This is a genomic window from Pseudomonas sp. GL_090, from assembly GCF_057837765.1.
Genome location: NZ_CM174452.1, coordinates 799,620 through 857,290 on the forward strand (window position 1 = coordinate 799,620; position 57,671 = coordinate 857,290).

Annotated in this window: 46 protein-coding genes, 1 other RNA gene and 3 pseudogenes (2 of these 50 cut by a window edge); 25 read left to right on the forward strand and 25 right to left on the reverse strand. The window is 57.8% G+C overall.

The genetic code is table 11. The features are described 5' to 3' along the window. The 5 genes from AC3ITA_RS03470 to AC3ITA_RS03490 all read left to right on the forward strand — a co-directional run. On the forward strand, positions 1-1,250 hold the 3' portion of the coding sequence (locus tag AC3ITA_RS03470) for a phospholipase (protein ID WP_489279461.1). 40 nt of this gene lie to the left of the window's left edge; 1,250 of the gene's 1,290 nt are visible here — the last part of the coding sequence; its start codon lies off the left edge, out of view; its stop codon occupies positions 1,248-1,250. 60 nt (positions 1,251-1,310) lie between these two features. Continuing rightward, positions 1,311-3,266: a DUF1302 domain-containing protein gene (locus tag AC3ITA_RS03475; RefSeq protein WP_489279463.1), complete on the forward strand. Its 1,956-nt coding sequence runs from the start codon at positions 1,311-1,313 to the stop codon at positions 3,264-3,266. Positions 3,267-3,437: 171 nt separating this feature from the next. Beyond that, positions 3,438-4,811 carry a DUF1329 domain-containing protein gene (locus AC3ITA_RS03480; protein WP_489279464.1) on the forward strand — a complete coding sequence of 458 codons (1,374 nt, stop codon included), beginning with the start codon at positions 3,438-3,440 and terminating at the stop codon, positions 4,809-4,811. Between the two features lie 87 nt (positions 4,812-4,898). After that, positions 4,899-5,144 (forward strand): FitA-like ribbon-helix-helix domain-containing protein, encoded by a 246-nt coding sequence (locus AC3ITA_RS03485; protein ID WP_489279465.1) that lies wholly within the window; start codon positions 4,899-4,901, stop codon positions 5,142-5,144. Then, positions 5,141-5,560, forward strand: coding sequence for a type II toxin-antitoxin system VapC family toxin (locus tag AC3ITA_RS03490; protein WP_489279466.1), 420 nt, complete (start codon positions 5,141-5,143; stop codon positions 5,558-5,560). Before AC3ITA_RS03485 ends, AC3ITA_RS03490 begins: the two co-directional genes overlap by 4 nt. 158 nt (positions 5,561-5,718) lie before the next feature. On the opposite strand, the gene AC3ITA_RS03495 is transcribed toward AC3ITA_RS03490, so the two are convergent. Then, positions 5,719-6,582, reverse strand: a complete 864-nt coding sequence (locus tag AC3ITA_RS03495; protein WP_489280745.1) for a methyl-accepting chemotaxis protein — start codon at positions 6,580-6,582, stop codon at positions 5,719-5,721. Further along, a pseudogene (locus tag AC3ITA_RS03500) lies at positions 6,577-7,638 on the reverse strand (methyl-accepting chemotaxis protein); the annotation flags it as partial. The gene AC3ITA_RS03495 and the pseudogene AC3ITA_RS03500, both read right to left, overlap by 6 nt. A 261-nt stretch (positions 7,639-7,899) precedes the next feature. On the opposite strand from AC3ITA_RS03500, the gene pmrG reads away from it, so the two are divergent. From pmrG to AC3ITA_RS03515, 3 genes are all read left to right on the forward strand, one after another. Continuing rightward, on the forward strand, positions 7,900-8,571 hold the full coding sequence (gene pmrG, locus AC3ITA_RS03505; RefSeq protein WP_095942460.1) for a lipopolysaccharide core heptose(II)-phosphate phosphatase PmrG: 672 nt from the start codon (positions 7,900-7,902) through the stop codon (positions 8,569-8,571). Positions 8,572-8,602: 31 nt separating this feature from the next. Beyond that, positions 8,603-9,436, forward strand: a complete 834-nt coding sequence (locus AC3ITA_RS03510) for a phosphatase PAP2 family protein (protein ID WP_489279467.1) — start codon at positions 8,603-8,605, stop codon at positions 9,434-9,436. A 964-nt stretch (positions 9,437-10,400) separates the two neighbouring features. Further along, complete coding sequence (locus tag AC3ITA_RS03515; protein ID WP_489279468.1) at positions 10,401-11,309, forward strand: YeeE/YedE thiosulfate transporter family protein; 909 nt, start codon at positions 10,401-10,403, stop codon at positions 11,307-11,309. A gap of 54 nt (positions 11,310-11,363) precedes the next feature. Here AC3ITA_RS03515 and AC3ITA_RS03520 read toward each other — a convergent pair whose 3' ends face one another. The 3 genes from AC3ITA_RS03520 to AC3ITA_RS03530 all read right to left on the reverse strand — a co-directional run bounded on the left by AC3ITA_RS03520 (position 11,364) and on the right by AC3ITA_RS03530 (position 12,755). Further along, positions 11,364-11,612, reverse strand: a complete 249-nt coding sequence (locus tag AC3ITA_RS03520) for a hypothetical protein (protein ID WP_056728170.1) — start codon at positions 11,610-11,612, stop codon at positions 11,364-11,366. A gap of 1 nt (position 11,613) precedes the next feature. Then, positions 11,614-11,964: a DUF6124 family protein gene (locus AC3ITA_RS03525; protein WP_489279470.1), complete on the reverse strand. Its 351-nt coding sequence runs from the start codon at positions 11,962-11,964 to the stop codon at positions 11,614-11,616. 329 nt (positions 11,965-12,293) lie between these two features. Next, positions 12,294-12,755, reverse strand: coding sequence for a cysteine hydrolase family protein (locus AC3ITA_RS03530; protein ID WP_489279472.1), 462 nt, complete (start codon positions 12,753-12,755; stop codon positions 12,294-12,296). Positions 12,756-12,957: 202 nt separating this feature from the next. On the opposite strand from AC3ITA_RS03530, the gene AC3ITA_RS03535 reads away from it, so the two are divergent. The 5 genes and pseudogenes from AC3ITA_RS03535 (at position 12,958) to AC3ITA_RS03555 (ending at position 20,464) form a co-directional block, all read left to right on the forward strand. After that, a complete protein-coding gene (locus tag AC3ITA_RS03535) occupies positions 12,958-13,221 on the forward strand; it encodes a hypothetical protein (RefSeq protein WP_489279474.1) in 264 nt (87 codons plus the stop codon). A gap of 699 nt (positions 13,222-13,920) precedes the next feature. Continuing rightward, the gene (locus tag AC3ITA_RS03540; RefSeq protein ID WP_489279476.1) at positions 13,921-16,689 is read left to right on the forward strand and encodes a class I SAM-dependent DNA methyltransferase; all 2,769 of its coding nucleotides are present in this window, start codon (positions 13,921-13,923) and stop codon (positions 16,687-16,689) included. Then, positions 16,686-17,042: pseudogene (locus AC3ITA_RS03545) on the forward strand (DUF1016 N-terminal domain-containing protein); the annotation flags it as partial. The gene AC3ITA_RS03540 and the pseudogene AC3ITA_RS03545, both read left to right, overlap by 4 nt. A gap of 223 nt (positions 17,043-17,265) precedes the next feature. Further along, a complete protein-coding gene (locus AC3ITA_RS03550; RefSeq protein ID WP_489279477.1) occupies positions 17,266-19,281 on the forward strand; it encodes a DEAD/DEAH box helicase in 2,016 nt (671 codons plus the stop codon). After that, positions 19,274-20,464 carry a GIY-YIG nuclease family protein gene (locus AC3ITA_RS03555; protein ID WP_489279479.1) on the forward strand — a complete coding sequence of 397 codons (1,191 nt, stop codon included), beginning with the start codon at positions 19,274-19,276 and terminating at the stop codon, positions 20,462-20,464. The genes AC3ITA_RS03550 and AC3ITA_RS03555 overlap by 8 nt, the downstream gene beginning before the upstream one ends. A gap of 438 nt (positions 20,465-20,902) precedes the next feature. Here AC3ITA_RS03555 and AC3ITA_RS03560 read toward each other — a convergent pair whose 3' ends face one another. The 8 genes from AC3ITA_RS03560 to AC3ITA_RS03595 all read right to left on the reverse strand — a co-directional run bounded on the left by AC3ITA_RS03560 (position 20,903) and on the right by AC3ITA_RS03595 (position 28,471). After that, positions 20,903-22,042, reverse strand: coding sequence for a hypothetical protein (locus AC3ITA_RS03560; RefSeq protein WP_489279480.1), 1,140 nt, complete (start codon positions 22,040-22,042; stop codon positions 20,903-20,905). Beyond that, positions 22,039-22,536, reverse strand: coding sequence for a DUF4365 domain-containing protein (locus tag AC3ITA_RS03565; protein ID WP_489279481.1), 498 nt, complete (start codon positions 22,534-22,536; stop codon positions 22,039-22,041). Before AC3ITA_RS03565 ends, AC3ITA_RS03560 begins: the two co-directional genes overlap by 4 nt. 205 nt (positions 22,537-22,741) lie before the next feature. Then, on the reverse strand, positions 22,742-22,921 hold the full coding sequence (locus tag AC3ITA_RS03570; protein WP_047299684.1) for a hypothetical protein: 180 nt from the start codon (positions 22,919-22,921) through the stop codon (positions 22,742-22,744). Positions 22,922-22,994: 73 nt separating this feature from the next. Further along, positions 22,995-23,270, reverse strand: coding sequence for a hypothetical protein (locus tag AC3ITA_RS03575; protein ID WP_489279482.1), 276 nt, complete (start codon positions 23,268-23,270; stop codon positions 22,995-22,997). After that, positions 23,267-24,247 (reverse strand): integrase domain-containing protein, encoded by a 981-nt coding sequence (locus tag AC3ITA_RS03580; RefSeq protein ID WP_489280746.1) that lies wholly within the window; start codon positions 24,245-24,247, stop codon positions 23,267-23,269. Before AC3ITA_RS03580 ends, AC3ITA_RS03575 begins: the two co-directional genes overlap by 4 nt. Continuing rightward, on the reverse strand, positions 24,225-24,596 hold the full coding sequence (locus AC3ITA_RS03585) for a hypothetical protein (RefSeq protein ID WP_489279484.1): 372 nt from the start codon (positions 24,594-24,596) through the stop codon (positions 24,225-24,227). Before AC3ITA_RS03585 ends, AC3ITA_RS03580 begins: the two co-directional genes overlap by 23 nt. Continuing rightward, positions 24,580-25,980: a YfjI family protein gene (locus AC3ITA_RS03590; RefSeq protein WP_047299687.1), complete on the reverse strand. Its 1,401-nt coding sequence runs from the start codon at positions 25,978-25,980 to the stop codon at positions 24,580-24,582. The genes AC3ITA_RS03585 and AC3ITA_RS03590 overlap by 17 nt, the downstream gene beginning before the upstream one ends. 1,129 nt (positions 25,981-27,109) lie before the next feature. Then, complete coding sequence (locus tag AC3ITA_RS03595; protein WP_058432160.1) at positions 27,110-28,471, reverse strand: hypothetical protein; 1,362 nt, start codon at positions 28,469-28,471, stop codon at positions 27,110-27,112. A gap of 356 nt (positions 28,472-28,827) precedes the next feature. Here AC3ITA_RS03595 and AC3ITA_RS03600 point away from each other — a divergent pair, with 356 nt between their 5' ends. After that, positions 28,828-30,180, forward strand: coding sequence for a hypothetical protein (locus AC3ITA_RS03600; RefSeq protein WP_489279487.1), 1,353 nt, complete (start codon positions 28,828-28,830; stop codon positions 30,178-30,180). 615 nt (positions 30,181-30,795) lie between these two features. On the opposite strand, the gene AC3ITA_RS03605 is transcribed toward AC3ITA_RS03600, so the two are convergent. From AC3ITA_RS03605 to AC3ITA_RS03645, 9 genes and pseudogenes are all read right to left on the reverse strand, one after another. Next, positions 30,796-32,052 (reverse strand): integrase domain-containing protein, encoded by a 1,257-nt coding sequence (locus AC3ITA_RS03605; protein WP_123405104.1) that lies wholly within the window; start codon positions 32,050-32,052, stop codon positions 30,796-30,798. A gap of 187 nt (positions 32,053-32,239) precedes the next feature. After that, positions 32,240-32,636, reverse strand: a transfer-messenger RNA (tmRNA) gene (gene ssrA, locus AC3ITA_RS03610). A 94-nt stretch (positions 32,637-32,730) separates the two neighbouring features. Then, complete coding sequence (locus tag AC3ITA_RS03615; RefSeq protein ID WP_095942419.1) at positions 32,731-33,009, reverse strand: hypothetical protein; 279 nt, start codon at positions 33,007-33,009, stop codon at positions 32,731-32,733. Positions 33,010-33,339: 330 nt separating this feature from the next. Then, positions 33,340-33,612: a hypothetical protein gene (locus tag AC3ITA_RS03620; RefSeq protein ID WP_095942418.1), complete on the reverse strand. Its 273-nt coding sequence runs from the start codon at positions 33,610-33,612 to the stop codon at positions 33,340-33,342. A gap of 200 nt (positions 33,613-33,812) precedes the next feature. After that, positions 33,813-36,624, reverse strand: a pseudogene (locus AC3ITA_RS03625) (FAD-binding and (Fe-S)-binding domain-containing protein). Then, positions 36,621-37,292, reverse strand: coding sequence for a LutC/YkgG family protein (locus tag AC3ITA_RS03630; protein ID WP_150672222.1), 672 nt, complete (start codon positions 37,290-37,292; stop codon positions 36,621-36,623). Before AC3ITA_RS03630 ends, AC3ITA_RS03625 begins: the two are co-directional and overlap by 4 nt. Then, a complete protein-coding gene (locus AC3ITA_RS03635; RefSeq protein ID WP_095942415.1) occupies positions 37,292-38,746 on the reverse strand; it encodes a LutB/LldF family L-lactate oxidation iron-sulfur protein in 1,455 nt (484 codons plus the stop codon). Before AC3ITA_RS03635 ends, AC3ITA_RS03630 begins: the two co-directional genes overlap by 1 nt. After that, complete coding sequence (locus AC3ITA_RS03640; protein WP_150672220.1) at positions 38,743-39,567, reverse strand: (Fe-S)-binding protein; 825 nt, start codon at positions 39,565-39,567, stop codon at positions 38,743-38,745. The genes AC3ITA_RS03635 and AC3ITA_RS03640 overlap by 4 nt, the downstream gene beginning before the upstream one ends. A gap of 149 nt (positions 39,568-39,716) precedes the next feature. Continuing rightward, complete coding sequence (locus AC3ITA_RS03645) at positions 39,717-41,411, reverse strand: lactate permease LctP family transporter (protein ID WP_095942413.1); 1,695 nt, start codon at positions 41,409-41,411, stop codon at positions 39,717-39,719. A gap of 261 nt (positions 41,412-41,672) precedes the next feature. Between AC3ITA_RS03645 and AC3ITA_RS03650 the strand changes: the two genes are divergently transcribed. Beyond that, on the forward strand, positions 41,673-42,440 hold the full coding sequence (locus tag AC3ITA_RS03650) for a GntR family transcriptional regulator (RefSeq protein ID WP_150672219.1): 768 nt from the start codon (positions 41,673-41,675) through the stop codon (positions 42,438-42,440). 63 nt (positions 42,441-42,503) lie between these two features. Here AC3ITA_RS03650 and smpB read toward each other — a convergent pair whose 3' ends face one another. Then, positions 42,504-42,986: an SsrA-binding protein SmpB gene (gene smpB, locus AC3ITA_RS03655; protein WP_008057382.1), complete on the reverse strand. Its 483-nt coding sequence runs from the start codon at positions 42,984-42,986 to the stop codon at positions 42,504-42,506. A gap of 118 nt (positions 42,987-43,104) precedes the next feature. On the opposite strand from smpB, the gene AC3ITA_RS03660 reads away from it, so the two are divergent. Genes AC3ITA_RS03660 through AC3ITA_RS03670 form a run of 3 tightly spaced genes read left to right on the forward strand, consistent with a single transcriptional unit; the run spans position 43,105 to position 45,257 of the window. Then, entirely contained in the window at positions 43,105-44,508 is a 1,404-nt protein-coding gene (locus tag AC3ITA_RS03660; protein WP_095942411.1) for a sodium-dependent transporter, read from the forward strand. Positions 44,509-44,515: 7 nt separating this feature from the next. After that, positions 44,516-44,950, forward strand: a complete 435-nt coding sequence (locus AC3ITA_RS03665; protein WP_150672218.1) for a type II toxin-antitoxin system RatA family toxin — start codon at positions 44,516-44,518, stop codon at positions 44,948-44,950. Next, a complete protein-coding gene (locus AC3ITA_RS03670; RefSeq protein WP_489279491.1) occupies positions 44,943-45,257 on the forward strand; it encodes an RnfH family protein in 315 nt (104 codons plus the stop codon). The genes AC3ITA_RS03665 and AC3ITA_RS03670 overlap by 8 nt, the downstream gene beginning before the upstream one ends. A gap of 61 nt (positions 45,258-45,318) precedes the next feature. On the opposite strand, the gene AC3ITA_RS03675 is transcribed toward AC3ITA_RS03670, so the two are convergent. Next, the gene (locus tag AC3ITA_RS03675; RefSeq protein WP_007973139.1) at positions 45,319-45,846 is read right to left on the reverse strand and encodes an outer membrane protein assembly factor BamE; all 528 of its coding nucleotides are present in this window, start codon (positions 45,844-45,846) and stop codon (positions 45,319-45,321) included. A gap of 97 nt (positions 45,847-45,943) precedes the next feature. Between AC3ITA_RS03675 and fur the strand changes: the two genes are divergently transcribed. Next, a complete protein-coding gene (gene fur / locus AC3ITA_RS03680) occupies positions 45,944-46,348 on the forward strand; it encodes a ferric iron uptake transcriptional regulator (protein WP_003197684.1) in 405 nt (134 codons plus the stop codon). 79 nt (positions 46,349-46,427) lie between these two features. Here the strand turns inward: fur and recN are convergent, their stop codons facing one another. Next, the gene (gene recN / locus AC3ITA_RS03685) at positions 46,428-48,101 is read right to left on the reverse strand and encodes a DNA repair protein RecN (protein WP_489279493.1); all 1,674 of its coding nucleotides are present in this window, start codon (positions 48,099-48,101) and stop codon (positions 46,428-46,430) included. Between the two features lie 240 nt (positions 48,102-48,341). On the opposite strand from recN, the gene grpE reads away from it, so the two are divergent. From grpE to carB, 6 genes are all read left to right on the forward strand, one after another. Then, on the forward strand, positions 48,342-48,908 hold the full coding sequence (grpE, locus tag AC3ITA_RS03690; protein WP_095942407.1) for a nucleotide exchange factor GrpE: 567 nt from the start codon (positions 48,342-48,344) through the stop codon (positions 48,906-48,908). A gap of 102 nt (positions 48,909-49,010) precedes the next feature. After that, positions 49,011-50,927: a molecular chaperone DnaK gene (gene dnaK / locus AC3ITA_RS03695; RefSeq protein WP_007973133.1), complete on the forward strand. Its 1,917-nt coding sequence runs from the start codon at positions 49,011-49,013 to the stop codon at positions 50,925-50,927. Between the two features lie 294 nt (positions 50,928-51,221). Further along, complete coding sequence (dnaJ, locus tag AC3ITA_RS03700; RefSeq protein WP_057716482.1) at positions 51,222-52,346, forward strand: molecular chaperone DnaJ; 1,125 nt, start codon at positions 51,222-51,224, stop codon at positions 52,344-52,346. A gap of 10 nt (positions 52,347-52,356) precedes the next feature. Continuing rightward, entirely contained in the window at positions 52,357-53,160 is an 804-nt protein-coding gene (dapB, locus tag AC3ITA_RS03705; RefSeq protein ID WP_057716481.1) for a 4-hydroxy-tetrahydrodipicolinate reductase, read from the forward strand. Between the two features lie 259 nt (positions 53,161-53,419). Beyond that, the gene (carA, locus tag AC3ITA_RS03710) at positions 53,420-54,556 is read left to right on the forward strand and encodes a glutamine-hydrolyzing carbamoyl-phosphate synthase small subunit (protein ID WP_046038697.1); all 1,137 of its coding nucleotides are present in this window, start codon (positions 53,420-53,422) and stop codon (positions 54,554-54,556) included. Between the two features lie 117 nt (positions 54,557-54,673). After that, positions 54,674-57,671, forward strand: partial view of a carbamoyl-phosphate synthase large subunit gene (gene carB, locus AC3ITA_RS03715; RefSeq protein WP_414929787.1) — the 5' portion only. Its footprint extends 224 nt past the window's final position; the window shows 2,998 of its 3,222 coding nt (coding positions 1-2,998); the start codon lies at positions 54,674-54,676; the stop codon falls past the right edge of the window.

A 57,671-nucleotide genomic window follows, 5' to 3' on the forward strand; every position in this document is an offset into this window, starting at 1 on the left:
CCCCGACAGCCTGGGGCTGGTCGAACCATACGGTGGGCAGCTACCTGGCGTTGCACGATTTGCCGACGTTGCGTGATGCGCCGCAGGTCGAAGCCGAGCCGCTGGAACAGTTTCTTTCCCAGCAATACCAAGCTGTGAGTGCGCTACTGGATGAGCAGGAACGCTTCGCCCGCGAACACTTCGCCCAATACCCGCCGCGCCCCGAAAACCTGCGATTGCCAGCCGTGCCTGGGGACAATCTGCGCCACGACTTCCTCACCGCACTGCGCATCAATCCCGGGATTCATATGGCGATGGTCATCCAGCCGCTGCCGGGCAAGGATCAGCCTGAGCGTGAGCACCTCAAGGCCGAACAGGTCATGGTGGAGCAGACGCTCTCACCGTGGAATCGCCAGCGCTTCATCGTTGTGGCTGACCACGAACAAGTCACGCCCCTGGCCGTGTTGGCCAGCGCCGCCGATGAGCCGGATTACGGCCACGACATCAACCTGTTCAGCGACAACCCGGGCGAGGTGGGCGAGTTGTACGGTTTCGGCCCGCAGCCTTTCGGCGACGCGCGGTTTCAGTACAGCTCCCAGGCGCCTTTCCATATGGGCTTCTTCCATGAAAGCCCGGTGGTGTACGCCGCTGCCGGATTTCTGCAGCGCAGCTGGCCGGATTGGCGCGCCTACCAGTACATGGGCTTGGCGCGACTGGCGTTTGCCACTGGTCATCCCTATTGGGGTTATCGATTTCTCGGTTGGGGCCTGCACCACGTTCAGGACCTGACCCAGCCTTATCACGCCAAGCCATTGCCCGGTGTCGACCTCGCCAATCTTCTTCTGTTGGAAGGCAAGGCCCTGGCCGGCTTCGATGCCGACAAGCAGGCGTCCATCGAACGGGTCGCCACCCGGCACATGGAAGTGGAGAAGTATCAGTCGATATGGCTGCGTCGATTGCTGCGAGCGGGGCAGCCCCATCCGATGCTCGACGTTTATGCCGACTCTGCCAGAGACACCCATTACCCGCCGTACTCGGTGGACTACTTGCGTGAAGTGGTGAGTGCCGAGTCCGTCGAAGAATCCGCGGCGTTTGATGAAGCCATCGGCCAGTGGCTGGACATGGCACCGATCACCAGTGATTTCAGCAACGGTAATCAGCTGCAGCGCGAAGAGTTCGACCATCCGGCACTTAACCGGCAGCTGTTCAAACTGCTGGGGCATTTCGGCGCCCACAGCCGGATTTATACCCGCGCGGGATTGGCGCCATAGCCATCGCAGCAACAGTGTCAGAACACAAAAACAATAAAACCAGGGAAAGAGGAAAGGATCATGAGCACTCGATTTCGCCTGTCTGGCGCGGCGCTTCCCGGCGTGGGCCTGGCAGGGCTGCTGCAACTGTGCGCGGTCGACGGCGTGCAAGCCAAGGAGTTCAGCGTGCTGGGCAATCAGGTCACCGGTTCATTCGACAGTACCTTGTCTTATGGCCGCTTGTGGCGGGTCCAGGGCCGGGACAAGAACAACGATGACGTCAACACCAACGACGGCAATCGCAACTTCGACACCGGGCTGGTTTCCGAGGTGTACAAGATCACCTCGGAGCTCGAGGCCAACTATCAGAACTACGGGATGTTCGTGCGCGGCACCGCGTTCTATGACACGCAACTGATGGACAAGCGCAACGATTACTACCGCAACAACAACCCGTCGCAACCCAGCCAGAGTTTCCCGCAGGACGACCACTTCACCGACCAGACCCGCGATATCGCCGGCAGCCGGGTGGAGATGCTCGACGCCTACCTCTATGGCAACTGGGACGTCGCGCAGATGCCGCTCACGGCACGCATAGGGCGCCAGGTGTTCAACTGGGGCGAGGGGATTTTCTACCGTGGCGGGATCAACACCACTAACCCGGTGGATGCGGCCAAGTACCGTCTGCCCGGGGCTGAAGTCAAGGAAGTGCTGGTACCGGTGGAAGCGCTGAGCTTCAACATCGGCCTGACCGACAGCCTGACCATGGAAAGCTTTTACCAGACGAACTGGAAGGAAACCCGCATCGACCCGGTCGGCACGTTCTACTCGCAGACGGACCTGTTCGCCGACGGCGGCAACACCGCCTACAACAACTTCAGCGGTACCGCCCTGGACACCCCGGTGCCTGGCTTCGGCAACGTGATCGATCTGTACAGCGCGCTGGGCAACAACCCGCTGCTCAGCCAGGCCCTGAGCACCACCGGCCTGTACGCCAACGGGGTCACCCCGGCCTTTGGCAACACCGTCAAAGTGGCCACGGTCGGCAAGGACTTCAACGCGCGCAACGACGGCCAGTTCGGTTTCGCTTTTCGCTACATCGTAGAAGAGCTCAACAGCACCGAGTTCGGGTTGTACATGGTCAACTACCACGCCAAGGAGCCAACCATTTCCGCCGATCTGGGCGGGTACCAGGGCATCGACATGAATGCCCTGACCAACTTGTTGGCCGGTGTCGCCGGCAGCCAGGCGGGACAACTGGCCAACGGCCTGGCGACCATGGACGTGCTGGGCAATATCCAGGCGCATCGGCGCTACGCCGAAGACATCCGCATGTACGGCTTCAGTTTCAACACCACCCTGGGCCAGGCGTCGGTGTTCGGTGAAGTGGCCTATCGGCCGAACCTGCCCATCGGGGTCGCCGCCACCAACGACCTGATCGGCGACCTGGCCAACGGCGCCGCCGCAGCGGCAGGCGGCCAGACCATAAACATCGGCGGGCAACAGGTGACGCTCGACAGCCAGATCAATAACGCCGAACGGGTGGAAGCGTTCAACACATCCCTGGGCACCATTTACAACTTTGGCCCGAGCCTGTCATTCGACTCGATGTTCGGCGTATTCGAACTGGCGTCCGAGCACCTGCGCGGCAGCAGCCTGCAATACACCGCGTATGACGGCAGTACCCGTTACTACGCTGGCACCGGCAACTTTTCCTATGTGTCCGGCGGCGAACGCAGCGACCAGGTCAACCGCAACTCCTACAGCTACACCGCGATGCTCAACGGCACCTGGAACGACGTGTATGCCGGGGTCAACGTCTCGCCTTATGTCGTCTACAAGGATGACTTTGAGGGCAACAGCTATCAGGCGGGCAACGTCATCGAGGGCCGCAAGGCCTACACCCTGGGGATCAAGGCCAACTACCAGAACAAGCTGGAGGCCGAGCTGCAATACACCGAGTTCTACGGCGGTGGGCAGGACAACGGCCTGCGTGATCGCGACAACGTCGGCTTCAACCTCAAGTACTTCTTGTGAGTTCCAACTCATCCCCCTGTAGGAGCGAGCCTGCTCGCGATGACGGACTTTCAGTCGAAGTTAATGTCGGCTGACACACCGCTATCGTCGGAACGCCGCCCGGAGCCGGCTCGCTCCTACAGGGGATCTGCCGTGTTTTGCAGACCAGCTGGATTTTTTCGGAGAACGATCATGTTTCACACTTCACGACTGACCAAGACCACGCTGGCGCTGTTCCTGAGCCTGGCCGCCGGCAGCGCGCTGGCCGCGGTCACGCCCCAGCAAGCCGAGCAATTGAAGACCACGCTGACGCCGCTGGGGGCCGAGCGTGCCGGCAACGCGGCCGGGACCATTCCGGCGTGGAACGGCGGCATCACCCAGGCGCCGGCGGGCTACAAACCCGGCCAGCATCACCTGGACCCCTATGCGGCGGACAAGCCGCTGTTCACCATCACCAAGGCCAACCTTGAACAGTACAAGGCCCACCTCAGCCCGGGTCAGATCGCACTGTTCAACAGCTACCCCGACACCTTCCAGATGCCGGTCTATCCCTCTCGCCGCTCGGGCTCGGCGCCGCAGTGGCTGTATGACAACACCTCGAAAAATGCGACCGCGACCAAGCTGCTCGATGGCGGAACCGGTTTTGCCGATGCCTATGGCGGTGTGCCGTTCCCGGTGCCCAAGGATGGCATCGAGGCGCTGTGGAACCACATCACCCGTTATCGCGGCATCTATGTGGTCCGTCGTGCCTCCGAAGCACCGGTACAACGCAACGGCAGCTTCGCGCTCGTGACCTCGCAGCAGGAAGGGCTTTTCAACTATTACCGACCGGGCGGGCAGTTTGCCGACCTGAAAAACATCCTGTTCTACTACCTGGCGTTCGTGAAGAGCCCGGCCCGGTTGGCGGGCGGTGCAGCGTTGGTTCACGAGACCCTGGACCAGCTCAAGGACCCGCGCCAGGCCTGGGTCTACGACGCGGACCAGCGCCGTGTACGCCGGGCGCCGAACCTCGCGTATGACACCCCGATCGCCTCATCCGACGGCCTGCGCACGGCGGACGATACGGACATGTTCAACGGCTCGCCAGACCGCTACGACTGGAAGCTCAAGGGCAAGCAAGAGGTCTACATTCCCTATAACAATTACAAAGTCGGCAGCCCTGAGGTGAAGTACGAGCAGTTGCTCACACCGGGCCACCTCAACCCGCAATTCACCCGTTATGAGCTGCATCGGGTCTGGGTGGTCGAAGGCACGCTCAAGCCGGGCGCGCGGCATATCTATTCCAAGCGCGTACTGTTTCTCGACGAGGACAGCTGGGGCGCCGCATTGGTGGATCAATACGACGGGCGAGGGGAGTTGTGGCGGGTGTCGATGGCCTACCTGAAAAACTTCTACGACCTGCCCACCACCTGGAGCGCGCTGGACGTATTCCATGACTTGCAGGCGCGTCGTTACTACGTGCAGAACCTGGACAACGAAGAGCCGGCCACAGTGGACTTCGCCCAAGCGGTGCCGGAAGACGCGTACTTCATGCCGTCGGCGTTGCGCCAGCGCGGGACGCGGTGATATTGGCCATTCGGAAGATTGCCGGGTTTTGGTTTATCAGGATGTGCTAGCCTGCAATCAATGATTTCATTGATTGCAGGAGGCATCATGGCCAGCATCACCATTAGAAACCTTGATGAGAAGCTCAAGGAGCAGCTGCGTATCACAGCGGCTCATAACGGACATTCCATGGAAGAAGAGGCTCGCCTGATTCTGGGCAGGGCCTTGGCGACTGTTGATCGCGCCGGTGGACTTGGAAGCAGGATCCGCAACAGATTCAGCTCTCTGGGAGGCGTCGAGCTTGATCTGCCAGAGCGTTCAGGGAAAGCAACGGCGGTGGATTTTTCTGAATGATAGTGCTCGATACCAACGTTCTTTCAGAGTTTATGCGAGTCGAGCCTGAAACCCGGGTGCTTGCCTGGGTTGACGCACAGCCGGCGATGGACCTGGCAGTCAGTGCGGTAACGGTGGCAGAAATACTCCACGGCATCGCACGCTTGCCTTCGGGCAAGCGCAAACAGAAACTTGAAGCCCATGCCATGGCAATGTTCGAAGAGGACTTTGCCGGACGCATTTTGCCGTTCGATGCTCATGCCGCTGTTGAGTACGCAACGCTGACGGCAGGTGCTGAAGCCAATGGACGTGCGGTTTCAATGGCAGATGCGCAAATCGCCGCCATTTGCCGAAGCCATGGGGCAGCCATAGCCACCCGCAATGTACGAGATTTCGAGTTCAGCGGTGTTGAAGTGATAGATCCCTGGATGAGCTGAACTCCCCCCCTGTAGGAGCGAGCCCGCTCGCGAAGAACCTGCCAGCGCCGCGATCATTCAGAATGCACGCGTTATCGTTGGCCACCATCGCGAGCAAGCTCGCTCCTACAGGACGAGCCTGCTCGCGATTGGATGGTCGATTCAGCGAGCGCTGAATGTCACACGCGGAAGTGGCTCACCATCTGCTGCAATTGACCACCCAGCCGCGCCAGTTCAATGCTGGACTTGGCGGTCTCGTCGCTCGCCGCAGCGGTCTGTTCGGACACGTCACGCACGTTGATGATGCTGCGGCTGATCTCTTCGGCCACGGCGCTTTGCTGTTCGGCAGCGGCGGCGATCTGCTGGTTCATCGACTGGATGTTGGACACCGTGCGGGTGATGTTCTCCAGTGACTCGCCGGCCTTGCGGGTCAGGGCCACGCTGCTGTCAGTGAGGACGCGGCTGTTGTTCATCACGGCGGATACTTGTTGCGTGCCGTTCTGCAGGTCGGCCACCAGGCCTTCGATTTCCTCGGTGGATTTCTGCGTACGCTGAGCCAGGCCTCGGACCTCGTCGGCCACCACCGCAAAACCACGACCGGCTTCACCGGCACGGGCCGCTTCGATGGCGGCATTGAGTGCCAGCAGGTTGGTCTGCTCGGCGACGGCCTTGATTACGTCCATGACGCTGCCGATCTTGTCGCTTTCCCGTTGCAGCACGCTCATGGCTTCGGTGGAACGCACCACTTCGCTGGCCAGGCGTTCGATCTGAGCGATGGCTTCGTTGACCACTTTGTCCCCTTCACGGGCTTCGCCGTCCGCCGCCGCAGCGGCTTGCGAGGCTTCTTCGGCGTTGCGCGCGACTTCCTGCACCGTGGCGGTCATCTCATGCATGGCGGTGGCCACCTGATCGGTCTCGACTTTCTGACTGTTGACCCCGGCGCTGGTCTGCTCGGTCACGGCCGACAGCTCTTCGGCGGCGCTGGCGATCTGGGTCACGCCATCGCGGATGCCGCTGATCAAGTCGCGCAGGGTCACGCCCATGCGCGCGATGCCTTGTTGCAACACGCCAAGCTCATCACGACGGGAGACCAGCACGTTGTGGGACAGGTCACCGCTGGCGATGCGATCGACCACCGCCAGGGTTTCGCGCAGTGGACGGGTGATCTGGCGAGTGATGACCACGGCGGCAATGATGCCCACCAGCAGTGCCAGCAATGTGCTGATCAGTTGCAGGGTGCGCGCCCGGGCGCTTTCGGCATCACGGCGGTCGAGCTGGATCTGATACAGCTGATCGCTCTGGGACACGATGGCGGCGCCCTGGTCGGTCATCTCCTTGCGCGCTTGCACTGCGTCATTGCTGGCGGCCTTGTAGGTCTGCAAGGCGCTGCGGTAGTTGCCCAGCGCGGTTTCCAGCTGACGCAGGGCGTCTTGTTGGGAATCGGCAAAATGCACGTTCAGCGGTTTCAGGCTGGCGATGGCGGCGTCCAGTTGGCCGACGGCTTTTTGCTCGGTCTCGGCATTGGTACTGGCGGTGTAGCCGCGCACTTCGTAGCGCGCCAGCAGGAACGCTTCCTTGGCCGCGGTGATGGCCTGGAACTGTTCGAAACGCTGGTCGCTCAACGGCATTTGTTGCACGCGGGTATTGATGTCATTGATCAGCGTGTTGGCGGTTTCCGCGTTGGCGCTCATGGCGTCGCGGGCGCTGTTGCTGGTGCGATAGGCGCTGCGCATCTTGCCCAGGGACGCCCTGTAGGCGTCGATGACGGCGCCTTGCTCGCGCAGCAGCTTGAGGTTTTCCGGGCTCTTGAACTTCGCCAGCAGGGCTTGCTGCTGGGCCGAGAAGGCGTCGAGGGTGGTCTGCACGCTCTGCGCGGCGGTTTCGTCGCCGTTGGTCAGCATGTATTGCAGGCGAACGACGCGCAGCTTGGTCAGGCCGGCGTTGAGCTGGGTGATGTCGCTCATCCAGTTGCTGCGGTCAATCAACCCGCCCAGGCTGGTCCAGCCGGTCAGGGCCAGGACGCAGGTCAGTGCCAGGACCAGGCCAAACCCCAGGCCCAGTTTCAGGTTCACGCTGATGTTGCCGAACCAGCTATTCATCACATTCCTCCAGGAACTTGGTACTTCTTTATCGTCGGTTGGCTGGAAGATTGTTTTTTTTGGAAGCCGCCAAGCTGTGTAAGCAGGATGTATCGGCAGCAATCCCAGGAGCTGAAAGGATTTTTCCGCAGGGTTTGTGTAACAAGATTTTTACAGCGCTTTTAAGCTTTTTTTCACATAGGTTTCACCAGTCACCGACGCGCCTTTCTTTAACCTGCCGGGAATTTGATGAAGTAGCGCGTGCCGGCGAGGCGGCTTGATGTGGAATTAAGACTGAGTCTTTTCGGGATAAAACGCTCGATCGATCTGAACCGCTTCGCCCGCTATCGCAACGCAGCGGTGGTGTTGGCCTCGGTGTTGCTGGTGATCCCGTTGACGGTGTTTTTGCTGCGACCTGCCGCCGTTGCAGACCTGGCTCACGGCAATGTGACCGGTGCACAGGCGTTGATGACCGGGTGGGCCAAGGGCGACCTGATCGTTCTGGTGCGCCACGTCGAACGCTGCGATCACTCCTCGGCACCTTGCCTGTTTGGCAACGATGGCATTACCGAACGCTCGCGCCGTGTTGCCATGGGAGTCGGTGCGCACTTCCAGGACCTGGGCCTGGACAAGGCCGATATCTACAACAGCCCGATCCTGCGCGCGGCGCAGACCGCCAGCTTCATGTTCAACAAAGTCGGCACGGGCGAAGACTGGTTGATCAGTTGCAAGGGCACCATGCTGCGCGACGCGTTGGCGCACAAGGTGGCCGGGCGTAACCTGATTCTGGTGACCCACAGCGAATGCATGGCCCAACTGACAAAAGACCTCCATTTGCCGACGTCGACCCTGGGTTACGGGGCCTCTCTGTTTATCTCCGCCGAATCGCCGCACACGCCGCGCATGCTTGGCTTCATCGAAGCCTCGGATTGGCCGACGGTGACAACCCGTTGAATTTCACCATCCCTTTGAATCAGGACTGAGCATGCCGACCGCCTCCCGCTACCGCTTTTACTGGGTGAATTTTGGTATTCCGCTGGCCTGCGCGGTCGCGGTGTTCCTGATGTTCGACATGACTGGCATCGACATCGCCTTCAACAATTACTTTTTTGATCCGGTGACGCAGACGTACCCGTTGGACCAGGTCCATCTGTTCGAAAAAATCACCCACAAATGGGCGCGGATCATTCCGAACTGGACCGGCGAAATCGCGATTATCGGTGCCTTGCTGTCGTTTCTCTGGCCGCGCCTGAAGGCTGAAAAGCACTCGAAAATCATCGCCTTCCTGGAAAAAATCAAAGTCGCACCGGTACTGCGCTTTGCCAACCGCCATCGACGCGACTTTCTCTACGTGGTGTTCGCGTTCTCCATCAGCACCGGGGTCATTCACTACCTCAAGGGCCACACCAGCGTGTATTGCCCGATCGAGACCACCCTGTACGGCGGCAAGATGGAGCACATTGAGTGGTATGAGAATTTCGACCTGCTGAAAGTCGCCGGTGAGGGGCGCTGCTGGCCGGGCGGACATGCGTCGGGCGGCTTCACCATGCTGGCGTTGTACTTCGTGGCGCGCCGTTATCGCTGGCGCTATTCCAAAGCGATCATGTACGGCTCGCTGACCCTCGGTTTCATCTATGGCACCACGCGGGTATTGCAAGGGTGGCACTACATGTCCCACACCTTCTGGGCCGGGATCTTCGTATGGCTGGCGTGTTTACTGACGGCGCTGGCGTTTTATGGGCGAGCGAGGCTGGAGCAGCCGGTGCTCTCCAAAGCGCAACAACCGGTGCCGACGGCTCAGACCCAACCAGCGAATTGAGTTGGCGTTGAACCGCAAAACCCGCACCTCGAAAGGGTTGCGGGTTTTTTGTTGGTGCGCCAGGCATGGCGCGTTGCGCGAAGCGCAACCAGTTTGGCTGTGGTGGCCACGCTGGTGACTTGGAGGTGAAAGTCCTCTACACACCCGGCAAGGGGAAGTGTTAGCCAGAGGCAAGGGTGTCGCGGGTGACTGCGAATCTGAAGGAAGCCCGAGGCAAAATGCTGGCCTGACGAACAGGAAGCGGATTAGGCGGTGCAGCGGGGTAAGAAGGCCAATATCTTCAAAGCCCAATACTTGCACGGAACGCTGTGACGTAGATCCGACAGGCATAAGCAGGAAGGTCGCGCGAATTACCCTGGGAGATCTGTTTAGCCTGCCATGTGCTACCGGCGTCGCGAGATGACGGGATGGGCGACAGAAGTCAGCAGAGGCCGTAGTAGTTGCTCGAAACCGGAGTAATGAAGGGCTGAACCTGCCATGAGTGGACAGTCGGGTGTGATCTCTGTTGGAGCGTAAAGCAGAAACTCCGCGTAGCGGGGGTCGAGACCATCAGGAGGTAGGAGCCGGAAGCTCCGAGGGCCGGTCTGGGCGCTTAGATACCGCAGGCGACACATCAACGGAACCAAGCTCGCTGACGTTGTTTGTCAGTAGGCAGGAACCGCCGTATACGGAACCGTACGTACGGTGGTGTGAGAGGACGGCGGGGGCAACCCCGCCTCCTACTCGATCGCGAGGAAATCTTCAATGAGTCTCGGATTGCGAATTCGCAGGCGAAAAAAAGCCCGCGGGAGGCGGGCAAACCATAGTTTCTTGAATGAGCGAGGACAATGTACAGGCCGGTGCGAGGGGGTGGGGTGAAGAAAAATTCATCTCGCTCCAAGTCCCGGGCTTTGCGGGTTCGCCCAGCGACTAATCTGTCTGTCAGGCATCGACTGGATGCCACCACCCGGAAACAGGGAGGCCCGTGTTTTCATTGCCGATTTCGTTGCTGCTGGCGTTCCTCATCGGCTGGGTCTCTCAGCGCATGGGTATGTGCCTGGTCAATGCCATCGGGCTGCTGCTCAAGCGTCGGCCGACCCTGTTCGTGTCGCTGGTCAGTTGTGGCTTGTTCGGTCTGTTGCTCGCACCGCTCTACGCCTTGTCTGGCGTCAGTCAGCCGCTGTTCATCCCAGAGGTTGGCTATCTGTCACTGGTTGGTGGCGGGTTGCTGTTTGGCCTCGCCTCGGTGCTCAACGACGGGTGCAGCGTCGGCACCCTCACCAAGCTCGCCAGCGGCAACCTCAACAAGGTCTTTACCATCCTCGGCTGGGTGCTGGGCATCATACTGTGGCATCACCTGAACATGCTGCCCGAACACCGGGCGCTGCAAATGCCGATGATCACCAGCCGTCATTACTGGCTGGTCATTGGCATCGTGCTGCTGATTCTGCTGTTCCTGATCCGGATCCACGGTGACAAACACCTGGTGCTGTCGAGCCTGCTCTTGGGGGCGTTGACCAGCGCCCTCTACACCTTTGAGCCGCTGTGGACGCCCAGCGTGTTTTTCTACGATCTCTCACAATTGTTCTGGGGCTCGGGCGACACATCATTGACTACCCCGCGTGTGACGGTGTTCGCCATGCTGATGCTGGGCATGCTCTGTTACACCTTGCATCGCCGCACCTTCAACTACCAGCGGTTTGCCACGATGACAGCGGGCAGGCATTTGCTCGCGGGCGTGTGGATGGGCACCGGTGCATCGATGATGCTGGGCGGCAATGACTCGCAGATTTTGTTGGTGTTTCCGACGCTGACCTGGGTGGGGGCGGTGCCGTTGGTGTCGATTGTGTTGGGGATATTGGTGGGGGTTGGGGTTAAGCGGCTGCGTGCCTGATGATCGCGGCCCTGGAGTTGGACGACCTCAATGAGGCCGTCCATTTTCCAAGGATCAAACCTGCATCCGCAACCGCCGCCCAACCACATCCAGCAAATCGCAACCATCGCGCAGGGACGTGACCAGCACCCGCGCCAGTTCGCTGTAAACACCCTCGTCAGCCGCGAAACTCTCCAGCAATTGTGTCGCGGTTCGAATGCGATAGGCGGCTGTTTCGTGCAGCACATCCAGCGGTGCTTCGGTGTCGATCAGCAGCGACGCGATGGTGCAGTCGATACCGGTCATCGGCATGTAGCGATCCATCTCAAGCCTCCACTTCGTCGAGTGGCGCGATGTTGTCCAGTGCCCCGTTCACCAGCAATTGCGCCAGCACGGCCAACTGCTGGATCGCCAGGGCGATGTTACGACGCGAGCTTTCAAGTTCACAGGCAAGGTCGGTGCTCATGACGTTGAGCGAGGCGAGGGTTTCGCTGGCGTGGGTGAGCAGAGAGGGGGTGTCTATGTCGGGGCGGAGGGTGAAGACGTGGCTGATGGGGTCGAGGTGATTGGGGTTGCGCAGGCGGGCGCTGATGGCGGGTTCGGTGGTTTTTGAGAGGTTGGATAAGTCGGGTATTTCGGTTGTTGAATCTGGCGGATTAGGGCTGTGCTTTTTCATGACGGGGTTCCTGGTTTGTTCAAAGGAGCCGGCGCTATCCTGCTGTCAAACAAGGTAGGGTGGCAGCTGTACGCAGGTTGACAGACCGGAAACACAGGAAACCGGTGCATCCGAAGATGCCCCACGCACAGCCACCATGAAAATTGCACACGCGAAAGCATGCCGTTTTATTGGGACGAGTGGAAGGTTCCGGTTTCAGCCTGTCAAAACTGATCGCTGATTTGCAGCGACCTCTGAAGGCTATCCTCGAGAAGTTGCGTCCGCCAGTTCATGAAAGGCGATGCGTTTTGCGGGAAATGTCCTAGGACGCGGTGAAGTCGTTGCACCGATCACAGGTCACTCGATTTCACCGTGCGCTTGAAATGATGCTCCCAAAGCCTGACCCCTAACCCGCCCGTCCGGTCCAGTGACGACCCCACCGTCAAATCCGTAATCAATGTCGGCTGCAAACCCGCATCAAACAGCGCAAACCCCGCCGCCAGGCAGCAGGTCTCGGTCTGCAGGCCGCACACCAGCACGCGTTCGACATTGAGGCTTCTCAGGTAGTCGATGGTTTCCGGTGTGGGCGCGTAGCCGTGCTTGATAAAGACGCGGTCGGCCGGGATCAGGCTGTCATCGTCGGTCGCAGGGTGCCAGCCGAGCTGTTTTTCGAAGGGGGTTATGGATTCGTCATGGCGCTCGACCGTGGCGACACTGGGCAGGGTGCCGATGAGCGTCTGGATACCGTCGATCAGCCATTGTGGCGGGGCGAAGCAGGGTTGTACGTCGATGATCAGGAGGGCTTGGCGCATGGGCTTCTCCGAGGTGATGGCAGTTTTAGGGGCGACTGTGCACATAGCGGCATTGCGCGACTGACCATGCGACCCTATCGTCAGATTTTACCTGCCACAAAGTGCTTTTGTGAGTTGTGGGCGTACGATGTAACTCACGTTTTCGCTGAGATCCTGGGGGAGCGAACGAAGCGACCGAGCGATGTTGAACTGGAGAAAAGTCATGATTCGCAAGCACTACTTGAAAGCCCTGGCGACGCTGCTCATCGCCACTGGCGTGCAGTGGGTGACGCTCCCCGTCTACGCGACCGAGCAGGGTGAACAGCGACGTGAAGCGCGCGATACCAGGCAGGAAGGACGATCCACTGCCCGGCAAACCAAGGATGAATGCAGAAAGGGCAGTGACAAGAGCAACGTGGAATGTCGCCAGGACAAGCGCAGCACCAAGCAGGATACCCGTCGTACGGCTCGGGATATCAAGTACTGAGCGTTGGTGTGGGGTCGGTTTCAGGCTGTTGCAGGGTTTGCGATGCAGCCGGAAACAACAAAGCCCGCACGGGGCGGGCTTCGTTGGTGTTGCAATTGGTGGGCCGGGGTAATCTGAATTGATTCAGCAAGTTATTGGTGTATCACATTAAGATCTTTTTTTATTTTTTGCTGGAATACCAATTGGAATACTAGGCTCCACTTTCCGACCTATTTGCATTCGATCTGATCAGCACGCTTCGTAATCACGATTGGCAGTGAACTGCCCCGGGCGGACGGTCGCCACTGGCAGAAACCGGCCAAAAGCGGAAATTTATACGAGGCCACTTACTGTTTCAACGCGGCTGCTGTTCAGATCAACGATCTAACAGCTTAGGTTTGAACGCCACACCAGAAACGACCACATCGCCATTTTTCTGGCCTAGCCAGGTGGGCTGCAGAAAACACGGGGAGGCCTGAGACTTTTTCGCATGGCAGAACCGCCTTCCTTTATCATCTCCGGCATCGTGTTCCCGGTCACTGGCATGGGGCGCTCGGCTGGCGTATACAGCAACATCCGAAAACCCAAATCGGCTTAATCGCCGGTGCTGAAAGCTAGCCGACAGAACGGCGTGTGCTGGTCGGAATATAACCATCAGAAAAAACTTTTGCGGCTAAAATCGCCGCCTTCGCGCATCAGTGATCTGGACAGTGTTAAACCATGAATGCAGTAGAAATTGAGTCCGCCATATCGGACCTGGCCCTTGAGCCCTTTGACGCGGCGGAGTTTCCGTTCACTTTCCTGGCCGCATTCGGCAACAAGGAAACCGGGCTCAAGCGCTTGCGTGCGGGTAACAACAATGCTTCAGACGTACCCGGTGGCGTACTACTGCGCAGCAACATTCATATCGCCACGTGCGAGCCCGGCACCGTGGGCGACACGCTCAAGGTGTTGCGCATCAGCCCGGCCACGACAAAAGCCAAAGCCAAGTTCATCCTCGCCACCGACGGGCAAACGCTGGAGGCCGAAGAACTGATCACGGGTGAAACCATCACCTGCGACTACCCAGACTTACCCAATCACTTCGGTTTCCTGCTTCCGCTGGCCGGCATCTCCACCATCAAGGAGATCAAGGACAACCCCATCGATGTGCGCGCCACCAGCCGGATGAACAAGCTGTACGTCGAGCTGTTGAACGAGAACCCGGACTGGGCCAAGGCCGAGCGCCGCCATGACATGAACCACTTTATGTCTCGGCTGGTGTTTAGTTTTTTTGCTGAAGACACCGATATCTTTAATGGCGAAGGCCTGTTCACTAAGACGGTTGAGCAGTACAGCGAACGCGACGGCTCTAACACCCATCAGGTGCTATCTGAAATTTTCCGCGCCATGAACATCAAACAGGCCGAGCGCGCGACTGTTCAGCCTCGCTTGCCTAGCTGGGCCAACGGCTTCCCCTATGTGAATGGCGGCTTATTCTCCGGTAGTACAGAGGTGCCACGCTTCACGCGCATGGCGCGCACCTATCTGCTGCACGCCGGCAATCTGAACTGGCAGAAAATTAACCCAGATATTTTCGGCAGCATGATTCAGGCTGTAGCCGATGATGAAGAGCGCGGCGCACTAGGCATGCACTACACCAGCGTGCCCAACATCCTTAAGGTATTGAACCCACTATTCCTGGATGATCTGCGTGCGCAATTTGACATGGCTGGCGACAACAAAGCCAAACTGCTTAACCTGCGCAAACGCATGGCGCGTATTCGTGTGTTTGATCCGGCCTGCGGTTCCGGAAACTTTCTGGTTATCGCTTACAAGCAAATGCGCGAGATCGAGGCGGATATCAATCGTCGTCGGGGTGAGGCTAACAATAGGTCGGAGATTCCGCTGACCAACTTCAGAGGCATCGAGCTACGCGACTTTCCGGCGGAGATTGCCCGCTTAGCGCTGATCATTGCCGAGTTCCAATGCGATGTGCTGTATCGCGGGCAGAAGGACGCGCTGGCGGAGTTTTTGCCACTGGATGCGCAGAATTGGATCGTTTGCGGCAATGCTCTACGGCTCGATTGGCTAAGCATCTGCCCGCCCACTGGGAAAGGGGTGAGGATTATAGCGGATGATTTACTTAGCGCGCCGCTCGATCAGGCGGAAATCAAGTTTGAGAACGAAGGGGGTGAGACCTACATCTGCGGTAACCCTCCCTATCAAGGCTACAGCGAGAGGGGGCCGCAGCAAAACGCTGACATGGATTTAGTCTTGGGTAGTTGGGGTAACGTCAAGCGACTTGATTACATTGCTTGTTGGTTTAAAAGAGCAGCAGAGTACATCGGGCAAGAGGATTCAAAGTACGCTTTTGTTTCCACAAATTCTATTTGTCAAGGTGAGCAGGTGTCATTGTTGTGGCCGAATATATTCGCTTCCGGCCTTGAAATATTTTTTGCCCATACGTCTTTCGACTGGCGAAATAACGCGAAGGGAAATGCAGGCGTAACGTGTGTAATTGTAGGAATAGGTTCAAGTGGCGCAGCAAGTAAGTTTATATTCGGCAACGACACGGTCAAGGAAGTAAAAAATATCTCGCCTTACTTAATTGAAGGGTCTGATATTGTTATGGAGCAAAGAAGCACGTCAATTTCTGGGCTGCCTGATATGGCTTTGGGTAGTAGCGGAATTGATGGAGGTCATTTGCTGCTTGAAAAGGAAGACTGCGATGAGCTTCTGCAGGCAGCACCTGATGCATTAAAATACATTAAACCGTTTGTGGGGGGGGCAGACATCATAAAAGGGATCCAACGGTTTTGCCTCTGGATTGAAGATGTCGATGTGCATGATGCTATGAAAATACCTGGGATAAAGGCGCGGATTGACGCTTGCAAGCACTATAGAGAAAGTGCTGGGCGTGATGCCAAGAAAGCCGCAAGTGTTCCGCATCGCTTCTTCTATAGGAAATACAGAGAACAAGCCGCGGTTGTTGCTCCTATGACATCATCGGGCAGGAGGGAGTATCTTCCAGTGGCGCTCTTGGAGCGCGGAATCGTAGTCAGCAATGGCGCCTTAGTTGGGTATCAAGATCCCCAGCTTGTCTTTTCACTGCTGTCTTCAAAACTTCATTCTGTTTGGCTGGCTACAACCAGCGCGAGAATGCGGACAGACTATCGGTATTCGGTAAATCTCACTTATTTTACTTTCCCTGTTCCGCTGCTCACCGAGCAAAACAGGGCCGATCTCACAAGCTGCGCAGAAAACATTCTGTTGGCTCGCGAAGCGTATTTCCCCGCAACCATCGCCGACCTGTACGACCCGGACACCATGCCGGACGATTTGCGCAGTGCACACGAGCGCAACGACGAAGTGCTGGAGCGTATTTATATTGGCCGCCGCTTCAAGAACGACACCGAACGACTGGAAAAACTGTTTGACCTCTATACCAAGATGGCAGCAGATGTAACGAAGGACGAGCCGAAAAAGCCACGAGGGAAAAAGGTATGAGCGACACCGCTGTCAGCCTGGCCACTCCACCCGAGGGCTACGGCGACTGGCTGGCCGACCTCAAAGGCCTCATCCACAACGCCCACCAGCGCGCCGCGCTGGCGGTGAACCACGAGCTGGTGAAGCTGTACTGGCAGATCGGTAACGATATTTTGACCCGGCAGGCACAACAGGGCTGTGGGGCCAAGGTAATCGAGCGGCTGGCACATGACTTGCGCACTGCCTTTCCCGATATTAAGGGATTTTCGCGCTCCAACCTGATGTACATGCGCGCCTTTGCCGAGGCTTGGCCGGATGCCGCAATTGTCCAACAGGCTGTTGGACAATTGCCCAGAGCGAGAAGACTCAGACTATGAGAATTATTGAGTACAAATTGCTCGAGTCTCTAACAGCTGAATTGAAACCCAGCTTGCCCAGCATTGAACAGATTGAACGTGAACTGGCAGGCGACGGCACCCTCATGGAGGATGAATCACAGTGATTAACACTACCAACCCAACCAACAGATACACGGTGCCGTCGGTATCCATTGCTACAGCGCACACTGGAGCATCCAGCAAGGCCAATGAGTTGGGCATGCGTACCATGCAGGAACGAGCCTATACCAAGCGCGGCGAACAGTACCTACTGATCAAGTCACCCCCGGCATCAGGTAAGTCCCGCGCCCTGATGTTTATCGCGCTGGATAAGCTGCATAACCAGGGTTTGCAACAGGCAATTGTCGTGGTGCCCGAGCGCTCCATTGGCGGCAGTTTCGCCGATGAGCCGCTGAGCAAGTTTGGTTTCTACTGGGACTGGCAAGTGGCTCCGCAGTGGAACTTATGCAATGCCCCTGGCATCGATGAGCCGCGAGTGGCCAAATCCAAGGTGGACGCCGTACGCGCTTTCCTGAAAAGCACCGACAAGACACTGGTCTGCACCCATGCCACCTTCCGCTTTGCCGTGGAAGAGCTGAGTATCGAAGCCTTCGACAACCGCCTGATCGCCATTGACGAATTCCACCACGTTTCCGCCAACCCGGATAACAAGCTGGGCAGCCAGCTAAGCGCGTTCATAAGCCGCGACAAAGTGCACTTGGTGGCCATGACCGGCTCCTATTTCCGGGGCGACAGCGAGGCGGTGCTGGCCCCGGAGGAAGAAAACAAGTTTGAGACCGTGACGTACACCTACTACGAACAGCTCAACGGCTACCGCTGGCTCAAGTCGCTAGATATTGGCTACTTCTTCTACACCGGTAGGTATGTGGATGCGGTCGCCAAGGTGCTGGATCCGGCGCTGAAAACCATCGTCCACATTCCAAACGTAAATGCCCGCGAGAGCCTCAAAGACAAGGAGCGAGAGGTCAACGAGATCATGAGTTCGCTGGGCGATTGGCAGGGTGTCGACCCTGCCACCGGCTTCCACCTGATCAAAGCCAAAGATGGTCGTACACTGAAAGTGGCTGACCTGGTGGATGACAGCGATGCGTCCAGGCGCTCCAAAGTGCTCAGTGCACTGAAAGACCCTGCGCAGAAGAACAACCGCGACAACGTGGATGTGATCATCGCACTGGGCATGGCGAAGGAAGGCTTCGACTGGATCTGGTGCGAGCATGCGCTGACCATCGGCTACCGTTCGAGCCTGACCGAAATTGTACAAATCATTGGCCGCGCCACGCGTGATGCCGAGGGCAAGGAGCGCTCGCGCTTCACCAATCTGATCGCTGAGCCTATGGCCGACCAAGCGGCTGTAGCTGAAGCGGTGAACGATATGCTCAAGGCTATTTCCGCCAGCCTGCTGATGGAACAAGTGCTCGCCCCGCGCTATGCGTTCACCCCGAAAGATACCGGGCCTAAAGAAGGCTTCATTTACAACGGTGGCGAGGGCTATCAATCAGGTGGCACCAATATGGGCGTGAACGAAACAACAGGCCAATACCATGTAGAAATCAACGGCCTGACCACGCCGCAAAGCACAGAAGCCACGCGCATCTGCAAAGAGGACTTGAACGAAGTGGTAACCAGCTTCCTGCAGGACAAAACCGTGCTGGAACGCGGCCTATTCGATAAGGAAAACACCCTACCCGAAGAGCTGACCCAACTGCGCATGGGCAAGATCGTGCGCGAGCGCTACCCCGACTTGAGCGACGTCGACCAGGAAGCAATCCGTCAGCATGCCATCGCTGCCATGAACATTACCCAGCAGGCCAAATTGATGTTGGCTCAGGCCGATGCCAACGAGAGTGACACCTTACAAGGCAGTACGGCCCTGCTGGAAGGCGTGCGCAAATTCGTTAACGTGCGCGATCTAGACATTGATCTGATCGACCGCATCAACCCCTTTGATGCCGCCTATGCAGTGCTGGCGAAGGCGATGGATGAAAAATCCCTGCGCCAGGTGCAGGCCAGCATTGCAGCCAAGAAGGTGAGCATTCCCGAAAACGAAGCACGAGACCTGGCAATGCGCGCCCTGCAGTTCAAAAACGAGCGTGGCCGGCTGCCAGACATCAACTCCGCCGATGCCTGGGAGAAACGAATGGCTGAAGGCGTGGTTGCGTTCGCACGTTATCGTGCCCAAGCCAAAGCGGCGCAGGGGGAATCCGCCAATGGCTAAAATGAATGATGACGACCTGCTAAATGCGCTAGGGGTAGAAATGCCCTCGCTTAAGACAGCCACTCGAACCCCTCGCGAAGAGCGCATCATCGCTGGCTTCGAGGACATTCAGCGCTTCCATCAGATCCATGGCGGCGCCCCCCTGCATGGCGAAGACCGCGACATCTTCGAGCGCTTGTACGCCGTGCGCCTGGATCAGTTGAGAAAGTTACCCGAGGCGCAAACCCTACTGGCAGACTTGGATAGCCACGGCTTACTGTCAGGTGCCGCGGTAGCCACGGTAAATGTGGATGACCTAGATGAGGACGCCTTGCTCGCCGAACTGGGCATCGGCAGTGAGTCGGTCCACCAAGACGACATCACCGTGCTGCGGCATGTGCGTTCCAGTGCGGCAATAAAGGCGGCAGAAGAGATTGCCGCACGGAACCCATGTAAAGACTTTGAGAGATTTAAGCCGCTGTTTGATGAGGTGGATGCAGGCCTCAAACGAAAACTATGGGTAACCAAGCCCTTTGGAAAGAACGCCAGCATCGAGGCTGGGGACTTCTTCATTCTGAGCGGACTCATTGCCTATGTCGCCGAGGTGGGAGATACCTACAAGACGCCGAATGCGGAGACGAATGGGCGGTTGCGCGTCATCTACTCCAATGAAACAGAAAGCGATCTGCTATTACGATCCTTGCAGCGTGCGCTCTACAAAGACAGTGATGGACGTGCAGGGTCTCGGATCGTCAAGGTAGATTCCGGCCCACTGTTCAGCGACATAACCGAGCCGGACGATATCGAGGCTGGCACTATCTATGTACTGCGCAGCCAGTCTAGTCACCCATTCGTAGCTAAGCATCGCGAGCTGATCCATAAGATCGGCGTGACCGGTGGAAAAGTAGAAACCCGCATCGCCGCGGCGGATAAAGATGCCACTTACCTGCTGGCAGATGTGGAGGTGGTCGCTACTTACAAGCTGCACAACCTGAACCGGACCAGGCTGGAAAACATCTTCCACCGCCTGTTCGGTGCGGTACAGCTGGACCTAACCATCGAAGACCGCTTCGGCCATCCGGTCAAACCTAGGGAGTGGTTCCTAGTGCCGCTGCATGTGATTGATGAAGCGGTTGAGCGCGTTCGGGATGGGTCGATTACCAATTTTGCGTACGATCCGCAAACAGCTCGCCTGGTCAGATAAAGCTCAACAGTCAGCTCCGGGAGCAAACCTGCCTGTTCCCCGGGCAGGCAGATAGGGCGTTTAACGACGTTTCCTTTGGGTCGAGAGTCGCCTCCCGTGAGTGACAGCTCCCGACCGAGGCTGTGTGAAAACGCATGCACCGTTTTGTAGTCTGCGTTGCTACGTAAAATCTGTCGGCGTCTGGTTAGTTCCCAGACCTGAAATTTACTTAGGAACGCGATTTTCGCTCCGATTCTGATTTTCAAACTTGCTCTAAAATGTTTTCACACAGCCTGGACCCATTGCAGCCATTCGCAAAAGCTGGTGGACAAGAAAGCACTGTCCATCCTACATAGCCCTCAAGCCCGCGCAGGGTGGAAAGCCGCGGAGCGTTTTCCACCAATGGTCACCCAGACTACCTCGTTACGACCCCTTTAACCGACTACCAGCTTGACTTAGTCAGAAGGGAAACTCACCGTTCGATAGGACCCGAAAGCCTGATGGATTTAGTAGCTTCGAGCTTCGAGCTGAAACATGAAGATCGCCAGTGCATTGAATCGCAGCTTTCTGCTTATGCGCATTAACGGCATCCATGTACTCATCAGGCCCAAGCTGAATAGAAACATGCTTTTCAATCTCGCCAATCATCGTCGCAACTGTGATGGTACCCGTCTCGTCATTCAATGGCCTGTCCAATCGTTTGATGGAACCTATAATAGTCCGCGCTGGTAGGACATAATTGTCTTTGTAATAGGCTGAAGCGTCCCCAATTTTGACGACGCTCTCTACATCAAATCTAAATGATTTAATTTGTGAAACGGTTTCAGGGCGATGCGATGGGGTGATTGAAATCTCAAAACCTCGCTTCTTTTCTGCCCCGCTGAGTCCTATAAGTGCATCGCACATATTGGAGCTTGCCCCGCTAGTAACTGCCGCATCAAATACGGTGAGGTCCCCAACTGATGAGAATTTATCGATCGCAAGGGTAAGGGCCTCAAGACTAGATGCCAAATTAGCAGTGACAATATTAGACAATGGAACATCTTCAAAAGATCCCTGATCGCTCTGACTCGGCCCAACTGGAGCGATTATATTTACGATGTAACTACCAACCTCGGTCTGCCCCAATCGGAGCGAATCGATGTATGCCTTCACCTCTGGCGATCGCTTCCCCATAAAGTGCCGTCGCTTCGAAGCTGTAGACATCACCGCAGAGGTCATCAGATCACGCGCGCGTATGTTTAGAAGTACACCGTCATTTATCGGAATAGTCCCGGCATCAACGTCGTTATGAAATACACGTATACGGACTAGGTCCGCAAAGTACCCCATGACTTCTTTCAATACGGTTAGAGGCGATCGCACTTCAAGCAGCGATATAGCAATTACTGCATCCACCATGCGGTCTGCGAAGTCTTTAGCAGAAGCTGAACTAGGCAGCAGAATTTCCGCATCGGACTGATCCGTGCCGGATCTATGCCAGATTGACGCCAGCCCTTTGAAGTCGCCATCGCGAAACCAGCCATGGGACAGCATGTAAGTCTCCAATTGTGCTGGAGTTATGTCGTTAAGATGCTTGGCAAGCTCATCCCGTCTCATGCGCTTTCCCCATTACTGGCCAGCGTTAACAGGTGTCGCAAGCTGGTGGTGGTTAGCCGCTGTGTAAGCGGGATCTCAACGGTTACCGACGAGTTATTGCTAGTGCTTGGATAATCCCTGAGTGACAGCCAATAGCAGGTGTTGTGCAGAGTCATGTGTGAGGCATGATGCTCAACCCATAACCCATCATCTTCTGGGACTAATAGCACAACGAGGTAACGCGGACAAATCACGTTACCGCCGCGAAGATCGTCGAAATTTTTACGAGACAGAGGGAATTTGATGACGTTTCCAGACACCAAATTCTGAGAGGTGCATTTCAGCTGCAACTGAACCATGGGGTTCCGGAGCAGGCCGGTAAATCCCTTACCCGAAAGTTGGATGTCGATACTGTCGTCGTCAACCATCAGTTGACTTGGGTTAAGCCCTGCTTGGGCTGCCATTGCGTGCACATAAGCAATATTGAACTGCTCTTTCCTCTTGCCTGCATCCATACGAGCTCAACTCTATCATTCGTGCCCCTAGGGGGAGCTTTCATTATCTGCAGACTTTAGCGGAAACAGACTAGATCGGCTTTGCTTTTTTCAGGCGCTTCCGGATGTCTGCTTCTGGCCGATTCTGTTGAAAAAGTCGGTTTTTTCAGAACAGCGTAGGATGGGGGGATGAAAGCGCCTCTTCAGCACGTTTCTACTTGAAATCTCAGCCAGAAAGGGCTCTGCGGACATTCAAGATTTTAATCTCCGACGCGTACTTTTTCTGCCTCAAAAAACTTCGGCCGACTTTTTCCACACGATCGGCCGTTTTCGGCCTGTCACGACTAACCAGTTTGGGTTGTTGTTTGCCATTGCGGCGGTGTTCTTCGATCAGGTTCATCAGCACGAGTATTTCCCTGCTGAGATAGATGACGGCGTACAAGTGAACCTGGAAGGCTGCCCACCGCTCGATTCGAGCGTCAGATCACCATTTCTCGGTCATTCCATAATCGTTTCCAAATCAAAAGGGCGGTAAGTCGATAGTAATACCGGGTGGCGGAGGAATGGTCTTTCAGGTGCTGAGTGAAGAACCAGCGCACATGCTTGCGCTGCCAGGTCCAGGGATTGTCTCGCTGCCATCGCTGTTGAATGGCTGCTTGCATGATGCGGGCTTGCCGTAGGTGACGCTGCTGCGTGACTTTCGAGCCGGTCAGTACGCCGCTCAGGAACAGCGCCATATCGAAGGGTTTGGTCATGATCGACCTCCAATGTAGGCCGAAACCACATCGATCCGGTTATGCCCGAGTTCAGCGCTGATCTGTTGGCGCGCCTGTTGATCAAGGTCGCGGTCAATGCAATAGCAGTGGCCACCATTGACCGGAGCGGCGTGCCCCGTGAGCTGCTCGTAACGTTCGCAGGCGTAGGCTGCTCGCAGTTCATGGAAACCCTTCAGCCCTTGTTCATGCAGCGTTTCTCGGGCAGGGAGCAGGGTCCGTTGCAGAAACGCGGCGTAGCTTTCGTCGCGGGCCAGTAAGTTGCGGCTGCGGGGCGGCGATGCCTTACGAGCAAACTGCAGGGCCGCTTTCACCTCTTCATTTGCCACAATCCATCGCGGCGCTGAAGCCCCTGAGCGGCCGCCTTTGGTGCCGTCCTGGATGTTGATGCGGCCTAAGTGTTCGGCTTCGCGGTGCAGTCGTGGCAGGTCAGCCAGGATCGTTTCGCGCAGGCGCATACCGGTTGTTCGGGCCAAAAGGACAATCGCCGCCACCCGTTCGTGTTGCTGTTTGCCTAGCGCCTCGAGTACTCGCCGCATCTGTTGGTGGTCTTGGCCATCCGGCGCGCGGGTGCGTACGCTCGAGCGCTGCAGTCCTAACGCCTGGCTCGGGCTGGCGATCCTCACGTCCTGATCACCGCGCAGCGCAGCGAGGGTGCGGTTGACACTGCTCAGGCGGTTCTGCGCGGTCGCGATGCAGAGTTCGCCTTGCTGGATCTGCTGGCGCAGGTAAGCGGCGTAGTCTTGCAGCGTCCGGCGATCGATCTGGCGTGCATCGTTGTAACCGGGGCCGTCCTCTGACCGGCACCAACGCACGAATGCTTGCCAGCGATCGCTATGCGCTTTGACCGTGGCGAAGTGGCCACCGGCAAACAGATCCTTGAGCGCTTGTGGGCCGGCGTAGCTCAGCTGGCGGCCATAGCCAAAGTTGCGCCCCTCACGCCGACCGACCAGTGCCATCATCATCACCGTTTTCGTTTGTTTGCAGAAAGAGCAGCAGGGCTTTCCAGTGGGGGCTGAGCCTTTCCACCTGCTGCCAGTGTGTCGGGCGGATCAGGAGGGCGTTCTCCTGGTGTTGCAGCAGTGCCCCTTCCTCACGCAGTTGCTCGATCAGCCGGGCGAGGTTGGCAGGCTCAAAGGGTGGTGTGGCGACAACGGCGACAGTGGCGACAACCCGCGTCGTTTCTGGCCTGGCGCGTGGCGACAGGGTAGCGACAGAAGCGGCGACATGCCGCGACTCAGGTTGCGGTTGGTGTTGCGGTTGGTGTTGCGCTTGGTAGCGGCGCACCGCGTCATTGAGGCGGAACATGGCGGACCTCGAAAGTTTTTCCGTCGCGACTGCTCAGCCAGCGATGAGTGATCAGCACGACCAATAAAGAGGCGGTATGGTCAGCGCTCTTGCGGGCAAAACGAGGGCCGTTGCGATTGACGTCGCGGATGGTGAAGTGGGTCCAGCCTTTCTGCATCAGCCAGCGCAGCAGCCGATCTGCTTCCTCGCGTCGGCTATTGACCGGCTCTTGTTCGGTCAGGCGCTGAATCTCGGCCAGGTAGTAATCCATCAGCGTGGAGGCGCGCTGGATGTGGGCTTCGTCCAACGCACTAGCCTCTTCAACCATGGCCAGCACGCCCGCGATACGCAGTACATTCGCCGCCGCCTTGCTCGCGACAGGCTGGACGCCGGCCAGCTCGCCGAACTCGCCAGACTGGCACTCGATGGTGTCGTGAATATCAATCCAGGCCCGGCGGGCACGGGCAGTCAGCTCCAGGGTGGCGGGATGGAGTGAGCCGTCCTTGTGAAGCGACCAGGGCTTTTGCAGTAGGGCGGTGATCCGGTGTTGGTAGCGCTGGACTTTGGCATCTTGAGTCAGGTCGATCGCCTTATAGAGTCGCTGGCCGGCCAGGCGCTCGGGCCAACTGATCAGGCAACGGCCGAGGATGCCTTGGCCATTGATCACCGGGTCTTTGAACAGCTGGATGGCCAAGTAGGGTTGCAGCATCAGATGCAGGCTGAGGCGGCGATCATAGGCGCGCAGGCTTTCTCCACCCATGGAGCGCGCCCGGTCGATCGGGCTGCCATCCCATAGTGTCGACAAGGTAGTGATCGCCTTGAGCCGATTCTCTTTGCTCATGGTGCTGCTGCCCAAGAACTGGCCACCTTCATCATTGAACAAGCCCATGCTGGGCAAGCCATGGCACAGGCTTTTGACCAGGGCCTCAATGGTCGGCTCGGCAATGATCAATCGCGGCGGTACCGGCTCGGATAGCTCACCGCCTTCCGTATCCGAGTGTTTCTTTGAGGTTTTGGGTTTGGCCATGATGCTGCTGGCTGCGCGATAGGCTTTGAGCTTTTCCGCATACAGGGTCCACTGCTGTCGTTCCCAGTCGCGCGCCGCTTTCAGTGCTAGCTGATCCACCGCGCTTTTGCGATCACCCGAGGACGCCACCGTCAGTAGGTAGAGGGACAGCGGATAGGTTCGACCGTCGAGTTGGGCATTGGCATGACCCTGGCTCGCCAAGGCCGTGGTAGCCAGCACCGATTGTGCAGCCATGGCGCAGGGCACGCCGATAACCTCGGCCAGTCGTTCGACCGCAGGGCCCAATAGTCCCCCGAGTGCTTCGACCGGGTAGGGCAGTGGCGTCTGCTGGTATTCCAGCAATGGTTGTGGTGGCTCGAACGCTTCGCACAATTGCATCGCAATTCTCCTGGGATTATCGACTTCGTCCTCACTCATCCCGCCACGGTTGTTGAGTGTTATCAGGGATCAAGGCCCCTGCGACCTGTGAGGGTTGTTCACTAACGCGGGACTGGCGGCTCTTTACGACCGGGAGCTTGGGCATCTCATGATCTGGCTTCCTGAACACCGATAGCGGTGGGCGGGTGGAGGCTGCACTGGCTGACGAGACCGGTGCCGCGAGATCCTGAGTCGGGTGAAGGCAGCGAGGTGATGACCGGGGCATGCCTGACTGTCAGTCAGGTGCAGTCCATTTCCTGGGCTGCGGCACCGTCATCGGCATCGCTGTTGCTGGTGACTTTTCGGTGTTTGTCACGCCGATTGTCACGTGGGGGAAAGCCGCAAAGGCTCGTGCGAGCAGGGCTGCAGCAGTGTGAGATGCGCCCGTCTCTTTAGGGGGCAAAGAGACGGGCAAAAGGTTGGCGCAAGATATAGCCAAGCGGATAAGTTGCTGCAGAGCAGCCAGGAGGGGGTATGAGTTGCCGCAGTGGGCATTCTTGAAGAAGTGGCATCCATCACATCGCTGTGACCGTGCGAGCCGCCGGACGCTAATCGCACTTGGGGAAAACCACCACGATGTGGCGTAGCCTCAAAGGTTCTGGCTACCTGGCTGCTGTCGAGGACAGCGCTTGTACGGTTCTGGTTTAGCGCTCGTTCTGATCGCGGTCAACAGTATTTTGGGGGCGACTCTTGCGCCAATCGGTAGCGCTGGAAGACCTTGGAGGTCGGTGGTTTTCTATAGTCGGGTGGTCGTTCGTCGGTTTTTAATGTGAGCCTGCGTAATTGCATGGACTTGACCATTTGCATTGTCACTGACCAGTCGAATTGCATTCGACCTGACCAGCACACGCCGTAGTGACGACCGGCGGAGAACGGTCCAGAGTGTGTAAAAACGCAGACACCATTTGAAAGTCTGCGTTGCTACGTAAAATCTGCCAGCACTTGGCTAGTCAGCAGACCTGAAATTTGCGTAGGAATGCGATTTTCGTTCTGGTTCTGACCGTCAAACCTGCTCTAAAACGTTTTTACACAGCCTCGGCCAAAAGCGGACGCTGCATGTCCGCCAAATTTGCTCCCACCGATGGCCAGTTTATTCACTTGGTTCTATTGCAGGTTCAACCCAGCCATTACTCCGAAGGATGTCGAGCACTGGTTCATAGTCTTGGGTCCTATAGATATCCTGGCATCTCAAAAAGAAACGATTCTTCGAGTCGGCAGACGGGTGATTTTCAGCCAACACATTGCGTAATACACCTAATAAGAGGCTGGGTGTTTCTCCCGCGTCCCAGTTTTGAGAATTCTCCATGACCGCGTCTAGCAGTTGACCCACTTGACTGCTATCAAGTCGACCCGCGAAAGGCAAAATGAGCCTTCGGAAATTATCCTCTGAGCCACGGAAGCCCCCAGAATTGCCGTATATAGCAATTCCGCGAGTCCAAAGCTCGGGGATTGGCCGCTGCGCAACTGCATCAATTAGGGATCTCGCGTCAAGATCAGCAATAACATTCAGCAAAGCAGTACGAAATTGTGGAAGTCTTACACCCACGAGAATGCGATAGTCACTCAACGTGCCGGGGTCTAAATTTGCCGCCGTTTCTTGAAGTGCTGTTTGAGTTGAAGCCTGCAATGATTCCCAGAAAATCGGAAATGAGGCTAGGAAAGCAATGGCACGTGGCCGATGTTCCGGTTCGATGTTGTCGATTAGTCTGATGATGGTGGTTGAAACGTCAGGCCAAGTGCTAATTGCACGATCTTGCAAGGCAACAAGTGAAGAAATTATCTTGCTCTGATGCGTTTCCCACTCCAGAGGTACGCCTTTAAGCAAAGATTTAGCAAGCACCGTACCGAAGTTATGAATATTTGTAGTGCGGACACGCTCAAGATAGCGCTGTTCAACGTAGTCAAGAATGTGCGAGTGCTCTGCCGGGAAACCTGGTGATTGAACGTCAACGTTGAAGACATCGAATATTGCTTTGCCTTGTCGAGGCTCGCGAGATAGGACTAAATCAACCACATTTACGAGATGAAGTCGTACCAGTTCTGGCGAAGGCTCAAAAAGCTCAGCCTCTGCCGAGAATGCTGGATGCGCGCAAAGATGGCGATCTTCCCGAAGGCGAAATAGATGCTTTTGAGCGATACTATTAATAACTTGAGTCGTTCGCGTCGCGTGCTCGACAATTTCGCCTTCCAGTTGTAGCAACTTTTTTATGTCATCAGAGGCATTGGCAGTGTCCCATAACTGAACAAATGCTGTTGCTGCTAGATCGCCATGGGCGCTCAATTCACGGTACTTTGCGATTAAGTCGTATACCAGTGCAACCCATGCGGAGGTGAGAGACGCGCGTAATGCCCCGGCTTTGTAGGCTTTGACGGAATCGAGAAAATACTTCTTCGAAGGGGCATGACGGATTCGTGAAATCAAAATTTCTAGATCAATAAAACCAGTGTCCATTCGCGCGGTTTCCTTGGTTGTGATTATTTGAGTAGACAAGCATATCATCAGAGTAGCGCTCCGATTCTGAAAGTATTGATTTAGAGTGAGGCGGGGGTATCCGTGGCGAGCAGAAGCTAAGATTAGCTGATTGTTACCTTGCGACAGCCAGCCCATTCATGGGCCCTTTACAGCCCTCACTGGCATCAGCAATCGGCTAAGAGCTGACACGTCAATCACGCAAGGCTTCCAAAGGTGAGAGTGACTGCGAAACTCGGGACGACTCACGATTTAGAATCATGTAAAAAAACAACTTGTTTTTTTGAAAGTTAATAGAAGAAAATGGCACATGTCGATCAGAGCGCAGAGAGCATCTAATGTCATTTTTAGACGTTTACAAACTTGCACCTAAAGTAATTCAATTGAACATAAAGAAGCAGCATGTCAATATTTTTCTAGGGCTTCTTTGGGACGCATTTAGAGATGAGATTGGTCCTGTAACATGCCAGCACAACTATGGCCGCACCGATAATCCACAGATCTACGAATACAAAGTGCGCTGGACCTCCAGTAAATTCGAAGCTGTTTTGAGTTTTTATAACCATACGTCGCTAGGGTTGAATTGTGCGGAGTTACGACTATTTGATTATGAAAAGAACGTAGCATTCGGAAATTACGCAAATAAAATCACTAATGCCATACTCACGACCAAAGATAGAGTGCTTCAACAAGAGCATAGGGTTGGCTTCGATTACTATGCGAAAATTAAGGTTTTATGTGGCAGTGTTTTGTCTGGGAACTACCATGTCGACAAACTTGGAATGCTTTTGATTGCCTCGTCGCGTGGGTGTGATCTTATTTTTCCTGCGCAATATAGAGCGGCGAAGTCGGAGTTCGATTACGAGGCAAAGAAAAATGCCATTAAATATGTTTCAGCGTTGACGGTATTATCTCAAGAGCTTTTTTTGATCTCGGAGAATGATGATGTTGTTGCGATTTCCGCTGAAAATTTCCAGCACTTGGTTGAAGATACTGAATTTTCTGGAAAGTATATAAACGATACTCCATTGTATGGTCTTCACGGAGCAAAGTTAGGGATGCCTTCTGGGCCGGATAGCGTAGTAGACGTTAGCGAAGTTATTATGATGGAACGTAGGGATTTTAGATTAGATGGGTTTCTATGTTTTCCTGCAAGGCTTGGAGAGTTGATAGGGCATATTGACAGTGATTTAAAACGGCGCCAGGCTTCCAAGAGATTGCACGATGCATTGCGTTTCAGAGATATTCACGAGCGATACGCTGACGGTGATTTTGGTGTTTCATATGAGCTTATAGCTTATGTTGCATCCATTGAAGCGCTTCTTGATCACTCTAAAACTGAAAATCAAATCAATTGCCGAAAATGCGACACACCATTGATTATTGATGAATATAAAATAAGTCAGAAATTTAATGACTTTGTCAATACCTATGGAGGAGGGAGCGAGGCCATGAATCGAAAATTTAAAGAACTATATGGTCATCGCTCAAAATTTGTCCACACCGGCTTAGAACTCCATGCCTCCAACGTGCTGCGTCCTAACCGTCCGTTAATACTCGAAGGAAAAAATCATGTCTCAAGTGTCCCGAGTTACTATTACAATATACATGAGTGGACTGGATTCCTATTGAGAGTGTACTTTTACTTTACAGCCTACCAATCCAGTCAAGCTGACTCGGACAATCTCTGACTAGCAAGGACTCCAGGGCTAGCCACTCAATTAAGGTTTCGGCTAATTATTGCCTTTCGCCACCGGCAGCTTTGGGCCCAGGCTGTGTGAAAACGCATGCACCGTTTTGAAGTCTGCGTTGCTACGTAAAATCTGCCAGCGTTTGGTTAGTCAGCAGACCTGAAATTTGCGTAGGAACGCGACTTTCGTTCCGATTCTGACTGTCAAACTTGCTCTAAAACGTTTTCACACAGCCTCGGTCGGTTGCAGTCCTTCAGTGCTTGGCTGACGCACTCGCGCTGAGTGGCACCCGCTGACCCCCATCAACTGCAAGCGGCTGGTCAGCGCGAATGTAAATGACTGGTCAGTGGCAATGCAATTAGGTGGTCAAGTGAGATGCAATTACGCGGAGCCCATGCGAGTGGGAATGCGGAGCCTTCCCGCTCGCGTGGGCTTGGCCGAGGAAGCTCAAAGAGCGAGGCTTGCAGCGGCGACAGTCGCCACTTCTGTCGCCATGCTGCAGACCAGGTATTACGCAGGTTGTCGCCGGTGTCGCCGGTGTCGCCGCTGTCGCCAAATCAACCATCACTCCATCTGAGGGTTCATTTTCGGTTACTGGCGGAGTCCGGTGAGCACTCACCGTATCGGCACGACGTTGCGGTCCCTGGTTTGATTGATGGCCGATGCCGACAGGCTGCCGGTTGCCGCCTTCTGGATATGTTCACTCCACCAAGCCATCATCGGACGCCGGCGTTCGATGTAATCCGTCCGGTTGTAGGCGCTACGAACTTCGTCCTTGTCGACATGCGCCAGCGCGACCTCGATCAGCTCCGGATCCCAGCCATGCTCATTCAGGATGGTGCTCGCCATCGAGCGCAAGCCGTGGCTGACTAGACGGTCCTGAAAGCCCATGCGCTTCAATGCCATGTTGGCGGTCTGGCTATTGGCATGGGTGCGGGGATTTCTATCTGAGGGGAACACGTATTCTCTGTTACCGCTGAGTTGCTTGAGCGTCTCCAGTAACGAAATTGCCTGATCGGTAAGAGGGATTGTGTGCGGCCGACGCTTTTTCATGCGCTCTGGCGGAATGGTCCAAATGCGCTTGTCGAAGTCGATATCTGCCCATCGTGTGGTGGCTGCTTCGGCAGGGCGGGTCATCGTGTGCAACTGCCATTCGATCAGGCAGCGGGTCGTGCGCTTGATACTTGCGTTCGCGATTTCCATCATGAGCTCGGGAAGCTCCTCAGGTGGTAGCGCAGCCATGTTCTCTTTCTTGGGTTTCTTGAACACCGCCCGAATTCCATTGAGGGGGTTCGCAAATATCAGCCCGGAGTTGACCCCGTAGGTCATGATCTCGTTGAGTCGTTGGCTCAATCGTTTCACGGTTTCGAGGCTCCCTTTGGCCTCGATTGGGCGAAGGATTTTGATAACCATCGGAGCAGTGATTTGAGAGAGCGGCGTTGTTTTCATGCTTGGGAAAACATGGAGCGTCAGCGATCTCCAAATGTCTTCGGCGTAGGCTTTGGTTACGGAGTCTTTCTTCAGTTCGAACCAGGCAGTGGCCACCTTCTCGAAAGTGTGTTCAGTCTCAGCAAGTTTGGCTTGCCTCACCTCATCACGCTGGGTTTTGGGATCAGTGCCCAAAGCGAGCAACTCACGCGCCTCTGCGGCTTTCTTCCGGGCATTGGCTAGCGAGAGGTCGGGGTATGGACCAAGCGCCATGTTGATACGGCTTCTGGTCAACGGCTCGCGGTAATTGAAATTCCACATCATCGAGCCGCTCGCGCGGACTCGAAGCTGCAAGCCATCGCCGTCGCTGAGGACGAAGTCTTTACCAGTTGCCTTGACCGCCTTGAGCTGGCGATCGGAGAGGCGGGTTGCGTTAGTAGGCATGGGGGCTACCTCCAGCACCGTTTTGGTATCCTGAAAATAGCATTTGGTAGTCCGGGATACCACCTGGGATACCAAAGCGCCTGGAACTCAGAAACTCTCCAAAGACCCCCCAAGGCGCCGAACCCCCTGTATTCATTGGATTTCAGGCACAAAAAAAGACGTCCGTGGACGTCTTTAGATGATGAAGTGGTGGAGCCGGGGGGATTTGAACCCCCGTCCGCCAGTACTCCGCTGTCGGTACTACATGCGTAGCCGTGTCTATTAAGTTAACCCTCAGCGACCCGACGGGCAGGGTGCTTTGGGCGAGTTGTGTAAGTTTTAGCCGCTTCGTCCACAACGTACTGCACGGCGATTCTGTTCTATATGACAATCACTTTGGGTTTACAGACATCCCCTGGTGATTGCTGGACCCGAAGGTACCAGAAGCTCAGGGCTAAGGCTGCTTACGCAGCGAGAGCGAATTCCTGGCCGTAGTTTTCGTCATTGGCAACTATAAGTAGTTGCAACAGTGGATTTACGAGTTCTGTTACCAACTCGGCATGCACCTAAAGTTTCGCAACCGGCGTCGAATCCTAAACGGCCCCGAGCCTGATGCTCTGTGAATCAAGTGAGCAGCAGGCCTGTACAGTGTACGTCATCACGCCCCGGAAGGCCAACCCGAAGGTTGACCACTACAGATCATGGGTTTGGCTGGTTGCTCTGACTGCCCGCGAGTGCCAATGCCTGGGTGGCCTCGATGACGCATTTATTGTCGTCTCCGGAGGCTTGTGAGGCTTCGGCGCTGGACATCAGCCTTTTGATCTCCATTGAGGTGTTTGTGGCGGTCGCCGGCAGCGCATTCACTTTGCCTTTGAGCTCTTGCAACTTGCTCGTACAAAGGTTGTTGTCCGCGGCAAATACAGGAGAGGCCAGCATGGCAGCAGCAATGAACAGGCCAGCGAGTGTGGTGCGTTTCATGGGTATCTCCTTGAGCTGATGGTCTCGGTGCTGCCGTATGAGCGGACGGTCAAGCCGAGCCCGAAGAATCAGCCACGATCTGACGGGGCCTACCTCAAAGACTACGATTCAACGCAAGAATTCGGTTTTTCAGACAATGTGCCGAGCTTTTGCAGCGACGGGGGTTACACATTTCCAGACCCCGGATGCAACAAAACCCGCAACTGGCGGGTTTTGGTTTGCTTCGTATCGGGCGCAGCCGGGCTTTGAACTCCCGGCTGCCAGTACTCCGTTGTTGATGTACGCCAGCGCGGCCCGGAAGGCCAACCCGAAGGCTGGCCATGAACCGGGTTACTTCCCGCCTTTTTTCGCGTCAGTGACGGCCTTGATGATGTCGTTGGTCTCGGCGACGCAATCATCAGTGCCTTCCTTGGTGCCTTTTGCCTGGTCGGCTTTGGCTTGCTCGACGGAGGCTTTTACCTGCTCAGTCATTTCCGGAGGAATCTGTGCCTTGCCGTTTTCGATGGTTTTCAGGTTGACCGCGCAAAGGTCTTCTGCAGCAAACGAAGTGGAAGCCATGATGGATGCAGCAACGAACAAACCTAACAGCACAGAACGATTCATGTGTTTCTCCTTGAACTGAAGGACCAGCATTGCTGGCTATCAAATCGGTCTACCGAGTTTTGGGAAGGTCCCGCATTGGCGGGACTTGATCAGTGGACTGCGGCGGCACATCAGGGTTCTTTTTTCTGCTGTAGAACTGTTGATTCCGGCAAGAAGCATCAAGGAGGGCGCATTGATGCGCATGCCTTGATGTCCAGATTTCAGGGCTCCCTAGCCTGGGTAACGCGGTCCACCAGATAGACTAGTCCGTGGTAGTCAATGCCGCCATGTTGCGTCAGACCGATCTCACAGGTGCGGCTGGTGGAAATCCCTTCGCTGCACTGTTGCACCGCGTCCTTGAGCGTGCGCAGCGAATGGGCGTTCAGCTCCGGGGTGGTGAAACCCTTGTCGCCGGCGAAGCCGCAGCAGTGAATGCCTTCGGGAATGATCACGTTTTTGCTGCATTTGCGTGCCAGATCGATCAGCGCCTGGCTTTCCCCGAGGTGCTGGGTGCTGCAGGTGACGTGCACGGCGATCGGCGCTTCCTGAGGCGTGAAATCCAGGCGATCCATCAGGTGCGTGCGGATGAAACGTACCGGGTCGTACAGGTCCAGACGGACTTCACCGAGGTCTTGAACCAGGCGCAAGGTGCAGGGGCTGGTGTCGCAGTAGATTGGGTCGAGCCCGCCACGGCTGGCGTGAAGCAAGGCGCCGATCAGTTCCTGACGTTTGTGCTCGGCTTGTTCGGCGTAGCCTTTGGAGGCGAATGGCTGACCGCAGCACAGGTTGTCGAGGTTGGCCGGGAACACCACTTGATATCCGGCCTTTTCCAGCAGGCCGCGGGTCTTGTCGTGCAGCGACATTTGCTCCGTGTCGCCTGCTGCCGGCCCCATGGCGCGGGATACACAGGCCGCCAGATAGACCACGCGCGGGCGCGCGTCCGTCACTGTCGGGCTGAAGCGGATGGCTTTTTCCGGTTGCGGCATCGCGTTGGTCCATTGCGGGACCTGACCCTTGGACAGGCGCGTCAGCGTCGCCGACAACTTCGCCAATCTTGGCGCTCCCAGCAACATCCGCGCGCCATTGGCCACGTGCAGCGTGAAACGCGCCCCTTGCAGTGCCGTGGCGAAGTTTCCTTCAAGCCAGTTGGCGGTTTTCGTATGCGTCGCTTTCCGGCTGCGGAGCTTTTTCACCAGCTCGCCGGTATTGATGCCTACAGGGCAACGTTGTGCGCACAGGCTCTGTCGCGGCGCAGGTATCGATGCCTTGATAGTCGTAGGCGGCTTCGAGGTCGGACGTATCGATGCCCGCGCGTTTTTTCGCCTGAATGTCGCGCCAGATCACAATGCGTTGGCGCGGGCTCAGGGTCAGGCCTTTCGACGGGCAAACCGGTTCGCAGAAGCCGCACTCGATGCACTTGTCCACAATCTCGTCAGCGGCGGGCAAGGGCTTGAGGTGCTTGAGGTGGATCTGTGGATCGTCGCTGAGCACCACGTCCGGGTTGAGAATGCCGTTGGGGTCGAGCAGTCGTTTGAGTTGCCACATCAACTGGTAGGCATCGCTGCCCCATTCCAGTTCAACGAAGGGCGCCATGTTGCGCCCGGTGCCGTGTTCGGCTTTCAGCGAACCGCCGAACTCCACCGCCACCAGTTGCGCCACGTCGTCCATGAACGCTTGATAGCGTGCGACTTCTTCCGGGCTGTTGAAGCCTTGGGTGAAGACGAAGTGCAGATTGCCTTCCAGGGCGTGTCCGAAAAGGATCGCTTCGTCGTAGTGATGTTTGTCGAACAGTTCGATCAGGCGGTTGACGCCGATGGCCAGTTGTTCGACCGGGAAGGTGACGTCTTCGATGATCACCGTGGTGCCGGTCTTGCGCACTGCGCCGACGGCCGGGAAGGTGTCTTTGCGGATGGCCCAGAGGCGGGCGTTTTCCTGCGGGTCTTCGGTGAAGTCGACCTGCTTTTCCACCGGGAACGCCTTCAGCGACGCCATGATCTGGGCCAGTTGTTCGTGCAGCAAGGTGGACGACGCGGCGCGGGACTCGATCAACAGCGCACAGGCATTATTCGACAGATGCTGTACGAAAGCGGGCATGCCGGGTTTGTTCTGTACCGAGCGCAGGCTGCGTCGGTCCAGCAGTTCCACGGCTGACACCGGTTGGCTTTTCAACACAGTGACCGCATTGCAGCAGGTCTCGACATCCGGGAACACAATCAGGGCCGAGGCCTTGTTCGGGTGGTCGATCACGGTGTCGTAGGTCACGGCACTGATGAACCCGAGCGTGCCCTCGGAGCCCACCAGCAAGTGGCTCAAGATATCCACAGGCTCGTCGAAATCCACCAGGGCATTGAGCGACAGGCCGGTGGTATTTTTCAGACGGTATTTGTGGCGAATTTTCGCAGCCAGTTCGGCGTTTGCCCGGGTCTCGCGTCCCAGGGTCGCCAAGCGCTCCAGCAATGCGGCATGGCTTTGGCGAAATGCCGTGACGCTGGCGGCATCCTCGGTATCGAGACGACTGCCGTCGGCCAGCACCAGACGAATGCCGGCCAGGGTGTGATAGGTATTTTGCGCCGTGCCGCAGCACATGCCGCTGGCATTGTTGGCGACGATGCCGCCGATCTTGCAGGCGTTGATCGAGGCCGGGTCCGGACCGATCTTGCGCCCGAACGGTGCCAGCCAGGCATTCGCCTGGGCGCCGATCACTCCCGGTTGCAGGCGGATTTGCGTGCCCTGGTCGCGAATCTCGCGGCCGTTCCAGTTATCCCCCAGCACGATCAGCACCGAGTCGCTGATGGCCTGGCCGGACAGGCTGGTACCGGCGGCGCGGAAAGTCACCGGCACTTGATCCCGTTGCGCCAGTCGCAGCAGCGCCACTACTTCGTCTTCGGACTCGACGCGGATCACCAGTTGCGGAATCAAACGATAGAAGCTGGCGTCGGTGCCGAAGGCCAGGGTCGACAGCGGGTCATCGAAACGTCGTTCTGGTGGAATCAGTTGCTGTGCATCACGCAGGAAAGCGGCCGGTAGACTCATTGGTCCTCCAGGATCAATACCACCAGGTCTTTCGGGCCGTGGGCGCCGTACGCCAGCACTTGTTCGATGTCGGCGGTCTTCGACGGGCCGGACACCAGCAGCGCGTTGGTCGGCATGCCCTGGGCCCACTCGAATTCCTGCTGCACCTGATAGAAGTTGTCGCGGATTTCGCTGGCCTTGAGCAGGGCGAAATGCACCGGTGGCACCAGGCTCATCAGGCGTGGCTCTTCCCGTGTCGGCCAGAGAATCAGGCTGCCCGTGGCAGCGATGGCGCCGAGGGTGGTGGTCAGGCTCGCCGGGGTGTCGTTGAACAGTTCGGCTTTCCATTCTTCAACCGGGCGGTCGTAGGCCTTGAGCATTGGCAGGTCGGGATTGTTCGCCCAGTGTTGCGTGATCCGTTGACCGTGGGGCGTTGTCGGTGCGATCAGCAGGCTCGGCAACTGGCGGTCTTGCAGCAATTGCGCGAGAAGCGTTGGCCACTGCTCACCGGACGTCAGATGAATTTCCGTATGCACCGCTTCCATCAATTTGCGCAGTTGCGCAATGCGTTGCTCAGGCGCGTAGGTGTAAGGCTGGGTCACCAGATCGACATCAAAGTTGTCAGCCACTGGCGTGGTGCCTGTCAGGCTTTTACGCAGTTTGGCGAGGATATTTTGCTTGGCGCTCATCAGCGGTCTCCCTGTTTGGCCAAATGTTCGCGGGCCATGTCATGCAGCGAGCGGGCAGCGGGTTTCGGTGCGCTGTGGTTTTGCGTCCATGGGCCGACGTTGCTCGGCGTGAGGGCGCGCAACCGGGTGGCGAAGAAACCGAACAGGCGATACAGCGTCGGCGAGCTGTTGAGCTTCGCCCAGGCGTTCCAGATGAACCGCTCTTTGCGTGAGTACTTGCTGCCCTGACCGCGCATCACTTGATGGGGGCTGTCCGGGGCCTTGACGTTTTCTTCCCGCAGGCGTCGCAGCAAAGCAGGGATCGGGATTTTCACCGGGCACACTTCACCGCAGGCACCGCACAGCGACGAGGCGCTCGGATGATCCGGCACTTTCGCCAGGCCAACCATGTGTGGGGTGATGATTTTTCCGATAGGGCCGGGGTAAACCTCCCCATAGGCATGGCCGCCGATTCGGGTGTAGACCGGGCAATGATTCATACAGGCGCCGCAGCGAATGCAGTTCAGGGTCTGGCGCAGTTCGCTGTCGGCAAAGGCCTGGCTGCGGCCGTTGTCGAGCAGTACCAGATGCACTTCCTGCGGGCCGTCGAGTTCATGCTCCTTGCGCGGACCGGAGATCATGTTGACGTAGGTGGTGATCGGGATGCCCAGGGCCGAGCGGGTCAGCAGCGACAGCAGCGGTACTACGTCGCGCAGGTTTTCCACGACTTTTTCGATGCCGGTGACGGCGATGTGCACGGGTGGCACCGTGGTGGTCATGCGACCGTTGCCTTCGTTTTCCACCAGCAGCAAGGTGCCGGTTTCGGCCACGGCGAAGTTGACGCCGGAGACACCGATGTCCGCTTCGAAGAATTTCTGCCGCAGGACTCTGCGGCCGATCTGAATGAGTTGGTCAACGTCCTTGGTGTATTCCACGCCAAGTTTGTCGTGGAACAAGGACGCGACCTGACCGGCATTCTTGTGGATTGCCGGCATGATTATGTGTGAAGGCTTCTCGTGGTCGAGCTGGACGATGTACTCGCCCATGTCCGATTCCAGGCATTCAATGCCCCGATCAGCGAGGAAGTGGTTCATCTCCATCTCTTCGCTGACCATCGATTTGCCCTTGATCACTTGCCGCCCCTCGTGAGCGCGGATGATCGAGAGGACGATGCCATTGGCCTCGTCCACCGTTTCCGCCCAGTGCACTGTCACACCGTTGCGGGTCAGGTTCTGTTCCAGTTGTTCGAGCAGGTCGGGCAACTTGGAGAGCGCGCGGGCACGGATTGCATTGCCCAGTGCGCGCAAGTGTTCTCTTTCATGGGCATCGCTGAACGCCGCTGCCCGTTTGGTCATCAATGAATCCATCGCCTTGCGAAAGTTGCCTCGCAATTGCGCGTCACCCAGCGCCTTGTGGGCGCGGGTTCGGAAATCTTCTTCTACGGCGACCGTAGGAATAATCGTCGAGGTGCTCATTTCGCACCTCCGGTTCGCTGCCAGAGGAAACTGGCCAGATGCTGACCGCGCAACGCTTCCTGCTGCTTTTCCAGCGAGCCGTTGATGTTCATCAAGCAGCCGCAGTCGGCACTCAATACCTTGTGCGCGCCGGACTCCTTCAGCGCCCGGGTCTTGTCAGCCACCATCGCGCCGGAAATGTCTGGCATACGGACGCTGAATGTCCCGCCAAAGCCACAGCACTCACTTTCGTGATCGTGATTGACCCGCTCCACATTGCTCAACTGCGCCAACAACTCGCGGCCGTGCAGGTGGGTGTTCATCTCACGGCGTGCCGAACACGAGGTATGCAGCGCCACTTTCACCGGCTCGCCGCTGTCCTTGAGCTGCACCTTGCAGACAAACAACAGGAACTCGGCCAGCTCAAAGGTTCTGGCCGCCAGGGCCTGGACCTGTTCCAACGTGTCTGGCTCGTCCTTGAACAAGTCAGCGTAATGTTCGCGCAACATGCCAGCGCAAGAACCTGACGGCACCACCACCGGATAGTCGCCGGCAAACAGCGCCAGTTGCGAGCGCGCCACGGTCCGTGCCTGTTCGGTGTAACCGGAGGTGTAGGCCGGTTGGCCGCAGCAGCTTTGCCCTTGCGGGTATTCGACACGAATGCCTTCGCGCTCCAGCAGGTGGATCGCATCCATCCCGGCTTGCGGGTAGAACAAATCGACCACGCAGGTCCCGAACAGGTAGACCCGTGACGGTTTTTCGCTGGGGTATTGCCGAGGCTCGGGCAGTGGCGGGGCGACACGGGTCGCATTCGGCACGGCGTTGTAAAAAAGCTCGCTCATCAGGCGGTCTCCGGGTGGTCCCGGTTATTCGTCTGTCGAGGCTGCTGAATATAGAGCCGGAAGCTTTCAGCAGCCTTACAGACCGGGGTGTGAATAGCGGACGCCGGGGGCGTGGCCCGGCGTCGGTTTTTATCGTGTTGCCTGTAGCCTTAATGCACCAGCATGCCGGTGAACCAGTAAGCCTGGGCCAACGTGATCAAGCCGACAATCGTTGCAAAGAATAGGCTGTGCTTGAGGGTGAAGCGGAACAGATCCGATTCTTTGCCCACCAGACCTGTCGCGGCGCAGGCCACGGCGATCGATTGTGGCGAGATCATCTTGCCGGTCACGCCGCCGCTGGTGTTCGCCGCCACCAGCAAGGTGTCGTTGACGCCGATCTGGTGCGCAGTGGTTGCTTGCAGCGAACTGAACAGAGCGTTGGACGAGGTGTCGGAACCGGTGAGGAACACGCCCAGCCAGCCGAGGAACGGCGAGAAGAACGGGAAGGCCGCACCCGTCGCCGCCAGCACCAGCGCCATGGTCGAGGACATGCCCGAGTAGTTGGTGACGAAGGCAAACGCCAACACCATGCCGATGGACAGGATCGGCCAGCGCAGTTCGTAGAAGGTCTCTCTAAAAGTGGTCAGACCAGTTTTGATGTTGATCTTCAACACCAGCATGGAGATCAGGGCCGAGAAGAAAATCGCCGTGCCGGTGGCGGAAATCGGGTCCAGTTTGAACACTGCCGGAAGGGCGGTCGGCGCGGCCACGATCGGTGCGACCTTGATCACCATTTGATCCAGATGCGGGATGGCGAAGTTGAATACGAAGCTGTACATCGAACCGCCGGCGGCGAACATCGCCTTGAACGGCTTCAGGGTCCAGATGGTGACCAGTACCGTCAGGATCAGGAACGGCGACCAGGCCTTGAAGATTTCCCCAAGGCTGTAAGGCGAAGCCACGGTGGTGCGCTTCTGGCCGAAACCACCGACGCTGGCGCTCACCACGGAGGCCGAGACAGCACCGACGATGTGTTGGCCGGCGGCGCGTTTGGGTTGCCAGACTTTCAGGAACAGGGTCAGGGAAATCAGGCTGGCCAGGGCCGAGGTGATGTCCGGCAGTTCCGGGCCGATGAAGTTCGAGGTGAAGTACTGGGTCACGGCAAAGCTCAAGCCAGCTACCAGGGCTGCCGGCCAGGTTTCCCGCACGCCTCGCAGGCCGTCCATCATGAACACCAGCCAGAACGGTACGAACAGCGACAGCAGCGGCAGTTGGCGACCGGTCATGGCGCCGATCTTGAACGCGTCGATGCCGGTGACTTGGCCGGCAACGATGATCGGAATGCCCAGAGCACCGAAGGCCACCGGTGCGGTGTTGGCGATCAGGCACAAGCCAGCGGCGTACAGCGGGTTGAAGCCAAGACCTACCAGCAGCGCAGCGGTAATCGCCACAGGTGCGCCAAAACCGGCCGCACCTTCGAGGAAGGCGCCGAAGCAGAAACCGATCAGCAAGACCTGCAGGCGCTGGTCATCGGTGATCGACAGGACCGAACTGCGGATGACTTCAAACTGCCCGCTCTTGACCGTCAGTTTGTAGAGGAACACCGCTGCCACGATGATCCAGGCAATCGGCCACAGGCCATAGGCGAAGCCATACCCGGCGGCGGCGAACGCCATATCGACCGGCATCTGGAAAGCGAAGATCGCCACCAGAATCGACAAAGCCAGGGTGATGCTGCCGGCCACATGCCCTTTGAGGCGGAACACGGCCAAAGCCAGGAAGAAAAACACGATGGGGATGACGGCGGCGAGTGCGGACAGGCCGAGGCTGCCGAGCGGGGTATAGAGCTGTTGCCAGGTTTGCATATGGGGTGGCCCCTAATTGTTGTTGGTCAGGCACTGATCAGCGTTCTTGGATAATTGGTAAGACCAATTTACAATCGCTGTTGGCTAGGGTAAAAGCCTTGTAGGCGGTGTGTCAATTTGCCGCCCTAAAACTTTTGTCGAATGCGAAGTGCGCAGGTCGTCTGTCTGGTCTTGCCAAATGCGCAATGGCAGGTGCTGGCGCAGCGCCAATAGGCCAGAATAGAGCCCCGGCGAGCCGTCGGATCGTGGAGTAATCGAGTTATGGGGTTTGATCAGATTCGTCAGCGCCGTTTGTCTGACGATATTGTCGAGCAGCTTGAGGGCATGATCCTCGAGGGCACGCTCAAAGCGGGTGAGCGCTTGCCGGCCGAGCGCGCGCTGGCCGAGCAATTTGGCGTGTCACGCCCTTCGTTGCGCGAAGCCATTCAGAAGCTGACCGCCAAGGGTCTGCTGGTGAGTCGCCAGGGTGGCGGCAACTATGTGGTGGAATCGCTGGGTAGCACCTTCAGTGATCCCTTGTTGCATCTGCTGGAAAGTAATCCCGAGGCGCAACGCGATCTGCTGGAGTTTCGCCATACGTTGGAAGCGTCTTGCGCCTACTACGCGGCGCTGCGTGCCACGGATGTGGATCGCGAGCGGCTGACCGCGGCATTCAACGAATTGCAGGACTGTTATTCGCGTCACGAAGAGGTGAGTCGTGCCGAAGAGGGGGCGGCGGACGCAAGCTTTCACCTGGCGATCGCCGAGGCCAGCCACAATGCCGTGTTGCTGCACACCATTCGCGGGCTGTTCGACCTGCTCAAGCGCAACGTGGTGACCAACATCGGTGGCATGTACAAGCAGCGCACTGAAACCCGCGACATGCTGATCATGCAGCATCGGGAGTTGTATCAGGCGATTATCGAAGGGCATGCGGAGCTGGCGCGGGAAGTTTCCAGTCGACACATTCTGTATGTGCAGGAGGTGCTGGAAGAGGTGCGTCAGGAAGTGCAGCGCGTGGCCCGGGCGGAGCGGCGCAAGGGGATGTAGTCAGTTCACTGTGGCGAGGGAGCTTGCTCCCTCGCCACAAAAAGCCGCGATCAGGCCGAAAGATTAATCTTCCTTGCCCTTGTTGCGCACCGCACGCTGCAACTCGCGACCAGCGTCGCGTTCGCGTTCGGTATCGCGCTTGTCGTATTCCTTCTTGCCCTTGCCCAGGGCGATCTCGCACTTGACCATGTGCTTGCTCCAGTACCAGGACAGGCACACGCAGGCGTAACCCTTTTGCTGCACGGCCGCGGCCAGCTTTTCCAGCTCGCGCCGGTTGAGCAGCAATTTACGGGTGCGCACCGGATCCGCGATGACGTGGGTACTGGCGGTCGTCAGGGGCGTAATGTGGCTGCCGAGCAGCCAGGCTTCGCCATCCTTGAGCAGCACGTAGCTGTCCACCAGCTGCAGCTTGCTTGCCCGCAGACTTTTTACTTCCCAGCCGGCCAGGACCAGACCAGCCTCGAACCGATGTTCGATGAAGTAATCGTGTCGCGCCTTTTTGTTTTGCGCGATGGTCCCTGTTGGGTGTTTCTTCTGTTTAGCCATAGGGGCGGCATTATAGGGACTTGCACGCGAGTCGGCTACGGTATCGCTACGTGCTTGAGCAGGTTGATTGAATCCCGGACAATGCGGCCTCTTTTTTGAACGCTTGGGCGTGATAACGATGTCGACAGACAAGGTTTCTGTCCACGGCAGTTGGGCTAGCCGCTGGGTCTTCATACTCGCCGCGACCGGTTCGGCCGTGGGGCTGGGTAGTATCTGGAAATTCCCGTACATGGTCGGCGTATACGGCGGCGGTGCTTTCGTGCTGATGTTCCTGGCCTGCATCGCGCTGATCGGGGTGCCGGTGATGCTGGCGGAAACCCTGATCGGCCGGCGTGCCCGGCAGAGTCCGGCCAATGCCTTGAAGATCCTGGCGACCGAGGCGGGGCACTCACCCAAATGGTCCTGGGGCGCGTTTGCCGGGATGATCACGGCGTTGCTGATCCTGTCGTTCTACAGTGTGGTCGGCGGCTGGTCGCTGGACTACATCATCGACATGGGGCGTGGCGATTTTCAGGGCGCGACGCCTGATCAGGTGGGGGCTTACTTCGGCAATGTGATCGCCGATCCCTGGCGCCTGACACTTTGGCACACGATTTTCATGCTGCTGTCAGCTGTGGTGATCGCCAAGGGCGTGGTTGCCGGGCTTGAGCGCAGTTTGCGCATCATGATGCCGTTGTTGTTCGTGATGATCCTGGTGCTGCTGGGCTACAGCATGACTACCGGTCATTTCATGGAGGGCGTGCATTTCATGTTCGACTTCCACCCGGAAAAGGTCCTGGACGGCTTGCTGCCGGCGATGGGGCATGCGTTCTTTTCCCTGAGCGTGGGCGTCGGCTCGATCATGATCTACGGCGCCTACATGCCGAAGAGCTCGTCTATATCAGGGACGGTCGTTGGCGTGGCGCTGCTCGACACTTTCGTTTCCCTGGTGGCCGGTCTGGCGTTGTTTCCGATTGTGTTCGCGGCGGGCCTGAACCCGAGCGAAGGCCCGGGGCTGATGTTTGTCAGCCTGCCGTTTGCCTTCGGTAACGTGGCGTTCGGGCAATTGATGGGGGTGGTGTTCTTCGTGCTGGTGGCGGTCGCTGCCTGGAGTTCGGCGATCTCCCTGCTTGAGCCGATGGTGGCCTACCTGGTCGAGCGCACTAAAGTGAGTCGTGCCTGGGTCACCTTTTGGCTGGCTTTCAGCTGCTGGTTTGTCGGCCTGGGCACGGTGTTCTCCTTCAATATCTGGAAGGAGGCCAAGTTCTTCGTGAACGAAGGCGGGATGTTCCACCTCTACCAATGGGGAGCAACCGGTGGCCTGGACTTCTTCGGTGTGATTGATTTCTTCACCTCGCGACTCATGTTGCCGCTTGGCGGTTTGTGTTTCGTGGTGTTTGCAGGCTGGATCATGGGGCGTGAAGCGGTGCGCGACGAGTTGTCGATCCGCAACCCTGCGCTGTTTGGCCTGTCCTTGTTCTTGATGCGCTATGTGGCGCCCATCGGCATTCTCGTAGTGTTTGCCGCCCAGCTGTGGAAGTGACGCTGACATGACGACACACATTTCACGTTCGGCCTTGCTGCCGTACCCGGCGCAAGCGCTGTATGACCTGGTCAACGACGTGGCGCGCTATCCGGAGTTTCTGCCGTGGTGTTCCTCGGCCGAAGTCCTGGAGAGCACCCCTGAGCATATGCGGGCGAGCGTCGGCGTGGCGAAGGGTGGCCTCAGTCAGCATTTCGTGACGCGCAACACGCTGGTTGCGGGGCAGTCGATCGAAATGAACCTCGAAGAGGGCCCTTTCACCCAATTGCATGGCATCTGGGTATTCAAGGCGCTGACTGACAAAGCCTGCAAGATCAGCCTCGATCTGTCGTTCGATTATGCCGGGCCACTGGTTCGTGCCACCTTGGGGCCACTGTTCAATCAGGCGGCGAACACTTTGGTGGATGCGTTCTGCCAGCGCGCCAAGCAGATACATGGTTGAGGTCATGATTGAAGTCGAGGTGGTCTACGCGGCCGTAGACCGTCAGGTGCTGCTGACAGTGGCCGTGCCTGTCGGAACGACCGTGCGTGCGGCCTTGCTCAGGTCGGCCGTGGCTGAAGAGTTTCCGGAGCTGGATCTGGCCCATTGCCCTGTGGGGATCTTCGGTAAGGTGGTGGCTGACCCGGAAAGTCGGGCAGTCCAGGCGGGGGATCGAATCGAGATTTACCGCCCGTTGCTGGCTGATCCGAAAGAGGTGCGCCGACTGCGGGCAGCGAAAGCTGCCGAGGCCAAAGCGCGGAATCAGTGAGTGGCTGAAACGCCAGACAATAAAAAGCCCGGGCATGCCGGGCTTTTTATTGCGTCGCAAATTATTGCGGCGAGGTGTCCAGTGGTTGCGGCGTCGGGACCGGAACGGTTTCTACTCCGTCGACGTCCTTCTGGATCTGATCCAGCAACGAACCTGGCTTGACCGGTTTTTCCGGTTTTGGCTTCTCGACGTTTTCTGCCGGGGCGGCCACTGTCGTGCCGCTGTCCTTGCCGAGAATGGCTTCGTCACGGCTCACGCCGGGCATGAAATCACCGGAGAGGCTGACAAGCTGATCATTTGGGTTGAAGATAACGCTAATGCGTTCCTGTTGGCGTTCACCGCCACCCGGTTGCAGGCTGTACAGATAATCCCAGCGATCGGCATGGAACGTGTCGGTCAGCAGAGGGTTGCCCATGATAAACCGTACTTGCTTACGGGTCATTCCCGGGCGTAACTGGTCTATCATGTCCTGCGTGACGACATTGCCCTGCTGGATGTCGATTTTGTAAACCCCGGGGAATGAACAACCGGCGAGTGCGAGCAGTCCCACAAAGGTGAAACTGGTTAGCAAGAGCTTGGTGTTTTGCATCGGTGGGCGACTTCCACTATCTTGGCTGGGACAACGTAAACGCCGATCATACCCGCATTAAGAGAAGCTGCGAAGCAGCATCGCGAGAAAGCTGACCATGGTTGAAAATAGCGAACTACGCAAAGCCGGCCTCAAAGTGACCCTGCCACGGGTCAAAATTTTGCAAATGCTCGATTCCGCCGAGCAACGCCACATGAGTGCCGAGGATGTCTACAAGGCCCTTATGGAGGCTGGTGAGGACGTCGGTCTGGCCACGGTTTACCGTGTTCTGACCCAGTTCGAGGCAGCTGGCCTTGTGGTGCGGCACAACTTCGACGGAGGCCATGCGGTCTTCGAGCTGGACGACGGCAAGCATCACGACCATATGGTCAACGTCGAAACCAGTGAAGTGATCGAATTCTTCGACGAAGAAATCGAGCGGCTTCAGAAAGCAATCGTCGACAAGTATGGCTTCGAGATGGTTGATCACAATCTGGTGCTGTACGTGCGCAAGAAAAAGTAAGCATGTCGCGCGAACATCAGTTCGCGAAACGAACGAAGGCGACCCCAGGGTCGCCTTCGTGCTTTCTGCCTTTATTTATTCAGGCTTTTGCGGCGACCACCATTTTTTTGGCATGCGCCAGGGACTCCTTGGTGAGATCGATGCCGCCCAGCATCCGTGCGACTTCTTCGACGCGATCGTTTTTGCTCAATTTGGATACGGCCGTGCGGGTGGCGTCTTCGCCGCGCACTTTGTGCACAAATAGATGCTGATGACCTTGCGCCGCCACTTGCGGTAAGTGGGTCACAGTCAGTACCTGCCCGCGCTCGCCGAGCCTGCGCAGCAGCTGGCCGACGATTTCCGCGGTCGGGCCGCCAATGCCGACGTCGACTTCGTCGAACACCAGGGTCGGTACACGGGAGGTCTGTGCGGTGATCACCTGGATCGCCAGGCTGATCCGCGACAGCTCGCCTCCGGATGCGACTTTTGCCAAGGCTTTCAACGGTTGGCCCGGGTTGGCGCTGACCAGCAGTTCAACCTGTTCAAGCCCGTTAGGCAGCAGTTCGTTGCTGCTGTTTGGGCGCAACTCGATGGTGAAACGCCCGCCAGGCATGCCCAGGCGCTGGATTTCCTGCTCCACGGCGCTGGCCAGGCTACTCGAGGCTTGATGGCGCAGATCGCTCAGCTCCCGAGCCCTTTCCTGGTAATGGCGAGCGTATGAAGACAGCTCGTCGCTCAGTCGCTCGATGGATTCGTCGTTGGCATTGAGGGTTTCGATTTCATCCAGCAGTTTCTGCTGCATCTCGGCGACTTCGGTCGGCTGGATGCGGTGTTTGCGCGCCAGGGTGTAGATCGCGTCGAGGCGCTCTTCCAGATATTGCAGGCGGGCGGGGTCTGCATCGAAATTGTCGAGAAAGCGATTGAGTTCGCCAACAGCTTCTTCGACCTGGATCTGTGCGCTGGTCAGCAGGCTGCTGGCTTCGCCCAGAGCGCCGACTGAATTGTTCACGCTGGAAAGGCGGTTGAGGCTGGCTGTTAGCGCATTCAACACATTTCCGGAATCACTTTCACTGCATTGCTCGACGACTTGCCGGCAGATGCCGAGCAAGGTCTCGGCGTTGGTCAGGTTCTTGTGTTCCTGCTCCAGCTGCTCCAGTTCGTTGTCGCCAAGGCCAAGGTTTTCCAGTTCTTCGAGTTGATAGCTGAGCAGCTGATGTCGGGCGCGTTGCTCGTCGCCGGAGTTGGAGAGTCGCTCCAGCTCCTGGCGGGTCTGGCGCCAGCGCTGGGCGGCGAGTTGAACCTGACGGGCCAGATCGGTCGCGCCGGCATATTCATCGAGCAGGCGACGGTGGGTATCGGTCTTGAGCAGGGACTGGTGTTCGTGCTGGCTGTGAATGTCGATCAGCAGCTCGCCCAGCGCCTTGAGGTCGCCCAGCGGGCAGGGCGTGCCGTTGATGTAGCCGCGCGAGCGCCCTTCGGATGTGATGACCCGGCGCAGGATGCACGGACCGTCGTTTTCGAGGTCGCGCTCGGCCAGCCAGGCGCTGGCTTCCGGAATGTCGACCAGATCGAAGGTGGCCAGGATGTCGGCCTTGTCGGCGCCGGGGCGGACCACGCCGCTGTCGGCGCGATCGCCCAGGGTCAGGCCCAGCGCGTCGAGCATGATCGACTTGCCCGCGCCGGTTTCCCCGGTGATCACGCTCATCCCGCGATCGAGTTCGAGATCGAGATGTTCAACGATGGCGTAGTTGTGTACGGACAGGTGCACCAGCATATGGGCCGCTCCCAGGTGTTAGGTCTGGTTATTTATACAGTGTTTTGTTTCTGGCTGACAATGCCCCTCGTTAGCTCGATTCGCTCGGTCCGACGAAAGTCTTATCGCGACCGGCAATGACAAAGCAGTTGTTTTTTGTAGGGTTAATCGTTGAGCCCCCTTGAAGCCGGATTTTGCGGCCCCATATAGCTGGGCAGAAGCGCGAGTTGAGCTCGCGGACGAAATTGAAAGGAGAAATCTATGGCTGACGAACAGACAGTGGATACGCAAAACCCAGACGCCAACCAGGCGCCCGAGGCTTCGGGTGATGACCTGGCGGCTCGTGTACAAGTGCTCGAAGAGCAACTGGCAGGCGCTCAGGATCAGGCTTTGCGTGTAGCCGCCGATCTGCAGAACGTCCGCCGTCGCGCCGAGCAGGATGTGGAGAAGGCTCACAAGTTCGCGCTGGAAAAATTCGCCGGCGACTTGCTGCCGATCGTCGACAGCCTGGAACGCGGCCTGGAATTGTCCAGCCCGGACGACGAAAGCATCCGTCCGATGCGCGAAGGCATCGAGCTGACCCTGAAAATGTTCCAGGACACCCTCAAGCGTTATCAGCTTGAAGCGATCGATCCCCATGGCGAACCGTTCAACGCCGTTCTCCATCAGGCGATGGCCATGCAGGAAAGCGCCGATGTCGAGCCGAACAGCGTTCTGAAGGTGTTCCAGAAGGGCTATCAGCTCAATGGCCGCCTGCTGCGCCCGGCGATGGTCGTGGTCAGCAAGGCGCCTGCGCCGGTTTCGCCTTCGATTGACGAGCAGGCTTGAAATCCGCCGCAAGGCCCCCATTTATAAGTCAAGCGTTTAAGTGCTACCGCAGTTAGCCACCACTGCTGCGGCAACCAAATCCAAAGTTTCGGGAGAGTGAACATGGGCAAAATTATCGGTATCGACCTGGGGACTACCAACTCCTGCGTCTCCGTGCTGGAAAACGGCAAGGCAAAAGTTATTGAAAACGCTGAAGGCGCGCGTACTACGCCGTCGATCATCGCTTACGCCAACGATGGCGAAATCCTGGTTGGCCAGTCGGCCAAGCGTCAGGCCGTGACCAATCCGCATAACACCCTGTACGCGGTGAAGCGTCTGATCGGTCGTCGTTTCGACGAAGAAGTCGTACAGAAAGACATTCAGATGGTCCCTTACAAGATCGTCAAGGCTGACAACAGCGATGCCTGGGTTGAAGTGAACGGCCAGAAAATGGCACCGCCACAAATCTCGGCTGAAATCCTGAAGAAAATGAAGAAGACCGCCGAAGACTACCTCGGCGAGACCGTGACTGAAGCGGTGATCACCGTTCCGGCCTACTTCAACGACAGCCAGCGTCAGGCCACCAAAGACGCCGGCCGCATCGCTGGCCTGGACGTAAAACGTATCATCAACGAACCAACCGCAGCTGCTCTGGCTTACGGTATGGACAAGGCCAAGGGCGATCACACCGTGATCGTTTACGACCTGGGCGGTGGTACTTTCGACGTTTCCGTGATCGAGATCGCTGAAGTCGATGGCGAGCACCAGTTCGAAGTGCTGGCCACCAACGGTGACACGTTCCTGGGCGGTGAAGACTTTGACATTCGTCTGATCGACTACCTCGTCGACGAATTCAAGAAAGAAAGCGGCATGAACCTCAAGGGCGACCCGCTGGCCATGCAGCGCCTGAAAGAAGCCGCTGAAAAAGCCAAGATCGAACTGTCCTCGAGCCAGTCGACCGACGTGAACCTGCCGTACATCACTGCAGACGCCACCGGTCCCAAGCACTTGAACGTGAAGATCTCCCGCGCCAAGCTCGAAGCGCTGGTGGAAGACCTGGTTCAGCGCACCATCGAACCTTGCCGCATCGCAATGAAAGATGCCGGTATCGACGTTGGCGCGATCAACGACGTGATCCTGGTAGGCGGTCAGACCCGTATGCCACTGGTTCAGAAGCTGGTAACCGAGTTCTTCGGTAAAGAAGCTCGTAAAGACGTCAACCCGGACGAAGCGGTTGCCATGGGTGCTGCCATCCAGGGCGCGGTACTGGCCGGTGATGTGAAGGACGTTCTGCTGCTCGACGTCAGCCCGCTGACCCTGGGTATCGAAACCATGGGTGGCGTGATGACCGCGCTGATCGAGAAAAACACCACGATTCCTACCAAGAAATCGCAAGTGTTCTCGACTGCCGACGACAACCAGGGCGCCGTGACCATTCACGTGCTGCAAGGCGAGCGCAAGCAAGCCGCACAGAACAAGTCCCTGGGCAAGTTCGACCTGGCCGACATTCCACCAGCTCCACGTGGTGTGCCGCAGATCGAAGTGACCTTCGACATCGACGCCAACGGCATCCTGCACGTCGGTGCGAAGGACAAGGCTACCGGCAAGACTCAGTCGATCGTGATCAAGGCCAACTCCGGTCTGTCCGACGAAGAAATCGAGCGCATGGTGCGTGATGCCGAGGCGAACGCCGAGGAAGACCGCAAGTTCGAAGAGCTGGCCGCTGCCCGTAACCAGGGCGACGCACTGGTTCACTCGACGCGCAAAATGGTTACCGATGCTGGCGATAAAGTGACTGCCGAAGAGAAGACGGCAATCGAAGCAGCCGTAGTTGCCCTGGAAGCCGCTGTCAAAGGCGACGACAAGGCTGCTATCGACGCCAAGGTTGAAGAGCTGTCGAAAGTCTCCGCTCCAGTGGCGCAGAAGATGTACGCCGAACAGGCTCAGCCTGCTGAAGGCGCTGCACCGCAGGGCGAATCGGCTGAGAAGGCTGACGACGTTGTCGATGCCGAGTTCGAAGAAGTCAAAGACCACAAGTAAGTTGTTGGTCGGCCGGTTGACTGCCTTCTGGCGGTGACTGGTAGGATGTCGCCGCGCGGGAGCTTGCTCCCGCGTTGGCGTATCTGGAATACGCGAATTTTTACAGCATGCGACACGGTTCGCGTGTTGTCGGCATGGTCGGGAATGCTCCTGCTTTCCGAGCTGAAAGTGCCATCGAAATAAAGACCAGGATCGTTGAATTGACGTGAGTTGGGTCCGGGCCTGTATTGGGGCTCAACGAGTTCGGCAAACTCAGGAGGGTTTTGTCGGACGTCCTCAAGAGTGCGAAGACATATGGCAAAGCGTGACTATTACGAAGTGTTGGGTGTTGAGCGTGGCTCAAGCGAAGCGGACCTGAAGAAGGCTTACCGTCGCCTGGCGATGAAGCACCACCCGGACCGTAATCCCGATGACAAGGCGTCGGAAGAGATGTTCAAGGAGGCCAACGAGGCCTACGAAGTGCTGTCCGACTCCAGCAAGCGCGCGGCGTACGACCAGTACGGCCATGCCGGTGTCGATCCGAGCATGGGTGGTGGCGGTGCCGGTTTCGGCGGTCAGAACTTCTCCGACATCTTTGGTGATGTCTTCAGTGACTTCTTCGGTGGCGGTCGCGGCGGTTCCCGTGGCGGCGCTCAGCGCGGCAGTGACTTGCGCTACACCCTGGAACTGGACCTCGAAGAGGCGGTGCGCGGTACGACCGTGAATATCCGCGTTCCGACGCTGGTCAACTGCAAGCCTTGTGACGGCTCCGGCGCCAAGAAAGGCTCCGCGCCGGTGACCTGCCCGACGTGCGGCGGTATCGGCCAGGTGCGCATGCAGCAAGGCTTCTTCTCGGTGCAGCAAACCTGCCCGCGCTGCCATGGCCAGGGCAAGATCATTTCCGATCCGTGCGACTCCTGCCACGGCGAAGGTCGTGTCGAAGAGTACAAGACCCTGTCGGTGAAAGTGCCGGCCGGTGTCGATACCGGTGACCGCATTCGTCTGTCCGGCGAAGGCGAAGCAGGCGCTCAAGGTGGCCCGACGGGCGACCTGTACGTGGTGATCAATGTGCGCGAGCACTCGATTTTCCAGCGCGATGGCAAGCATCTGTTCTGCGAAGTGCCGATCAGCTTCGTCGATGCGGCGCTGGGTGGCGAGCTGGAGATTCCGACTCTTGATGGTCGGGTCAAGCTGAAGATCCCTGAGGGGACTCAGACCGGCAAGCAGTTCCGTGTGCGTGGCAAGGGTGTCGCGCCTGTGCGTGGCGGCGGTGCCGGTGACCTGATGTGCCGTGTGGCGGTCGAGACTCCGGTCAACCTGAGCCGTCGCCAGCGTGAAATGCTCGAGGAGTTCCGTAGTTCGCTGGCGGATGACAACAGCCATTCGCCAAAAACCACCGGTTGGTTCGAAGGCGTGAAGCGCTTCTTCGGCGATTTGTAAGGAGACAGGCATGCGACGTATTGCAGTGATGGGCGCCGCCGGGCGCATGGGCAAGACCCTGATTGAGGCGGTGCAGCAAACCCCGGGTGCCGGTTTGACGGCGGCGGTGGATCGTCCCGACAGCACGCTGGTCGGCGCGGATGCCGGTGAGCTGGCTGCGCTGGGTCGTATCGGCGTGCCCCTGTCCGGTGATCTGGATCGGGTGGTCGACGAGTTCGACGTGCTGATCGACTTCACGCACCCGACGGTGACCCTGAAGAACCTGGCTTTCTGCCGCAAGCACGGCAAGGCCATGATCATCGGTACCACCGGTTTCAGCGTTGAAGAAAAGCAATTGCTGGCGGAAGCGGGCAAGGACATTCCGATTGTCTTCGCGGCCAACTTCAGTGTCGGGGTCAACCTCTGCCTGAAGCTGCTCGACACGGCCGCTCGCGTTTTGGGCGACGATGTCGATATCGAAATTACCGAAGCTCACCATCGGCATAAGGTCGATGCGCCGTCCGGCACTGCCGTGCGCATGGGCGAGGTAATTGCCGATGCGCTGGGGCGTGATCTGAAGAAGGTGGCGGTGTATGGCCGCGAGGGTCAGACCGGCGCTCGCGATCGCGAGACCATCGGTTTCGCCACTGTGCGTGCTGGCGACATCGTCGGTGATCACACCGTGCTGTTCGCCGCCGACGGCGAGCGTGTCGAGATCACTCACAAGGCGTCCAGTCGCATGACGTTCGCCAAGGGCGCGGTACGTGCTGCTTTGTGGCTGGATGGGCGCGAGCCTGGCCTTTACGACATGCAAGACGTGCTCGATCTGCGTTAAGATGCACCCGAAATCGGGCTCGCGCACCGCGTTTGAGCCCGGTTTTGTTCCGCCAGGCGACGTCCTGTCGCATTCTCCAGCCTTTAAGGCTCATTGGCGGTAGACCAAAAAAGCCTTTTTCTGTAAGCTACAGCTTTAGTGTGTCCACTAAAAGCGCGCAGAATAATTCAGTGAACAAGCGGGGTGACGTGTCCATACGTCACTCCGCTTTTTTACAACCTGCGATCGCCCTTTCAGGCTTTATTTACGGGAGGTCTTCTTGACTAAGCCAGCCATACTCGCCCTTGCTGATGGCAGCATTTTTCGCGGCGAAGCCATTGGAGCCGACGGTCAAACCGTTGGTGAGGTGGTGTTCAACACCGCAATGACCGGCTATCAGGAAATCCTTACCGATCCTTCCTACGCCCAACAAATCGTTACCCTGACTTACCCGCACATCGGCAACACCGGCACCACGCCGGAAGACGCCGAGTCCAACCGCGTCTGGTCTGCCGGCCTGGTCATCCGTGACCTGCCGCTGGTGGCGAGCAACTGGCGTAACACGATGTCCCTGTCCGACTACCTGAAGGCCAACAATGTTGTGGCCATCGCCGGTATCGACACCCGCCGCCTGACGCGCATCCTGCGTGAAAAAGGCGCGCAGAACGGCTGCATCATGGCCGGTGACAACATTTCCGAAGCTGCCGCCATCGCCGCCGCCCAGGGTTTCCCTGGTCTGAAAGGCATGGACCTGGCGAAAGTCGTCAGCACCAAGGAAAGCTACGAGTGGCGCTCGACTGTCTGGGATCTGAAAACCGACAGCCACGCGACCATCGAAGCCTCCGAGCTGCCGTACCACGTGGTTGCCTACGACTACGGCGTCAAGGTGAACATCCTGCGCATGCTGGTCGAGCGCGGTTGCCGCGTGACCGTCGTGCCCGCGCAAACACCTGCCGCCGACGTGTTGGCGCTGAAGCCGGACGGCGTGTTCCTGTCCAACGGCCCTGGTGATCCGGAGCCTTGCGACTACGCGATCCAGGCGATCAAGGACGTGCTGGAAACCGAGATCCCGGTCTTCGGTATCTGCCTCGGTCACCAACTGCTGGCCCTGGCCTCCGGCGCCAAGACCCTGAAAATGGGTCACGGCCACCACGGTGCCAACCACCCCGTCCAGGATCTGGACAGCGGCGTGGTGATGATCACCAGCCAGAACCACGGTTTTGCCGTAGACGAAGCGACCCTGCCGGCCAACGTTCGCGCGATCCACAAATCGCTGTTCGACGGCACCCTGCAAGGTATCGAGCGTACCGACAAGAGCGCCTTCAGCTTCCAGGGTCACCCGGAAGCCAGCCCTGGCCCGAACGACGTAGCGCCATTGTTCGATCGCTTCATCACCGAGATGGCCAAGCGACGCTGATCGCTCGCCCTGATGTAGCAAAGCTTGAGGGTGGCCCCGTACCGGCGGCCCCCTCAAGGCTTCAGAGATTGAACAAGACGGCTTGCCGACTGACCTGCGGATTTGAGTGACAAACCCATGCCAAAACGTACAGACATTAAAAGCATCCTGATTCTCGGCGCTGGCCCGATCGTGATCGGCCAGGCCTGCGAATTCGACTACTCCGGCGCCCAGGCCTGTAAAGCCCTGCGCGAGGAGGGTTACCGCGTCATCCTGGTGAACTCCAACCCGGCCACCATCATGACCGACCCGGCCATGGCCGACGCCACCTACATCGAGCCGATCAAGTGGCAGACCGTTGCCAAGATCATCGAAAAAGAGCGTCCGGACGCGCTGCTGCCGACCATGGGTGGCCAGACCGCTCTGAACTGCGCCCTGGACCTGGAGCGCGAAGGCGTTCTGGAGAAGTTCGGCGTAGAGATGATCGGTGCCAACGCCGACACTATCGACAAGGCTGAAGACCGTTCGCGTTTCGACAAGGCGATGAAGTCCATCGGCCTGGCGTGCCCGCGTTCCGGTATCGCCCACAGCATGGAAGAGGCCAATGCGGTCCTCGAGAAGCTCGGCTTCCCGTGCATCATCCGTCCGTCCTTCACTATGGGCGGCACCGGTGGCGGTATCGCTTACAACCGTGAAGAGTTCGAAGAAATCTGCGCCCGTGGTCTGGACCTGTCGCCGACCAAAGAGCTGCTGATCGACGAATCGCTGATCGGCTGGAAAGAATACGAGATGGAGGTTGTCCGCGATAAGAAGGACAACTGCATCATCGTCTGCTCCATCGAAAACTTCGACCCGATGGGTGTGCACACCGGTGACTCGATCACCGTGGCTCCGGCACAGACCCTGACCGACAAGGAATACCAGATCCTGCGTAACGCCTCCCTGGCGGTACTGCGCGAGATCGGCGTGGAAACCGGCGGTTCCAACGTTCAGTTCGGCATCTGCCCGAACACCGGCCGCATGGTCGTGATCGAGATGAACCCGCGAGTATCGCGTTCCTCGGCACTGGCTTCGAAAGCCACCGGTTTCCCGATCGCCAAGGTCGCGGCCAAGCTGGCTGTGGGTTACACCCTGGACGAGCTGTCGAACGACATCACCGGCGGCAAGACCCCGGCGTCCTTCGAGCCGTCCATCGACTACGTCGTCACCAAGTTGCCGCGTTTTGCCTTCGAGAAATTCCCGAAAGCCGACGCCCGCCTGACCACTCAAATGAAGTCGGTCGGTGAAGTCATGGCCATCGGCCGTACCTTCCAGGAATCCCTGCAGAAAGCCCTGCGCGGTCTGGAAGTGGGCGTTTGCGGTCTGGACGAGAAGGTTGATCTGGCCAACCCGGAAAGCATGAGCGTACTCAAGCGCGAGCTGACCGTGCCGGGCGCCGAGCGTATCTGGTACGTGGCGGACGCGATGCGTGCCGGCATGACCGTCGAAGACATCTTCGGCATGACCATGATCGACCCTTGGTTCCTGGTGCAGATGGAAGACCTGATCAAGGAAGAAGAGAAGGTCAAGACCCTGGGCCTGACCAGCATCGACCGCGATCTGATGTTCCGCCTCAAGCGCAAAGGCTTCTCCGATATGCGCCTGGCCAAATTGCTGGGTGTGACCGAAAAGAGCTTGCGCGCTCACCGTCACAAGCTGGAAATCTTCCCGGTCTACAAGCGCGTCGACACCTGCGCCGCCGAGTTCGCCACCGATACTGCCTACCTCTACTCGACGTACGAGGAAGAGTGCGAAGCGGCGCCATCGGGTCGCGACAAGATCATGATCCTGGGTGGTGGTCCTAACCGTATCGGCCAGGGCATCGAGTTCGACTACTGCTGCGTACATGCGGCACTGGCCCTGCGTGATGACGGCTACGAGACCATCATGGTCAACTGCAACCCGGAAACCGTTTCCACCGACTACGACACTTCCGATCGCCTGTACTTCGAACCAGTGACCCTGGAAGACGTGCTGGAAATCGTCCGCGTCGAGAAGCCAAAAGGCGTGATCGTCCAGTACGGCGGCCAGACTCCGCTGAAACTGGCGCGTGCCCTGGAAGCAGCTGGCGTGCCGATCATCGGCACCAGTCCTGACGCCATCGACCGTGCCGAAGACCGTGAGCGTTTCCAACAGATGGTCCAGCGCCTGAACCTGCGTCAGCCGCCAAACGCCACCGTGCGCAGCGAAGACGAAGCCATTCGTGCCGCCAGCAAGATCGGTTACCCGCTGGTGGTGCGCCCGTCCTATGTACTGGGCGGCCGCGCGATGGAAATCGTCTACGAAGAAGAAGAGCTCAAGCGCTACCTGCGTGAAGCGGTTCAAGTGTCCAACGACAGCCCGGTGCTGCTGGACCACTTCCTCAACTGCGCCATCGAAATGGACGTGGATGCGGTCTGCGACGGCAAGGACGTGGTAATCGGCGCGATCATGCAGCACATCGAGCAGGCTGGTGTTCACTCCGGTGACTCCGCGTGCTCGCTGCCGCCGTACTCGCTGCCGGCGCACATCCAGGACGAGATGCGCGAACAGGTCAAGAAAATGGCCCTGGAGCTCGGCGTGATCGGCCTGATGAACGTACAGTTGGCGCTGCAAGGCGACGACATCTACGTCATCGAAGTCAACCCGCGCGCTTCCCGCACTGTGCCGTTCGTGTCCAAGTGCATCGGTGTTTCCCTGGCAATGATCGCGGCTCGCGTCATGGCCGGTAAGACCTTGAAGGAAATCGGCTTCACCAAGGAAATCATTCCAAACTTCTACAGCGTGAAAGAGGCGGTGTTCCCGTTCGCCAAATTCCCAGGCGTTGACCCGATCCTCGGCCCTGAGATGAAGTCCACCGGTGAAGTGATGGGCGTGGGCGACACCTTCGGTGAAGCGTTCGCCAAGGCCCAGATGGGCGCGAGCGAAGTGCTGCCGACCGGCGGTACTGCGTTCATCAGCGTGCGTGACGACGACAAGCCGCTGGTTGCGGGCGTGGCCCGTGATCTGATCAACTTGGGCTTCGAAGTGGTCGCCACTGCCGGTACTGCCAGGCTGATCGAGGCTGCAGGCCTGAAAGTGCGCCGTGTGAACAAGGTGACCGAGGGTCGTCCGCACG

Bases quoted from the DNA above. Each gene is read 5' to 3' on its own strand.
- AC3ITA_RS03495 (WP_489280745.1), bottom strand. From the start codon at position 6,582: ATGGGCGTGACCCTGCGCGACTTGATCAGCGGCATCCGCGATGGCGTG.
- AC3ITA_RS03585 (WP_489279484.1), bottom strand. From the start codon at position 24,596: ATGTTCCGCCTCAATGACGCGGTGCGCCGCTACCAAGCGCAACACCAA.
- AC3ITA_RS03535 (WP_489279474.1), top strand. From the start codon at position 12,958: ATGATTCGCAAGCACTACTTGAAAGCCCTGGCGACGCTGCTCATCGCC.
- AC3ITA_RS03485 (WP_489279465.1), top strand. From the start codon at position 4,899: ATGGCCAGCATCACCATTAGAAACCTTGATGAGAAGCTCAAGGAGCAG.
- AC3ITA_RS03660 (WP_095942411.1), top strand. From the start codon at position 43,105: ATGTCGACAGACAAGGTTTCTGTCCACGGCAGTTGGGCTAGCCGCTGG.
- AC3ITA_RS03560 (WP_489279480.1), bottom strand. From the start codon at position 22,042: ATGAGACGGGATGAGCTTGCCAAGCATCTTAACGACATAACTCCAGCA.
- recN (WP_489279493.1), bottom strand. From the start codon at position 48,101: ATGCTGGTGCACCTGTCCGTACACAACTACGCCATCGTTGAACATCTC.
- grpE (WP_095942407.1), top strand. From the start codon at position 48,342: ATGGCTGACGAACAGACAGTGGATACGCAAAACCCAGACGCCAACCAG.
- dnaJ (WP_057716482.1), top strand. From the start codon at position 51,222: ATGGCAAAGCGTGACTATTACGAAGTGTTGGGTGTTGAGCGTGGCTCA.
- AC3ITA_RS03490 (WP_489279466.1), top strand. From the start codon at position 5,141: ATGATAGTGCTCGATACCAACGTTCTTTCAGAGTTTATGCGAGTCGAG.
- AC3ITA_RS03635 (WP_095942415.1), bottom strand. From the start codon at position 38,746: ATGAGCACCTCGACGATTATTCCTACGGTCGCCGTAGAAGAAGATTTC.
- AC3ITA_RS03645 (WP_095942413.1), bottom strand. From the start codon at position 41,411: ATGCAAACCTGGCAACAGCTCTATACCCCGCTCGGCAGCCTCGGCCTG.
- fur (WP_003197684.1), top strand. From the start codon at position 45,944: ATGGTTGAAAATAGCGAACTACGCAAAGCCGGCCTCAAAGTGACCCTG.
- AC3ITA_RS03640 (WP_150672220.1), bottom strand. From the start codon at position 39,567: ATGAGCGAGCTTTTTTACAACGCCGTGCCGAATGCGACCCGTGTCGCC.
- dapB (WP_057716481.1), top strand. From the start codon at position 52,357: ATGCGACGTATTGCAGTGATGGGCGCCGCCGGGCGCATGGGCAAGACC.
- AC3ITA_RS03510 (WP_489279467.1), top strand. From the start codon at position 8,603: ATGCCGACCGCCTCCCGCTACCGCTTTTACTGGGTGAATTTTGGTATT.
- AC3ITA_RS03650 (WP_150672219.1), top strand. From the start codon at position 41,673: ATGGGGTTTGATCAGATTCGTCAGCGCCGTTTGTCTGACGATATTGTC.
- AC3ITA_RS03675 (WP_007973139.1), bottom strand. From the start codon at position 45,846: ATGCAAAACACCAAGCTCTTGCTAACCAGTTTCACCTTTGTGGGACTG.
- AC3ITA_RS03595 (WP_058432160.1), bottom strand. From the start codon at position 28,471: ATGGACACTGGTTTTATTGATCTAGAAATTTTGATTTCACGAATCCGT.
- AC3ITA_RS03580 (WP_489280746.1), bottom strand. From the start codon at position 24,247: ATGGCACTGGTCGGTCGGCGTGAGGGGCGCAACTTTGGCTATGGCCGC.
- AC3ITA_RS03600 (WP_489279487.1), top strand. From the start codon at position 28,828: ATGTCATTTTTAGACGTTTACAAACTTGCACCTAAAGTAATTCAATTG.
- dnaK (WP_007973133.1), top strand. From the start codon at position 49,011: ATGGGCAAAATTATCGGTATCGACCTGGGGACTACCAACTCCTGCGTC.
- AC3ITA_RS03475 (WP_489279463.1), top strand. From the start codon at position 1,311: ATGAGCACTCGATTTCGCCTGTCTGGCGCGGCGCTTCCCGGCGTGGGC.
- AC3ITA_RS03665 (WP_150672218.1), top strand. From the start codon at position 44,516: ATGACGACACACATTTCACGTTCGGCCTTGCTGCCGTACCCGGCGCAA.
- AC3ITA_RS03480 (WP_489279464.1), top strand. From the start codon at position 3,438: ATGTTTCACACTTCACGACTGACCAAGACCACGCTGGCGCTGTTCCTG.
- AC3ITA_RS03630 (WP_150672222.1), bottom strand. From the start codon at position 37,292: ATGAGCGCCAAGCAAAATATCCTCGCCAAACTGCGTAAAAGCCTGACA.
- AC3ITA_RS03615 (WP_095942419.1), bottom strand. From the start codon at position 33,009: ATGAAACGCACCACACTCGCTGGCCTGTTCATTGCTGCTGCCATGCTG.
- AC3ITA_RS03540 (WP_489279476.1), top strand. From the start codon at position 13,921: ATGAATGCAGTAGAAATTGAGTCCGCCATATCGGACCTGGCCCTTGAG.
- AC3ITA_RS03520 (WP_056728170.1), bottom strand. From the start codon at position 11,612: ATGGATCGCTACATGCCGATGACCGGTATCGACTGCACCATCGCGTCG.
- AC3ITA_RS03670 (WP_489279491.1), top strand. From the start codon at position 44,943: ATGGTTGAGGTCATGATTGAAGTCGAGGTGGTCTACGCGGCCGTAGAC.
- AC3ITA_RS03575 (WP_489279482.1), bottom strand. From the start codon at position 23,270: ATGACCAAACCCTTCGATATGGCGCTGTTCCTGAGCGGCGTACTGACC.
- AC3ITA_RS03530 (WP_489279472.1), bottom strand. From the start codon at position 12,755: ATGCGCCAAGCCCTCCTGATCATCGACGTACAACCCTGCTTCGCCCCG.
- AC3ITA_RS03525 (WP_489279470.1), bottom strand. From the start codon at position 11,964: ATGAAAAAGCACAGCCCTAATCCGCCAGATTCAACAACCGAAATACCC.
- AC3ITA_RS03620 (WP_095942418.1), bottom strand. From the start codon at position 33,612: ATGAATCGTTCTGTGCTGTTAGGTTTGTTCGTTGCTGCATCCATCATG.
- AC3ITA_RS03590 (WP_047299687.1), bottom strand. From the start codon at position 25,980: ATGCAATTGTGCGAAGCGTTCGAGCCACCACAACCATTGCTGGAATAC.
- AC3ITA_RS03605 (WP_123405104.1), bottom strand. From the start codon at position 32,052: ATGCCTACTAACGCAACCCGCCTCTCCGATCGCCAGCTCAAGGCGGTC.
- AC3ITA_RS03555 (WP_489279479.1), top strand. From the start codon at position 19,274: ATGGCTAAAATGAATGATGACGACCTGCTAAATGCGCTAGGGGTAGAA.
- AC3ITA_RS03565 (WP_489279481.1), bottom strand. From the start codon at position 22,536: ATGGATGCAGGCAAGAGGAAAGAGCAGTTCAATATTGCTTATGTGCAC.
- smpB (WP_008057382.1), bottom strand. From the start codon at position 42,986: ATGGCTAAACAGAAGAAACACCCAACAGGGACCATCGCGCAAAACAAA.
- AC3ITA_RS03550 (WP_489279477.1), top strand. From the start codon at position 17,266: ATGCGTACCATGCAGGAACGAGCCTATACCAAGCGCGGCGAACAGTAC.